At 69.9% G+C, this 43,015-nt stretch carries 57 protein-coding genes, 1 pseudogene and 1 riboswitch; of the genes and pseudogenes, 54 read left to right on the top strand and 4 right to left on the bottom strand.

The annotated features are described in order from the left end of the window. Positions 1 to 152: 152 nt before the first annotated feature. From ACXAHD_RS12340 to truA, 39 genes and pseudogenes are all read left to right on the top strand, one after another. A complete protein-coding gene (locus tag ACXAHD_RS12340; protein ID WP_281551896.1) occupies positions 153 to 518 on the top strand; it encodes a hypothetical protein in 366 nt (121 codons plus the stop codon). Positions 519 to 731: 213 nt separating this feature from the next. Next, entirely contained in the window at positions 732 to 1,106 is a 375-nt protein-coding gene (locus tag ACXAHD_RS12335) for a hypothetical protein (protein ID WP_281555729.1), read from the top strand. A gap of 483 nt (positions 1,107 to 1,589) precedes the next feature. Further along, positions 1,590 to 1,964, top strand: a complete 375-nt coding sequence (gene rpsL / locus ACXAHD_RS12330) for a 30S ribosomal protein S12 (RefSeq protein WP_123606153.1) — start codon at positions 1,590 to 1,592, stop codon at positions 1,962 to 1,964. A gap of 1 nt (position 1,965) precedes the next feature. Next, positions 1,966 to 2,436, top strand: coding sequence for a 30S ribosomal protein S7 (gene rpsG / locus ACXAHD_RS12325; protein ID WP_278112081.1), 471 nt, complete (start codon positions 1,966 to 1,968; stop codon positions 2,434 to 2,436). Positions 2,437 to 2,503: 67 nt separating this feature from the next. Beyond that, entirely contained in the window at positions 2,504 to 4,600 is a 2,097-nt protein-coding gene (gene fusA, locus ACXAHD_RS12320) for an elongation factor G (RefSeq protein ID WP_281551895.1), read from the top strand. 187 nt (positions 4,601 to 4,787) lie between these two features. Then, positions 4,788 to 5,981 carry an elongation factor Tu gene (gene tuf, locus ACXAHD_RS12315; RefSeq protein WP_281551894.1) on the top strand — a complete coding sequence of 398 codons (1,194 nt, stop codon included), beginning with the start codon at positions 4,788 to 4,790 and terminating at the stop codon, positions 5,979 to 5,981. Between the two features lie 402 nt (positions 5,982 to 6,383). Further along, positions 6,384 to 6,692 carry a 30S ribosomal protein S10 gene (rpsJ, locus tag ACXAHD_RS12310; protein ID WP_007073037.1) on the top strand — a complete coding sequence of 103 codons (309 nt, stop codon included), beginning with the start codon at positions 6,384 to 6,386 and terminating at the stop codon, positions 6,690 to 6,692. A gap of 10 nt (positions 6,693 to 6,702) precedes the next feature. Next, positions 6,703 to 7,368 carry a 50S ribosomal protein L3 gene (gene rplC / locus ACXAHD_RS12305; RefSeq protein WP_281551893.1) on the top strand — a complete coding sequence of 222 codons (666 nt, stop codon included), beginning with the start codon at positions 6,703 to 6,705 and terminating at the stop codon, positions 7,366 to 7,368. After that, entirely contained in the window at positions 7,365 to 8,024 is a 660-nt protein-coding gene (gene rplD, locus ACXAHD_RS12300; protein WP_281551892.1) for a 50S ribosomal protein L4, read from the top strand. Before rplC ends, rplD begins: the two co-directional genes overlap by 4 nt. Next, complete coding sequence (gene rplW / locus ACXAHD_RS12295) at positions 8,021 to 8,323, top strand: 50S ribosomal protein L23 (protein WP_278173680.1); 303 nt, start codon at positions 8,021 to 8,023, stop codon at positions 8,321 to 8,323. The genes rplD and rplW overlap by 4 nt, the downstream gene beginning before the upstream one ends. 12 nt (positions 8,324 to 8,335) lie before the next feature. After that, complete coding sequence (gene rplB, locus ACXAHD_RS12290) at positions 8,336 to 9,175, top strand: 50S ribosomal protein L2 (RefSeq protein ID WP_281551891.1); 840 nt, start codon at positions 8,336 to 8,338, stop codon at positions 9,173 to 9,175. 17 nt (positions 9,176 to 9,192) lie between these two features. Beyond that, a complete protein-coding gene (gene rpsS / locus ACXAHD_RS12285; RefSeq protein ID WP_123606145.1) occupies positions 9,193 to 9,474 on the top strand; it encodes a 30S ribosomal protein S19 in 282 nt (93 codons plus the stop codon). 37 nt (positions 9,475 to 9,511) lie between these two features. After that, positions 9,512 to 9,982: pseudogene (gene rplV, locus ACXAHD_RS12280) on the top strand (50S ribosomal protein L22); the annotation flags it as partial. A gap of 83 nt (positions 9,983 to 10,065) precedes the next feature. After that, positions 10,066 to 10,932 carry a 30S ribosomal protein S3 gene (gene rpsC / locus ACXAHD_RS12275; RefSeq protein WP_123606143.1) on the top strand — a complete coding sequence of 289 codons (867 nt, stop codon included), beginning with the start codon at positions 10,066 to 10,068 and terminating at the stop codon, positions 10,930 to 10,932. Positions 10,933 to 10,935: 3 nt separating this feature from the next. Then, positions 10,936 to 11,361: a 50S ribosomal protein L16 gene (gene rplP, locus ACXAHD_RS12270; protein ID WP_123606142.1), complete on the top strand. Its 426-nt coding sequence runs from the start codon at positions 10,936 to 10,938 to the stop codon at positions 11,359 to 11,361. Beyond that, entirely contained in the window at positions 11,361 to 11,597 is a 237-nt protein-coding gene (gene rpmC, locus ACXAHD_RS12265) for a 50S ribosomal protein L29 (protein ID WP_281551889.1), read from the top strand. The genes rplP and rpmC overlap by 1 nt, the downstream gene beginning before the upstream one ends. After that, entirely contained in the window at positions 11,594 to 11,884 is a 291-nt protein-coding gene (gene rpsQ, locus ACXAHD_RS12260) for a 30S ribosomal protein S17 (RefSeq protein ID WP_123606140.1), read from the top strand. Before rpmC ends, rpsQ begins: the two co-directional genes overlap by 4 nt. Before the next feature lie 131 nt (positions 11,885 to 12,015). Next, positions 12,016 to 12,384, top strand: coding sequence for a 50S ribosomal protein L14 (rplN, locus tag ACXAHD_RS12255; RefSeq protein WP_123606139.1), 369 nt, complete (start codon positions 12,016 to 12,018; stop codon positions 12,382 to 12,384). Next, the gene (rplX, locus tag ACXAHD_RS12250; protein ID WP_123606138.1) at positions 12,381 to 12,701 is read left to right on the top strand and encodes a 50S ribosomal protein L24; all 321 of its coding nucleotides are present in this window, start codon (positions 12,381 to 12,383) and stop codon (positions 12,699 to 12,701) included. Before rplN ends, rplX begins: the two co-directional genes overlap by 4 nt. After that, complete coding sequence (rplE, locus tag ACXAHD_RS12245) at positions 12,701 to 13,270, top strand: 50S ribosomal protein L5 (RefSeq protein WP_278173693.1); 570 nt, start codon at positions 12,701 to 12,703, stop codon at positions 13,268 to 13,270. The genes rplX and rplE overlap by 1 nt, the downstream gene beginning before the upstream one ends. Before the next feature lie 3 nt (positions 13,271 to 13,273). Next, complete coding sequence (locus ACXAHD_RS12240) at positions 13,274 to 13,459, top strand: type Z 30S ribosomal protein S14 (RefSeq protein ID WP_007465272.1); 186 nt, start codon at positions 13,274 to 13,276, stop codon at positions 13,457 to 13,459. A 78-nt stretch (positions 13,460 to 13,537) separates the two neighbouring features. After that, a complete protein-coding gene (rpsH, locus tag ACXAHD_RS12235) occupies positions 13,538 to 13,945 on the top strand; it encodes a 30S ribosomal protein S8 (protein WP_123606136.1) in 408 nt (135 codons plus the stop codon). 17 nt (positions 13,946 to 13,962) lie between these two features. Beyond that, on the top strand, positions 13,963 to 14,505 hold the full coding sequence (gene rplF / locus ACXAHD_RS12230) for a 50S ribosomal protein L6 (RefSeq protein WP_123606135.1): 543 nt from the start codon (positions 13,963 to 13,965) through the stop codon (positions 14,503 to 14,505). 52 nt (positions 14,506 to 14,557) lie between these two features. Then, entirely contained in the window at positions 14,558 to 14,953 is a 396-nt protein-coding gene (gene rplR, locus ACXAHD_RS12225; RefSeq protein ID WP_281551888.1) for a 50S ribosomal protein L18, read from the top strand. A gap of 69 nt (positions 14,954 to 15,022) precedes the next feature. Then, positions 15,023 to 15,637, top strand: a complete 615-nt coding sequence (gene rpsE / locus ACXAHD_RS12220; RefSeq protein ID WP_123606133.1) for a 30S ribosomal protein S5 — start codon at positions 15,023 to 15,025, stop codon at positions 15,635 to 15,637. Between the two features lie 28 nt (positions 15,638 to 15,665). Then, positions 15,666 to 15,848 carry a 50S ribosomal protein L30 gene (gene rpmD, locus ACXAHD_RS12215; RefSeq protein WP_199757998.1) on the top strand — a complete coding sequence of 61 codons (183 nt, stop codon included), beginning with the start codon at positions 15,666 to 15,668 and terminating at the stop codon, positions 15,846 to 15,848. After that, positions 15,848 to 16,291, top strand: coding sequence for a 50S ribosomal protein L15 (rplO, locus tag ACXAHD_RS12210; protein ID WP_278173697.1), 444 nt, complete (start codon positions 15,848 to 15,850; stop codon positions 16,289 to 16,291). The genes rpmD and rplO overlap by 1 nt, the downstream gene beginning before the upstream one ends. Positions 16,292 to 16,521: 230 nt before the next feature. Then, the gene (gene secY / locus ACXAHD_RS12205; protein ID WP_281551887.1) at positions 16,522 to 17,853 is read left to right on the top strand and encodes a preprotein translocase subunit SecY; all 1,332 of its coding nucleotides are present in this window, start codon (positions 16,522 to 16,524) and stop codon (positions 17,851 to 17,853) included. Next, positions 17,854 to 18,507 (top strand): adenylate kinase, encoded by a 654-nt coding sequence (locus ACXAHD_RS12200; RefSeq protein ID WP_281551886.1) that lies wholly within the window; start codon positions 17,854 to 17,856, stop codon positions 18,505 to 18,507. Between the two features lie 6 nt (positions 18,508 to 18,513). Then, complete coding sequence (gene map, locus ACXAHD_RS12195) at positions 18,514 to 19,362, top strand: type I methionyl aminopeptidase (protein ID WP_123606128.1); 849 nt, start codon at positions 18,514 to 18,516, stop codon at positions 19,360 to 19,362. Positions 19,363 to 19,445: 83 nt separating this feature from the next. Beyond that, the gene (locus ACXAHD_RS12190) at positions 19,446 to 20,024 is read left to right on the top strand and encodes a DUF1707 SHOCT-like domain-containing protein (RefSeq protein WP_281551884.1); all 579 of its coding nucleotides are present in this window, start codon (positions 19,446 to 19,448) and stop codon (positions 20,022 to 20,024) included. 422 nt (positions 20,025 to 20,446) lie between these two features. Next, on the top strand, positions 20,447 to 20,668 hold the full coding sequence (gene infA / locus ACXAHD_RS12185; RefSeq protein WP_007073013.1) for a translation initiation factor IF-1: 222 nt from the start codon (positions 20,447 to 20,449) through the stop codon (positions 20,666 to 20,668). Between the two features lie 87 nt (positions 20,669 to 20,755). Beyond that, positions 20,756 to 20,869 (top strand): 50S ribosomal protein L36, encoded by a 114-nt coding sequence (gene rpmJ / locus ACXAHD_RS12180; protein WP_012184307.1) that lies wholly within the window; start codon positions 20,756 to 20,758, stop codon positions 20,867 to 20,869. A 242-nt stretch (positions 20,870 to 21,111) separates the two neighbouring features. Next, positions 21,112 to 21,492 carry a 30S ribosomal protein S13 gene (gene rpsM / locus ACXAHD_RS12175; protein ID WP_123606127.1) on the top strand — a complete coding sequence of 127 codons (381 nt, stop codon included), beginning with the start codon at positions 21,112 to 21,114 and terminating at the stop codon, positions 21,490 to 21,492. 61 nt (positions 21,493 to 21,553) lie between these two features. Further along, positions 21,554 to 21,961, top strand: a complete 408-nt coding sequence (rpsK, locus tag ACXAHD_RS12170; RefSeq protein ID WP_007073011.1) for a 30S ribosomal protein S11 — start codon at positions 21,554 to 21,556, stop codon at positions 21,959 to 21,961. 14 nt (positions 21,962 to 21,975) lie between these two features. Continuing rightward, the gene (gene rpsD / locus ACXAHD_RS12165; protein WP_123606126.1) at positions 21,976 to 22,602 is read left to right on the top strand and encodes a 30S ribosomal protein S4; all 627 of its coding nucleotides are present in this window, start codon (positions 21,976 to 21,978) and stop codon (positions 22,600 to 22,602) included. 127 nt (positions 22,603 to 22,729) lie between these two features. Beyond that, positions 22,730 to 23,752 (top strand): DNA-directed RNA polymerase subunit alpha, encoded by a 1,023-nt coding sequence (locus ACXAHD_RS12160; RefSeq protein ID WP_278173705.1) that lies wholly within the window; start codon positions 22,730 to 22,732, stop codon positions 23,750 to 23,752. 34 nt (positions 23,753 to 23,786) lie between these two features. Continuing rightward, the gene (gene rplQ / locus ACXAHD_RS12155; protein WP_281551883.1) at positions 23,787 to 24,362 is read left to right on the top strand and encodes a 50S ribosomal protein L17; all 576 of its coding nucleotides are present in this window, start codon (positions 23,787 to 23,789) and stop codon (positions 24,360 to 24,362) included. A gap of 169 nt (positions 24,363 to 24,531) precedes the next feature. Continuing rightward, on the top strand, positions 24,532 to 25,365 hold the full coding sequence (gene truA / locus ACXAHD_RS12150; protein WP_289211391.1) for a tRNA pseudouridine(38-40) synthase TruA: 834 nt from the start codon (positions 24,532 to 24,534) through the stop codon (positions 25,363 to 25,365). Positions 25,366 to 25,372: 7 nt separating this feature from the next. Here the strand turns inward: truA and ACXAHD_RS12145 are convergent, their stop codons facing one another. Beyond that, entirely contained in the window at positions 25,373 to 26,086 is a 714-nt protein-coding gene (locus ACXAHD_RS12145; protein WP_281551881.1) for a hypothetical protein, read from the bottom strand. Positions 26,087 to 26,926: 840 nt separating this feature from the next. Between ACXAHD_RS12145 and ACXAHD_RS12140 the strand changes: the two genes are divergently transcribed. From ACXAHD_RS12140 to thiC, 14 genes are all read left to right on the top strand, one after another. Then, a complete protein-coding gene (locus tag ACXAHD_RS12140; protein WP_281551880.1) occupies positions 26,927 to 27,541 on the top strand; it encodes a class I SAM-dependent methyltransferase in 615 nt (204 codons plus the stop codon). A gap of 95 nt (positions 27,542 to 27,636) precedes the next feature. Next, positions 27,637 to 29,313 carry an ABC-F family ATP-binding cassette domain-containing protein gene (locus tag ACXAHD_RS12135; protein WP_289211389.1) on the top strand — a complete coding sequence of 559 codons (1,677 nt, stop codon included), beginning with the start codon at positions 27,637 to 27,639 and terminating at the stop codon, positions 29,311 to 29,313. Positions 29,314 to 29,318: 5 nt separating this feature from the next. Continuing rightward, the gene (locus ACXAHD_RS12130; protein WP_281551878.1) at positions 29,319 to 30,308 is read left to right on the top strand and encodes an aldo/keto reductase; all 990 of its coding nucleotides are present in this window, start codon (positions 29,319 to 29,321) and stop codon (positions 30,306 to 30,308) included. A 311-nt stretch (positions 30,309 to 30,619) separates the two neighbouring features. Then, on the top strand, positions 30,620 to 31,363 hold the full coding sequence (locus tag ACXAHD_RS12125; RefSeq protein WP_475050492.1) for a helix-turn-helix domain-containing protein: 744 nt from the start codon (positions 30,620 to 30,622) through the stop codon (positions 31,361 to 31,363). After that, positions 31,351 to 31,500: a hypothetical protein gene (locus ACXAHD_RS12120; protein ID WP_475050490.1), complete on the top strand. Its 150-nt coding sequence runs from the start codon at positions 31,351 to 31,353 to the stop codon at positions 31,498 to 31,500. Before ACXAHD_RS12125 ends, ACXAHD_RS12120 begins: the two co-directional genes overlap by 13 nt. Then, positions 31,497 to 31,697 (top strand): DUF397 domain-containing protein, encoded by a 201-nt coding sequence (locus tag ACXAHD_RS12115; protein WP_281551876.1) that lies wholly within the window; start codon positions 31,497 to 31,499, stop codon positions 31,695 to 31,697. The genes ACXAHD_RS12120 and ACXAHD_RS12115 overlap by 4 nt, the downstream gene beginning before the upstream one ends. Before the next feature lie 84 nt (positions 31,698 to 31,781). Continuing rightward, on the top strand, positions 31,782 to 31,982 hold the full coding sequence (locus ACXAHD_RS12110) for a DUF397 domain-containing protein (RefSeq protein ID WP_289211387.1): 201 nt from the start codon (positions 31,782 to 31,784) through the stop codon (positions 31,980 to 31,982). 253 nt (positions 31,983 to 32,235) lie between these two features. Then, a riboswitch (TPP riboswitch) is annotated at positions 32,236 to 32,347 on the top strand. After that, complete coding sequence (locus tag ACXAHD_RS12105) at positions 32,342 to 33,013, top strand: thiamine phosphate synthase (RefSeq protein WP_281551874.1); 672 nt, start codon at positions 32,342 to 32,344, stop codon at positions 33,011 to 33,013. It overlaps the preceding riboswitch by 6 nt. After that, positions 33,010 to 34,170 (top strand): glycine oxidase ThiO, encoded by a 1,161-nt coding sequence (gene thiO / locus ACXAHD_RS12100; protein WP_475050485.1) that lies wholly within the window; start codon positions 33,010 to 33,012, stop codon positions 34,168 to 34,170. The genes ACXAHD_RS12105 and thiO overlap by 4 nt, the downstream gene beginning before the upstream one ends. Next, on the top strand, positions 34,161 to 34,361 hold the full coding sequence (gene thiS / locus ACXAHD_RS12095; protein ID WP_278173720.1) for a sulfur carrier protein ThiS: 201 nt from the start codon (positions 34,161 to 34,163) through the stop codon (positions 34,359 to 34,361). The genes thiO and thiS overlap by 10 nt, the downstream gene beginning before the upstream one ends. A 5-nt stretch (positions 34,362 to 34,366) precedes the next feature. After that, a complete protein-coding gene (locus tag ACXAHD_RS12090) occupies positions 34,367 to 35,137 on the top strand; it encodes a thiazole synthase (RefSeq protein WP_281551872.1) in 771 nt (256 codons plus the stop codon). Further along, a complete protein-coding gene (locus tag ACXAHD_RS12085; RefSeq protein WP_289211385.1) occupies positions 35,134 to 35,730 on the top strand; it encodes a thiamine phosphate synthase in 597 nt (198 codons plus the stop codon). Before ACXAHD_RS12090 ends, ACXAHD_RS12085 begins: the two co-directional genes overlap by 4 nt. Then, positions 35,730 to 36,647 carry a bifunctional hydroxymethylpyrimidine kinase/phosphomethylpyrimidine kinase gene (gene thiD / locus ACXAHD_RS12080; RefSeq protein ID WP_281551870.1) on the top strand — a complete coding sequence of 306 codons (918 nt, stop codon included), beginning with the start codon at positions 35,730 to 35,732 and terminating at the stop codon, positions 36,645 to 36,647. Before ACXAHD_RS12085 ends, thiD begins: the two co-directional genes overlap by 1 nt. Further along, entirely contained in the window at positions 36,647 to 38,239 is a 1,593-nt protein-coding gene (gene thiC, locus ACXAHD_RS12075) for a phosphomethylpyrimidine synthase ThiC (protein ID WP_281551869.1), read from the top strand. The genes thiD and thiC overlap by 1 nt, the downstream gene beginning before the upstream one ends. Here thiC and ACXAHD_RS12070 read toward each other — a convergent pair. From ACXAHD_RS12070 to ACXAHD_RS12060, 3 genes are all read right to left on the bottom strand, one after another. Further along, positions 38,221 to 39,747 (bottom strand): hypothetical protein, encoded by a 1,527-nt coding sequence (locus tag ACXAHD_RS12070; RefSeq protein ID WP_281551868.1) that lies wholly within the window; start codon positions 39,745 to 39,747, stop codon positions 38,221 to 38,223. The genes thiC and ACXAHD_RS12070 overlap by 19 nt on opposite strands. Before the next feature lie 68 nt (positions 39,748 to 39,815). Then, entirely contained in the window at positions 39,816 to 40,757 is a 942-nt protein-coding gene (locus ACXAHD_RS12065; protein WP_281551867.1) for an LLM class F420-dependent oxidoreductase, read from the bottom strand. 2 nt (positions 40,758 to 40,759) lie between these two features. Beyond that, positions 40,760 to 41,545 (bottom strand): ABC transporter ATP-binding protein, encoded by a 786-nt coding sequence (locus tag ACXAHD_RS12060; protein ID WP_281551866.1) that lies wholly within the window; start codon positions 41,543 to 41,545, stop codon positions 40,760 to 40,762. 304 nt (positions 41,546 to 41,849) lie between these two features. Between ACXAHD_RS12060 and ACXAHD_RS12055 the strand changes: the two genes are divergently transcribed. Beyond that, positions 41,850 to 42,884 (top strand): ABC transporter substrate-binding protein, encoded by a 1,035-nt coding sequence (locus ACXAHD_RS12055; protein WP_281551865.1) that lies wholly within the window; start codon positions 41,850 to 41,852, stop codon positions 42,882 to 42,884. Positions 42,885 to 43,015: the final 131 nt, after the last annotated feature.

The raw sequence follows: 43,015 nt of genomic DNA, 5'->3' as shown, positions 1-43,015 counted from the left end.
TGGGGTTGGGGGGGGGGGGGGGGGGGGGGTGGGGTGGTGGGCTGTTTTTGGTTTTTTTTCTGGCTGTGGGTAGGGGGGGGGGGCGTTTTTTTGGGCCCTTTCCCCACTGTAACTGGGGGGGAACAGCCGCCTTCAGCTTGTAGGCTGGCACCGTGCAGGTGACCCCGGTGCCCCAGGCCGCGCACCCGACGCCACGGCATCCGGCGGACCCCGACCCGGTGCGGTCCACCAAGGCCGGAGCCGTCTTCGCGCTCGGGTTGGTCGCGGCGCTCACCGGGCTGCTGGTCGGCGGCGTGGTGCCGGCCGTGGTGGCGCTGCTGCTGGCCAACCAGGCACGCCGGGAGGCGTACTCGTCGCGGGGTTACCTGACCGGGACGGGCTGGCTGCGCCGCGGCGAACGGCTGGCCTGGACGGGCCTGCTCCTCGCCGTCGTGACGCTGACCCTGGCGCTGGTACTCGGCATCTTCGACTGGGCCACCGGTCCGGTCGGACAGGACTTCGACCCCGGCATCGACTGACCGCTGCGGCACCCGGTCGGCCCGGGCGACCGGGTCGAGTCACCGGCTGGTCACGGACGACCGGCTGGGCCGGTCGCAGGACGAGGAGGAGCGCAGGTGACCCAGTTCCCGGGGTACGGGACCGCAACGTCGCCGGCCGGGCCGCCGCCCGGTGCCCGACCGGTGGCCCCGCCACCGCCGGAGGGACGGCTGTCGCCACGGCGGGTGGAGCCGGTGCCCGGCACGAGTTTCGGGCTGGTGCACCTGGAGGTACCGCCGGTGGTGTCCGGCCTGGCGGTGACGTCGTTGATCGCCGGGGTCATCTCGGTGCTGGTGTCGTTCACCGTCGGCTGCCTGGGCATGGCCGGCGCAGACGGCGGCTGGGGCGGTTGGGCTGCCGGGGCGTTCACCCTGCTCGGTGTCGCCTTCGGGGCCGCAGCCGTCGGTCTGGGCCTGCTCGGGCTGCGCCAGGTCCGGCAGACCGCGCCACCGCCGGCGGTGCGGTTCACCGGCCGCGGTCTGGCGATCGCCGGGATCAGTTGCGGCGGGGTGGGGCTGGCGGTGACCCTGTTCAGCTTCGCCGTCGCGCTCCTGCTGGTCGCCGCCTGACCATCGGTAGGAGCATCCGGCTGGGGCCAGTACGCCGCCCGCCGGGCCGGCACCCGGGCGAACCGGTACACTTGGTGATCGGAGCGGTCCGCTGCGGGCGGAGCAGACAGACGGCCGATCCGAGTCCGGGGTTCGGGTTCCGAGATTGCGAAGCCGGGGTCAGGAGTTCGGTGCCGCCGTTTTGACCTGCGCGCGCGTGGTGGGTACTCTACCCTCTTGTGCCCGGCCTGCCCGGGCAAGTCGTGCGTGCGCCCGATCCGGGCCGGCGGCCCGATCTGGGTCGATGGTCAACGGGCAGCGCAACGGCGAAGTGCAGATTCCGGTGGTTGACAGCTGACGGCCGGGTCCGCGTGCGGGCGACACGCCCGACCGCGGGTGTCGGTGCCCTGTCGGGTGGCCGGTCGGAGTGTAGGAGAGTCGGCCTGCGGGGCGGCTGAGGAAAAGTGCGGCCGCCCGTGCGGCCGGAGGGAGCAAAGGAACCCGGTGCCAACGATCCAGCAGCTGGTCCGCAAGGGCCGCCAGGACAAGACGAGCAAGACCAAGACGCCGGCGCTCAAGGGCAGCCCGCAGCGTCGTGGCGTGTGCACCCGTGTGTACACCACCACCCCCAAGAAGCCGAACTCCGCGCTGCGCAAGGTCGCTCGGGTGAAGCTGAGCAGCCAGATCGAGGTGACCGCCTACATCCCCGGCGTCGGCCACAACCTGCAGGAGCACTCCATCGTGCTGGTGCGCGGCGGCCGGGTAAAGGACCTCCCGGGCGTCCGCTACAAGATCGTCCGCGGTTCGCTGGACACCCAGGGTGTCCGCAACCGCAAGCAGGCTCGCAGCCGCTACGGCGCGAAGAAGGAGAAGAGCTGAGATGCCGCGTAAGGGCCCTGCTCCGCGTCGTCCCCTGGTCGCGGACCCGGTGTACAACTCCCCGCTGGTGACCCAGCTGGTCAACAAGATCCTGCTGCGGGGCAAGCGTCAGCTCGCCGAGCGGATCGTCTACGGCGCCCTGGAGGGCTGCCGGGAGAAGTCCGGCACCGACCCGGTCGTCACCCTCAAGCGCGCCATGGACAACGTGAAGCCGACCCTGGAGGTCCGCAGCCGCCGGGTCGGTGGCGCGACGTACCAGGTGCCGGTCGAGGTCCGCCCGTCCCGGGCGACCACCCTCGGGCTGCGCTGGCTGGTCCAGTACTCCAAGGCCCGCCGGGAGAAGACGATGATCGAGCGGCTGATGAACGAGCTGCTGGACGCGAGCAACGGTCTCGGCGCGGCGGTCAAGCGCCGCGAGGACACCCACAAGATGGCGGAGTCCAACAAGGCCTTCGCTCACTACCGCTGGTAGGCCGCTGTCATGCCCGCCGGCATAGCCGCGCAGACACAGTCGACGACGAGACGAAGTAGGGATTGAAGTGGCCGCCGTAGACGCGCTCGCCAAGGTACGCAACATCGGCATCATGGCGCACATCGATGCCGGTAAGACCACGACCACTGAGCGGATCCTGTTCTACACCGGTATCACGTACAAGATCGGTGAGGTCCACGAGGGCGCTGCCGTCATGGACTGGATGGAACAGGAGCAGGAGCGGGGCATCACCATCACCTCCGCCGCCACCAAGTGTGAGTGGAAGGGCCACACGATCCAGATCATCGACACGCCGGGCCACGTCGACTTCACGGTAGAGGTCGAGCGGTCGTTGCGGGTGCTCGATGGGGCGGTCGCAGTCTACGACGGCGTGGCCGGCGTGGAGCCGCAGACCGAGAACGTGTGGCGGCAGGCGGACAAGTACAAGGTCCCCCGGATGTGCTTCGTCAACAAGCTCGACCGGACCGGGGCCGACTTCTTCCGCTGCGTGCAGATGATGGTCGACCGGCTCAACGCCACCCCGCTGGTGCTGCAGATCCCGATCGGCCTCGAGAGCGGCCACATCGGTGTCGTCGACCTGGTCGAGATGCGGGCGCTCACCTGGCGTGGCGAGACGATGAAGGGTGAGGACTACGCGGTCGAGGAGATCCCGGCCGACCTCACCGACTCGGCCGCCGAGTGGCGGGAGAAGCTGCTGGAGACCCTCGCCGACGTGGACGACTCCATCATGGAGAAGTACCTCGAGGGTGAGGAGTTGTCGGTCGAGGAGATCAAGGCGGCGATCCGCCGGGCCACCCTCGCCGACAAGGGCAACCCGGTGCTGTGCGGTTCGGCGTTCAAGAACAAGGGCGTCCAGCCGATGCTGGACGCGGTGGTCGACTACCTGCCGTCGCCGCTGGACGTGCCGGCGATCGAGGGCACCGCGACGGACGGCGAGACCCCGATGCTGCGGAAGCCGTCGACGACGGAGCCGTTCTCCGGCCTCGCGTTCAAGATCCAGACCGACCGGCACCTCGGTAAGTTGACCTACGTACGGGTCTACTCCGGCACGCTGGACTCCGGGTCCCAGGTGATCAACTCCACCAAGGACCGCAAGGAGCGGATCGGCAAGATCTACCAGATGCACGCGAACAAGCGTGAGGAGCGGGCGACCGCGATCGCCGGCGACATCATCGCCGTCCAGGGCCTGAAGCAGACCACCACCGGCGACACCCTGTCCGACCCGGCGAACCCGGTCATCCTGGAGTCGATGACGTTCCCGGAGCCGGTCATCGAGGTGGCGATCGAGCCCAAGACAAAGGCCGACCAGGAGAAGCTCTCCACCGCTATCCAGCGGCTGGCCGAGGAGGACCCGACCTTCCGCGTCAAGAACGACGAGGAGACCGGGCAGACGGTCATCGCCGGCATGGGCGAGCTGCACCTGGACATCCTGGTCGACCGGATGCGCCGCGAGTTCAACGTCGAGGCCAACATCGGCAAGCCGCAGGTGGCGTACCGGGAGACCATCCGCCGGAAGGTGGAGAAGGTCGAGTACACCCACAAGAAGCAGACCGGTGGGTCCGGCCAGTACGCCCGGGTGATCATCAGTCTCGAGCCGCTGCCGCTGGACAACGAGGCGCCGACCTACGAGTTCGCCAACGCGGTGACCGGTGGCCGGGTGCCGCGGGAGTTCATCCCGTCGGTCGACGCCGGTGCCCAGGACGCCATGCAGTACGGCATCCTCGCCGGCTTCCCGCTGGTCGGGGTCAAGCTGACCCTGGTCGACGGGCAGTACCACGAGGTCGACTCGTCCGAGATGGCGTTCAAGATCGCCGGCTCGATGGCGCTCAAGGAGGCCGCCCGTCGGGCGGATCCTGCGCTGCTCGAGCCGATGATGGCCGTTGAGGTCACCTCTCCCGAGGAGAACATGGGTGACGTCATCGGCGACCTCAACTCCCGGCGTGGCATCATCCAGGCGATGGAGGAGCGCGGCGGAGCCCGCGTCGTCCGTGCCCTGGTGCCACTGTCGGAGATGTTCGGCTACGTCGGCGACCTGCGGTCGAAGACCCAGGGCCGGGCGAGCTACAGCATGCAGTTCGACTCCTACGCCGAAGTGCCGCAGAGCGTGGCGAAGGAGATCATCGCGAAGGCGACGGGCGAGTAACGGGTCGGGGAGCTGACCCTCCCCGGCCCGTCTCGGGCGAGCTGCATACCGGGCCTGAAGGCGTGACCGCCGCAAGACCCGAGCACTTCCCGGTCGCCGACACCGGACCGGAAAGGCTGTCGACAGAGTCCTAAGCGCCGAACGGCGCGCCGGGCGTACGAACCAAGAAGTCCACAGGAGGACACCAGTGGCGAAGGCGAAGTTCGAGCGGACTAAGCCGCACGTCAACATCGGCACCATTGGTCACATCGACCACGGTAAGACGACGCTGACGGCGGCCATCACCAAGGTCCTGCACGACAGGATGCCGGACCTCAACCCGTACACGCCGTTCGACGAGATCGACAAGGCGCCGGAGGAGAAGGCCCGCGGCATCACGATCTCGATCGCGCACGTCGAGTACCAGACCGAGGCGCGGCACTACGCGCACGTCGACTGCCCCGGGCACGCCGACTACATCAAGAACATGATCACCGGTGCCGCGCAGATGGACGGCGCGATCCTGGTGGTCGCGGCGACCGACGGCCCGATGCCGCAGACCCGCGAGCACGTGCTGCTGGCCCGTCAGGTCGGCGTCCCGTACATCGTCGTGGCGCTCAACAAGAGCGACATGGTCGACGACGAGGAGCTGCTCGAGCTGGTCGAGCTCGAGGTCCGTGAGTTGCTGTCGGCCCAGGAGTACCCGGGCGACGACCTGCCGGTGGTTCGGGTCTCCGCGCTGAAGGCGCTGGAGGGCGACGAGGAGTGGTCCGACAAGCTCATGGAGCTGATGAACGCGGTCGACACCGCGATCCCGCAGCCCGAGCGGGAGACCGAGAAGCCGTTCCTGATGCCGATCGAGGACGTCTTCACGATCACCGGTCGGGGCACCGTGGTGACCGGTCGCGCCGAGCGTGGCGTGCTCAAGCCGAACGAGGAGGTGGAGATCGTCGGCATCCGCGAGAAGTCGATGAAGACCACCTGCACCGGTATCGAGATGTTCCGCAAGCTGCTCGACGAGGCGCGGGCCGGTGAGAACGTCGGTCTGCTGCTGCGTGGTATCAAGCGCGAGGACGTCGAGCGCGGCATGGTGGTCATCAAGCCGGGTACCACCACCCCGCACACGGAGTTCGAGGCGACGGTCTACATCCTCTCCAAGGAGGAGGGTGGCCGGCACACCCCGTTCTTCCAGAACTACCGTCCGCAGTTCTACTTCCGGACCACCGACGTGACCGGTGTGGTCACGCTGCCGGAGGGCACCGAGATGGTCATGCCCGGTGACAACACCTCGATGAGCGTGAAGCTGATCCAGCCGATCGCCATGGAGGAGAACCTGAAGTTCGCGATTCGGGAGGGTGGCCGCACCGTCGGCGCCGGCCGGGTCACCAAGATCATCAAGTGAACTGGTAGCCCGATTGGCCTTGCCGTACCTCGGTACGGCATACTAGTCAGGTTGCGTCCGCGTAGGGTGGCTGGCTGCCCGGCAGTCAGCCACCCTCGCACGGCGTCCGGGGCAGATCTGCCGCGGCACCCGCACTGTTCGGCAGCGCACGGCTTTCGCCGTGTCGTCGACCGGGGTGCCGCCGGCCTGGCCCGGTGCCCAAGACCTCAGCGGTGGGGATCGTCTCCGCGTGGGGCCAGATCGCTCCGGAGTCCCGGGGCGGAGCCTGGTCAGCGGTTGCGACACGCCCGACCGCGGGGGTCGGACACCGAAATGAAACGGCAGCGCCGGGGTCCGACCGGCGGCATCCGCTCCGGCGAGCGGGCTCCATTGCGGGCGGAGAGAGAAGGAACAGAAGCCACCATGGCGGGACAAAAGATCCGCATCCGGCTCAAGGCCTATGACCACGAGGTCGTGGACTCCTCGGCGCGGAAGATCGTCGAGACGGTGACGCGCACCGGCGCTCAGGTCGCAGGCCCGGTGCCGCTGCCCACTGAGATCAACCGTTTCTGCGTCATCCGTTCGCCGCACAAGTACAAGGACTCGCGCGAGCACTTCGAGATGCGCACGCACAAGCGTCTGATCGACATCATCGACCCGACTCCGAAGACGGTCGATTCGCTGATGCGCCTCGACCTGCCGGCTGGCGTCGACATCGAGATCAAGCTGTAGGGACCGGACAATGGACAGGCAAGTGAAGGGCATCCTGGGCGCCAAGCTCGGCATGACCCAGGTCTGGGACAACAACCGGGTCGTCCCGGTGACGGTGGTGCAGGCCGGCCCGTGCGTGGTGACCCAGGTGCGGACCGCCGACAAGGACGGTTACTCCGCGGTCCAGCTCGCGTTCGGCGCGGTCGACCCGCGCAAGGTGAACAAGCCGGAATCCGGTCACTTCGCCAAGTCCGGCGTGGCGCCGCGGCGGCACCTGGTCGAGCTGCGCACCACGGACGCCAGCGAGTACGAGCTGGGTCAGGAGATCACCGTCGAGGCCTTCGAGCCGGGTGCCCGGATCGACGTCACCGGCCGGACCAAGGGCAAGGGATTCGCCGGTGTCATGAAGCGGCACGGCTTCCACGGCCTGCGGGCCAGCCACGGTGTCGAGCGTAAGCACCGCTCGCCCGGCTCGATCGGCGCCTGCGCGACCCCGGGACGCGTCTTCAAGGGCGTCAAGATGGCCGGCCGCATGGGCAGCGTGCGCTACACCGTGCAGAACCTCACCGTGCAGGCGGTCGACCCGGACAGCAACCTGCTGCTCGTCAAGGGCGCCATCCCGGGTCCGGCCGGCGCGCTGATCCTGGTCCGCAGCGCGGCGAAGGCGCAGGCGAAGAAGGGCGGTGCCGCCAAATGACGACCGTTGACGTCATCAACCCCGAGGGTGCCAAGAGCGGCACCGTCGACCTGCCGGGCGAGGTCTTCGACGTACAGGCCAACATCGCCCTGATGCACCAGGTCGTGGTCGCCCAGCTCGCCGCCGCGCGGCAGGGCACCCACAAGACCAAGACCCGTGGCGAGGTCGCCGGCGGCGGCAAGAAGCCGTACAAGCAGAAGGGCACCGGCCGCGCCCGGCAGGGCTCGATCCGCGCGCCGCAGTTCGCCGGCGGTGGCGTGGTGCACGGCCCGGTCCCGCGCGACTACAGCCAGCGGACCCCCAAGAAGATGAAGGCCGCCGCGCTGCGCGGTGCCCTCTCCGACCGGGCGCGCTCCGGGCAGCTGCACGTCGTGGAGGCGTTCGTCACCGGTGAGCAGCCGTCGACCAAGAGTGCGCTGGCCACGCTGCGCAAGGTCAGCTCCGCCAAGCGGGTGCTGGTCGTGCTCAGCGCGACCGACGAGCTCAACTGGCTGTCGCTGCGCAACCTGCGCAACAGCACGCCGCTGGTGCACCTCATCGAAGTGGGTCAGCTCAACACGTACGACGTGCTGGTCGCCGACGACGTGGTCTTCACCAAGGGAGCTCTCGACGAGTTCCTCGGTGTTCCGGCGCAGACCGAGGAGGGCGACAAGTGAGCACGATTGCCGACCCGCGCGACATCATCGTGGCGCCGGTGGTCTCGGAGAAGAGCTACGCCGAGCTCAACCGGAACTGGTACACGTTCCTGGTCCACCCGGACGCCAACAAGACCCAGATCAAGATCGCGATCCAGCAGATCTTCGACGTCCGCGTGCTGACCGTGAACACGCTCAACCGCGAGGGCAAGCGCAAGCGCACCCGGACCGGCTTCGGTCAGCGTAAGGCGACCAAGCGGGCGATGGTGAAGCTGGCCGACGGTGACCGTATCGAGGCCTTCGGCGGCCCGGTCAGCTGAGGGGTGTAGACAATGCCAATCCGTAAGTACAAGCCGACGACGCCGGGCCGCCGTGGTTCGTCCGTCGCCGACTTCGCCGAGATCACCCGGTCCACACCGGAGAAGTCGTTGCTGGTGCCGCTGCCCAAGAAGGGCGGTCGGAACACGCACGGCCGGATCACCGCCCGGCACCACGGCGGTGGACACAAGCGCCAGTACCGGCTGATCGACTTCAAGCGGGTCGACAAGGACGGCGTACCGGCCAAGGTCGCGCACATCGAGTACGACCCGAACCGGACCGCACGGATCGCGCTGCTGCACTACGCCGACGGCGAGAAGCGCTACATCATCGCGCCGAAGGACCTGAAGCAGGGCGACGCCGTTGAGTCCGGCCCCGGCGCCGACATCAAGCCCGGCAACAACCTGCCGCTGCGCAACATCCCGGTCGGTTCCACCATCCATGGTGTGGAGCTGCGACCGGGTGGCGGTGCCAAGCTGGCCCGCTCGGCCGGCACCGGCATCCAGCTGCTCGGCCGGGAGGGTGCCTACGCGACGCTGCGGATGCCCTCCGGCGAGATCCGCCGGGTCGACGTGCGCTGCCGGGCCACCATCGGTGAGATCGGCAACGCCGACCAGTCAAACATCAACTGGGGCAAGGCGGGCCGCATGCGGTGGAAGGGCAAGCGCCCGACCGTCCGTGGCGTCGCGATGAACCCGGTCGACCACCCGCACGGTGGTGGTGAGGGCAAGACCTCCGGTGGTCGCCACCCGGTGAACCCGAAGGGCAAGCCGGAGGGCCGGACCCGTCGTAAGGGCCAGCCGAGTGACCGGCTGATCGTCCGCCGCCGCTACGCCACCCGCAAGCGCGGCTAGAAGGAGTCTGGTAGCACATGCCTCGCAGCCTGAAGAAGGGCCCGTTCGTCGACGACCACCTGATGAAGAAGGTGGAGACGCAGAACGACAAGGGCTCCAAGAACGTCATCAAGACCTGGTCGCGGCGCTCGACGATCACCCCGGAGATGCTCGGGCACACGATCGCCGTGCACGACGGGCGCAAGCACGTCCCGGTGTTCATCACCGAGTCGATGGTCGGGCACAAGCTCGGCGAGTTTGCCCTGACCCGCACCTTCAAGGGTCACGAGAAGGACGACCGCAAGAGCCGTCGGCGCTGAGTCGCGGGCACGGATAGAGGATCAAGGGGTTACAGCGATGCCAGTGAAGGGCGACGCTCCGGTGCTTCCGGGCGCGCGGGCGGTTGCGCGGTACGTGCGCATCTCGCCGATGAAGGCGCGTCGGGTGGTCGACCTCGTCCGCGGTCTGCCCGCGAAGGAGGCACTCACCGTCCTGCAGTTCGCGCCGCAGGCCGCCAGTGAGCAGGTGTACAAGGTCCTGGCCAGCGCGATCGCCAACGCCGAGAACAACGAGCAGCTGGACCCCGACGCGCTGCTGGTCAGCGAGGCGTTCGTGGACGAGGGTCCGACGCTGAAGCGGTTCCGGCCGCGGGCGCAGGGCCGGGCGTACCGGATTCGCAAGCGGACCTGCCACATCACCATCGCGGTGGAGGCCGTCGCCGCGGCGAAGCCGACGCGGCGGGCGACCAAGGCGCAGCCGGCGAAGGCCGCGAAGCAGGCCCAGCCGGCCGAGGCGGCGACGACCGACGCGCAGCCGGCGGCCGTGGAGCAGACCGAGAGCACGGCGCAGGGCGGCGCGACCGCGAACGAGCCGGCCGGCGGCAAGCAGAGCAGCACGGAGGGTGCCGAGTAATGGGTCAGAAAGTTCACCCGCACGGGTTCCGGCTCGGCATCTCGACCGACTGGAAGTCGCGCTGGTACGCGGAGAAGCTGTACAAGGACTACATCGCCGAGGACGTCAAGATCCGCCGGATGATGTCCAGCGGCCTCGAGCGGGCCGGTATCTCCAAGGTCGACATCGAGCGGACCCGCGACCGGGTCCGGGTCGACATCCACACCGCCCGCCCGGGCATCGTCATCGGCCGTAAGGGCGCCGAGGCGGACCGGATCCGGGGCAAGCTGGAGAAGCTCACCGGCAAGCAGGTGCAGCTCAACATCCTCGAGGTGAAGAGCCCCGAGTCGGACGCACAGCTGGTCGCGCAGGGCGTCGCCGAGCAGTTGGCCAGCCGGGTCAGCTTCCGGCGGGCGATGCGTAAGGCCATGCAGTCGGCGATGAAGAACCCGATCGTCAAGGGCATCCGGGTGCAGGTCTCCGGCCGGCTCGGCGGTGCGGAGATGAGCCGTACCGAGTTCTACCGCGAGGGTCGGGTGCCGCTGCACACGCTGCGGGCCAACATCGAGTACGGCTTCTTCGAGGCCCGGACCACCTTTGGCCGGATCGGCGTCAAGGTGTGGATCTACAAGGGCGACGCGGTCCCGGGGCGGGAGGCTCCGGCCGAGGCGCCCAGCCGTCCCCGCCGGGAGCGGCCGGACCGGCCCCGTCGCGGGCGTTCCGGCTCCAGCGGGACGACCGCCGGTGGTACCGAGGCTGGCCGGGCGGCCGCCGCGGAGATCTCCGGTGGCCCGTCGACCACGACCAGCAGTGCCGCGCCGGCTGATGCCGCGCCGGCCACTCCGGCCGCTTCGGCCGGAGCGGACAGCTCAGCGCAGGAGGGCTGACAGATGCTGATCCCGCGCAAGCCCCCGAAGGGCTTCCGCAAGCCGCATCACCCGAGCCGTACTGGCGCCGCCAAGGGCGGCACCCGGGTGGTGTTCGGCGAGTTCGGTATCCAGGCGCTCGAGCCGGCGTATGTGACCAACCGTCAGATCGAGTCGGCCCGTATCGCCATGACCCGCCACATCAAGCGTGGTGGCAAGGTCTGGATCACGGTCTTCCCCGACCAGGCGTTGACCAAGAAGCCGGCCGAGACCCGGATGGGGTCCGGTAAGGGCTCGCCCGAGTGGTGGGTCGCCAACATCAAGCCGGGACGGGTGCTCTTCGAGATGTCCTTCCCGAACGAGCAGATCGCGCGTGAGGCGATGCGTCGTGCGATCCACAAGCTCCCGATGAAGTGCCGCATCGTGACGCGCGAAGTGGGTGAAAGCTGATGGCAGCGGGCGTTTCGGCCGCCGAGCTGCGTGACCTCTCCGAAGAGGAGCTGGTCACGAAGCTGCGGGAGGCCAAGGCGGAGCTGTTCAACCTCCGCGTGCAGGCCGCGACCGGTCAGCTGGACAACAACCGCCGGCTGCAGGTCATCCGTCGGGAGATCGCCCGGATCTACACGATCATGCGTGAGCGTGAGTTGGGACTCTCCGCCGCGCCGACTGAGGTGGCTGCATCATGAGTGAGAACACCGCCCCCGAGCAGGGCGCAACGGTCGTCCGGGCCCGCCGCAAGGTTCGCGAAGGGCTCGTGGTCAGCGACAAGATGGAGAAGACCGTCGTCGTCGAGGTCGAGGACCGGGTCAAGCACCGGCTGTACGGCAAGGTCATGCGCCGTACCAGCAAGCTGAAGGCACACGACGAGCAGAACGCGTGCGGGGTCGGTGACCGGGTGCTGCTGATGGAGACCCGGCCGCTGTCCGCCACCAAGCGGTGGCGGGTCGTCGAGATCCTCGAGAAGGCGAAGTAGCCGGGCGACCCGTCCGCCGCCGTCGCGCGGCGTTCGGGTCGGTCGGGTCCGGATGGCAGCCCGCGCGTAGCGCGGACCAGGTTCTTCCAAGCTCCGGGTGACCGGAGGACTGGCAGACATAGGAGATAGACGTGATCCAGCAGGAGTCGCGACTGCGTGTCGCCGACAACACGGGTGCCCGGGAGATCCTGTGCATCCGGGTGCTCGGTGGCTCCGGTCGGCGCTACGCAGGCATCGGCGACGTGATCGTCGGGACGGTCAAGGACGCGATTCCCGGCGCCGGCGTGAAAAAGGGCGACGTGGTGAAGGCCGTCGTGGTCCGGACCGCGAAGGAGAAGCGGCGGCCGGACGGGTCGTACATCCGCTTCGACGAGAACGCTGCCGTCATCATCAAGGACGGTGGGGACCCGCGCGGTACCCGCATCTTCGGCCCGGTCGGGCGTGAGCTGCGGGACAAGCGGTTCATGAAGATCATTTCTTTGGCGCCGGAGGTGCTGTGACCGTGAAGGTGAAGAAGGGCGACACGGTCGTCGTCATCGCCGGTAAGGACAAGGGTGCCAAGGGCAAGGTCATCGCGGCCTACCCGCGGCAGGACAAGGTCCTCGTCGAAGGCGTGAACCGGATCAAGAAGCACACCCGCATCCAGACCACCCAGCGCGGCGGGCAGACCGGTGGCATCGTCACCCAGGAAGCTCCGATCCACGTCTCGAACGTGCAGGTGCTCGACTCCGACGGCAAGCCGACCCGGGTCGGTTACCGGTTCGACGACAGCGGCCAGAAGGTGCGGATCGCGCGTAGCAACGGTAAGGACCTGTGATGACCACCGCTACCCAGACCAGGCCGGCGCCGCGCCTCAAGCAGCGGTACCGCGAGGAGACCATCGCGCAGCTGCGTGAGCAGTTCCAGTACGCGAACCCGATGCAGGTTCCTGGGCTCGTCAAGATCGTCGTGAACATGGGTGTCGGCGAGGCCGCTCGGGACGCCAAGCTGATCGACGGTGCCATGCGTGACCTGGCCACCATTACCGGCCAGAAGCCGCAGGTGCGGCGGGCAACCAAGTCGATCGCGCAGTTCAAGCTCCGTGAGGGGATGCCGATCGGCGCGAAGGTCACCCTGCGCGGTGACCGGATGTGGGAGTTCCTGGACCGGCTGCTGTCCATCGCGCTGCCCCGAATCCGGGACTTCCGCGGGCTGGACGGTCGCAAGCTCGACGGCAACGGCAACTACACGTTCGGGCTTACCGAGCAGTCGGTGTTCCACGAGATCGACCAGGACCGGATCGACCGCACCCGGGGCATGGACATCACGGTGGTCACCACCGCCAAGACCGACGACGAGGGCCGGGCGCTGCTCAAGCTCCTGGGCTTCCCGTTCAAGGAGAACTGAGCTATGGCCAAGAAGGCGCTGATCATCAAGGCCGCCGCGAAGCCGAAGTTCTCGGTGCGCGCGTACACCCGTTGCCAGCGGTGCGGGCGGCCCAAGGCGGTCTACCGCAAGTTCGGCCTCTGCCGGGTCTGCATCCGGGAGATGGCGCACCGCGGTGAGCTGCCCGGTGTGTCGAAGGCTTCCTGGTAACCCCACCTTGACAGGTCTTCGCCGTAGGCCCGGTGGTACAGCCACCGGGAACCCCGGCGAGAAAGGTTGACGAGACCCATGACGATGACCGACCCGATCGCAGACATGCTGACCCGTCTGCGCAACGCCAACCAGGCGTACCACGACCGGGTGACGATGCCGTACTCGAAGGTCAAGGCGAACATCGCCGAGGTCCTCAAGGCCGAGGGATACATCTCGACCTGGCAGGTCGAGGACCCTGCGGAGGGTGCCGTCGGCCGGCGGCTGGTGGTCGATTTGAAGTACGGCCAGAACCGGGAGCGCAGCCTCGCCGGGATCAAGCGCGTGTCCAAGCCGGGTCTGCGGGTGTACGCCAAGTCGGATGAGCTGCCCCGAGTGCTCGGCGGCCTGGGCGTGGCGATCATTTCGACGTCCCAGGGGCTGCTCACCGACCGGCAGGCCCGTAAGCGGAGCGTGGGCGGGGAAGTCCTCGCCTTCGTCTGGTAATCGGGAGACTGGTAACAATGTCGCGTATTGGACGTAAGTCGATCCCGGTACCGGCCGGCGTCGATGTCAAGATCGATGGCCAGACCGTCACGGTCAAGGGCCCCAAGGGCGAGCTGTCGCACGTCCTGCCCGAGTCGATCACCGTTGAGCGGACCGAGGACGGTCAGCTCCAGATCAACCGGGCCAACGACGAGCGCCAGGCCAAGGAACTGCACGGGCTGAGCCGTACCCTGGTGTCGAACATGGTCATCGGGGTGACCGACGGTTACCGCAAGACCCTGGAGATCGCGGGTACGGGTTACCGGGTCACCGCCAAGGGCAAGGACCTGGAGTTCGCTCTCGGGTTCTCGCACCCGGTGCTGGTGCCGGCCCCGGAGGGGATCACCTTCACCGTGGAGCGGCCGACGCTGTTCCACGTGGCCGGGATCAACAAGTGGCAGGTCGGTGAGGTCGCCGCCAACATCCGGAAGATCCGCCCGCCGGAGCCGTACAAGGGCAAGGGCGTGAAATACCAGGGCGAGGTCATCCGCCGCAAGGCCGGAAAGGCAGGTAAGAAGTGAGCGCGAGGAGCGAGCTTGCGAGCCCCGCAGTCGCGAACGGAGGCGGGTTCCGATGAGCGCCACACTGTTGAAGCGTCGGGCGGGCGGCAGCGTCTCCGCGCGGCGTGCCATCGGGCGGGCGCGCCGGCACTTCCGGGTGCGCAAGAACCTCAGTGGGACCGCGCAGCGGCCGCGCCTGGTGGTCACCCGTTCCCTGAAGCACATGGTCGCCCAGATCGTCGACGACACCAAGGGTCACACCCTGGCGTCCGCGTCGACCATGGACGCGTCGCTGCGGGGTACCGCGGGTGCCAAGAGCGAACTGGCCGGCAAGGTGGGCGAGCTGCTCGCCGAGCGGGCCAAGGCGGCAGGTATCTCCAAGGTCGTGTTCGACCGTGGGGGCAACCGGTACGCGGGGCGGATCGCCGCGCTGGCCGACGCTGCCCGCGAAGCCGGACTCGAGTTCTAGCGGCCGTCTGATGCCTGTCCAGACGCAAATCGAAGCAAACCCCGTCACGAGTAGGAAGGAAGGCTGCTGATGCCAGGTCAACAGCGTCGTGGCGGCGGGTCCGGTGGCAACGAAGGTGGTCGCCGCGACAACCGCCGTGAGGGCGGTCGCGGCAACGCGCCCGTCGAGAAGACCCCACACCTGGAGCGCGTCGTCGCGATCAACCGGGTCGCCAAGGTCGTGAAGGGCGGTCGGCGTTTCAGCTTCACCGCCCTGGTGATCGTGGGCGACGGCGACGGCACGGTCGGCGTGGGTTACGGCAAGGCCAAGGAGGTGCCGGCGGCGATCGCCAAGGGCGTCGAGGAGGCCAAGAAGCACTTCTTCAAGGTGCCCCGGATCGCCGCGTCGATCCCGCACCCGGTGCAGGGCGAGGACGCCGCCGGCGTGGTCCTGTTGAAGCCGGCGAGTGCCGGTACGGGTGTGATCGCCGGTGGCCCGGTGCGTGCGGTGCTGGAGTGCGCGGGCATCCACGACGTGCTCTCCAAGAGCCTCGGCTCGTCGAACCCGATCAACATCGTGCACGCCACGGTCGCCGCGCTGAAGAGCCTGGAGTCGCCGGAGGCGGTCGCCACCCGGCGTGGCCTGCCGGTCGAGGACGTGGCCCCAGCCGCGATGCTCGCGTCCCGCGCGGGCGCAGGGGCGTGACAGCGAAGATGAACGGAGGGCGGCTGTGATGGCACGTCTGAAGGTGACCCAGGTCCGGTCCGGGATCGGGACCAAGCGCAACCAGCGGGAGTCGCTGCGGTCGCTCGGTCTCAAGCGGATCAACGACGTGGTGGTCAAGGAGGACCGGCCCGAGATTCGGGGCATGATCTTCACCGTGAACCACCTCGTGAAGGTCGAGGAGGTCGAGTAATGGCGATCAAGGTCCACCACCTCCGGCCGGCGCCGGGGGCCAAGACCGCGAAGACCCGGGTGGGCCGCGGTGAGGGCTCCAAGGGCAAGACCGCCGGTCGGGGCACCAAGGGCTCCAAGGCCCGCAAGAACATCCCGGCGGCGTTCGAGGGTGGGCAGATGCCCATCCACATGCGTCTGCCGAAGCTGAAGGGCTTCAAGAACCGGTTCAAGGTCGTCTACCAGGTGGTCAACCTGGACCGGTTGGCGGAGCTCTTCCCGAACGGTGGTGAGGTCGGTCCGCAGCAGTTGGCCGAGTCCGGCGCGGTCCGTAAGGGCCAGCCGGTCAAGGTGCTGGGCAGCGGCGACCTCGGTGGTGTGTCTCTCCAGGTGTCGGCGCACGCGTTCAGCGGGTCGGCCAAGGAGAAGATCACCGCAGCTGGCGGCTCGGTCACCGAGCTCTGAACACCCAGCTTGGACGTGGCGCTCGCTCAGTTGTCCGCGACTGACGGGCGCCACGGCCTACTGGTGAAGCCTCCGTCCCGTTAATATCGGGACCGGTGTATGTTCTAGGGCACGCCTGCCCAGACCGACGCCGGACTGTTAGAGTCCGATGCCAGCCATGGATATCGGGCGCTCCGCACCCACCCGACCCGCCAGAACATCCGGCGGCCGCCTCGCGCAGGAGGAAGAAGTTGCTCTCCGCCTTTCTCAGTGCGTTCCGCACGCCTGACCTGCGCAAGAAGCTGCTGTTCACGGTCTTCATCGTCGCGATCTACCGGCTCGGCGCCACGCTGCCGAGCCCAGGCGTGTCGTACGGCAACGTGCAGCAGTGCATCACCGCCATGGAGTCCGGGGACTCCAGCGGGGTCTTCACCCTGCTGAACCTCTTCTCCGGCGGTGCGTTGCTGTCCCTGTCCGTCTTCGCGCTGGGCATCATGCCCTACATCACCGCGTCGATCATCCTGCAGCTGCTCACCGTGGTGATTCCACGGTTGGAGCAGCTCCGCAAGGAGGGGCAGTCCGGCCAGGCCAAGATCACCCAGTACACCCGTTACCTGACCCTGGGCCTGGGCATCCTGCAGGCCTCGGCGTTCGTTGCGCTGGCCCGATCCGGGCAGCTGTTCAACAACATGTGCGACCAGTGGCCGATCATCCCCGACGGGACCGGCCTACCGACCTGGCTGACGCTCAGCGTGCTGGTCATCACGATGACCGCCGGCACCGGCATGGTGATGTGGCTCGGCGAGCTGATCACCGACCGGGGCGTCGGCAACGGCATGTCGGTGCTGATCTTCACCTCGATCGCGGCGCGACTGCCCAGCGAGGGGTGGGCGATCAAGAACACCCACGGCTGGGGCATGTTCGGCCTGGTGATCGTGCTGGTCCTGGTGGTCATCACCGCGGTGGTCTTCATCGAGCAGGCGCAGCGCCGGATCCCGGTGCAGTACGCCAAGCGGATGATCGGCCGGCGGATGTACGGCGGCACCTCGACCTACATCCCGTTGAAGGTCAACCAGGCCGGTGTCATCCCGGTGATCTTCGCCTCGTCGGTGCTCTACCTGCCGCAGCTCGGGCTGCAGTTCTTCGATCCGAACGACCCTGGTCAGGTCCAGGCGTGGATCCAGAACAACCTGGCGAACCCGACCAGCCCGATCTACATCGTCACGTACTTCTTTATGATCATCTTCTTCACGTACTTCTACGTGTCGATCACGTTCAACCCGACCGAGGTCGCGGAGAACATGAAGAAGTACGGTGGCTTCGTGCCCGGCATCCGGCCGGGCCGGCCCACGGCCGAGTACCTCGACTTCATCCTCAGCCGGATCACCCTCCCCGGTGCGCTCTACCTCGGCCTCATCTCCGTCCTGCCGAACTTCTTCTTCATCTGGCTGGACAGCGACCAGTACGTGAACTTCCCGTTCGGTGGCACCGCCGTGCTCATCATGGTCGGTGTCGGTCTGGAAACCGTGAAGCAGATCGAGAGCCAACTCATGCAGCGCAACTACGAAGGGTTCCTCCGGTAGATGAGGCTGGTACTGGTCGGTCCCCCCGGGGCGGGGAAGGGGACCCAGGCCGAGTTCATCGCCGCTCACCTGGTCGTGCCCAAAATCTCGACCGGGGACATCTTCCGGGCCAACGTCTCCCAGGGCACGCCACTGGGTGTCGAGGCCAGGCGATACATGGACGCCGGCAAGCTGGTTCCGGACGAGGTGACCATCAACATGGTCCGGGACCGGCTGGCCGAGCCGGACGCCGCCGAAGGCTTCCTGCTCGACGGCTTCCCGCGAACCACTCCGCAGGCAGCCGCGCTGGACAAGCTGCTGGCCGACCTCGGCACCGCGCTTGATCTGGTGCTGGAGCTGGTCGTCGACGACGACGAGGTGATCCGGCGGCTGTCCGGCCGGCGTACCTGTCGGGGCTGTGGCAAGATCTGGCACGTCGAGTTCGACGCGCCGGCGACCGAGGGCCGCTGTGACCGGTGCGGTGCCGAGCTGTTCCAGCGCGACGACGACAAGCCGGAGACCATTGCCCAGCGCCTGGTGGAGTACGCCGACAAGACCGCGCCGCTGGTCGACTTCTACGGGGCCCAGGGCAAGCTGGTCGGGATCGACGCCACCGGGCCGGTCGAGGACGTCACCGTACGCGCGATCGACGCCCTGCGTTCGTACGGCGGGTAGCGCCCGATGCGCCGCCAGCAGCTGGACATCCAGCTGAAGACTCCGGAGCAGATCGACCGGATGCGGGCCGCCGGTCTGGTGGTCGCTGACGCACTGGCCCGGATGCGGGCGGCGATCGCCCCCGGCGTCTCCACCGCCGATCTGGACGCCATCGCCGCTGCGACGATCCGCGACGCCGGTGCGGTTCCGTCGTTCAAGGGCTACCACGGCTACCCGGCGACCATCTGCTCCTCGGTCAACGAGCAGGTGGTGCACGCGATCCCGGCCGCCGGGCAGGTGCTGCGCGACGGCGACGTCATCTCGGTCGACTGCGGTGCGGTGCTGGATGGCTGGCACGGCGACGCGGCCTTCACCGCGCCGGTCGGGGAGGTGCGTCCGGAACTGCTGCGGATGATCACGGTCGCCGAGGACGCGCTGTGGGCCGGAATCGCCGCTGCGGCGCGCGGTGCGGTCAGCGGCCGTGGCCGGCTCACCGACATCTCGTACGCGGTGGAGCGGGCGATCCGGGCGGGCGGCCGGTACGGCATCGTCGAGGGCTACGGCGGCCACGGGATCGGCACCGAGATGCACCAGGACCCGCACGTGCTCAACTACGGCCGGCCGGGTAAGGGCCCGCGCCTGGTCCCGGGGATGGCGCTGGCCATCGAGCCGATGATCACCGAGGGGTCGGCCCGCACCGACGAGCTGGCCGACGGCTGGACGGTGGTGACCCGGGACGGGTCGATGGCGGTGCACGTCGAGCATTCGATGGCGCTGCTGCCGGACGGCGTCTGGGTGTTGACCGAGCCGGACGGCGGGCGTTCCCGGCTCGGCGATCTGGTGACCGCCCGTCAGCCGGCCGATTCCCGACGCTGACCCGGGGCCTGCCCCGGCTCCGGCCGCCCCCTGGTCAGGTGCCGGTCTGGTCGGGCTGGCACCGGGGTGTCAAGCTGGTAGCCATGGATCGGCGGGACGGGATGCGGGCGGCCGACGCCGACCGGGAGGCAGTGGCCGAACGGTTGCGCAACGCGCTGAGCGAGGGTCGACTGGATCTTGCCGAGTTCGACGAGCGGTTGCAGCTGGCCTACGCGGCGAAGACGTACGGTGATCTGGACGGACTGCTCGACGATCTGCCACCGGTGACCGCCGCCGGACGCTCCCAGTTGGTGCCGGTCGTCGCCGACGGGTTGCCGGCCGAGTTGACTCCCGGCCCGGACGGCCGCTACCCCGGTGCGACCCGCCGGTGGCTGGTCAACGAGTGGGACGGGTACGGGACGGCGGTCGGGATCACCATCGCGATCTGGGCGGTGACCTGCGTCATGAGTCAGGACCTGCGGTACTTCTGGCCGGGCTGGGTGGCCGGCCCGTGGGGCGCGGTGCTGCTGGTGACCACCGTGCTGGGTCTGATCAAGGGCGAGCCGCAACAGTGTGCGGCCAAGCAGGCCCGGCGGCACCTGGCCAAGCAGGAGAAGGCGGAACGCAAGCGGCTTGAGCAGGAGTCCGGCGGGGCCGACGGTCCGGCCCCGGGCCAGGGGTAGCCACCCGGCCGCACACCGGAGGCCAAGCGGTCGGCCGGCGACCGAAGGCCTGACCGGCGCCCGGCGCCCGGCGGCTGAAGGCCTGACCGACGCCCGGCGGGTCGCCGGTAAACTCCCTGATCCTGCTGCTTTGTCGGGTATGCTGACCCGCAGCAGCGCGTGGTTTGCTGTCCGCGTGACAACCCGCGTACACTGATAGGTCGGCGCACAGCGTCCACTCCAGCGTGCCTGCTCTGCGCTTCGGCAGGCCGTGTCTGATCGGGTGTCGCCTGGGTTTCGGTAACCCGGGCCGAGCCCGTCGTCAGACGTCTGGAGCCGCGGCTGGCGCGGTCGAATCGGTACGGTCGGCAGGCCGGACGGGTCCGTCCGCGAATGGTGTTGTGAGCCGATCCCGAGCAACCGACGTCAGGACAGCGGAGGACATGCCGAAAAAAGACGGGGCCATCGAGATCGAAGGTCGAGTGATCGAGCCACTACCGAACGCAATGTTCCGGGTGGAGCTCGCCAACGGCCACAAGGTGCTGGCTCACATCAGCGGCAAGATGCGGCAGCACTACATCCGCATCCTGCCCGAGGACCGGGTCGTCGTCGAGCTTTCGCCGTACGACCTGACCCGCGGGCGCATCGTCTATCGCTACAAGTAACCGCCTGACGGCGGCCGGGGCGTCCCGTGTCCGTCCTCAAGCCCGCACCGTGTACGCGGCCGGGCGTCAACGGAAGTAAGGCAAACCGTGAAGGTCAAGCCGAGCGTCAAGAGGATCTGCAACAAGTGCCGGGTGATCCGCCGGCACGGCCGGGTGATGGTGATCTGCACCGACCCGCGGCACAAGCAGCGCCAGGGCTGACCCCGAGCCGACCGGCAGGAGCCGGGCCGGCGACGGGGCGGTTCAGGCGGCCGATCGCACAACAGCACATGCTCGTCCCAGCCGCGAGCACCCGGTGACCATGTCGCCGTGTCCGTGGCGCAACCCCCGGTCGGAGGCCGGGGCCCGGCATGCCGGCCCACCCAGCTGGGTGGTCGGCGAGGGCAGCCGGGGTGGGGCGGGCTCAGACCTCCGTGCACACCACTTGAGGAGTACGCCCGCACATGGCACGTCTAGTCGGCGTGGATCTGCCCCGCGAGAAGCGGATGGAGATCGCGCTCACCTACATCTTCGGGATCGGCCGGACCCGTTCGATCGCCACGCTTGCCGCGACTGGCATCGACCCGAACAAGCGGGTCCGGGACCTCACCGACGAGGAGCTGGTCCAGCTCCGGGATCACATCGAGGCCAGCTTCAAGGTCGAGGGTGATCTGCGTCGGGAGGTTGCCGCAGACATCCGCCGCAAGGTGGAGATCGGCTGCTACGAGGGCATCCGGCACCGCCGCGGGTTGCCCGTGCACGGCCAGCGCACCCGGACCAACGCCCGGACCCGCAAGGGCCCGAAGCGGACCGTCGCCGGCAAGAAGAAGCCGGGCAAGAAGTAGTCCTGGCCGCCGCCGGGCTCGCCCGGATACCTCGATCGTTCAATAGGAGCGCAGAAAACTTATGCCACCGAAGGCTCGCGCTGGAGCCGCTGTCAAGAAGGTCCGGCGCAAGGAACGCAAGAACGTCGCCCACGGGCAGGCGCACATCAAGAGCACCTTCAACAACACCATCGTCTCGATCACCGACCCGACCGGTGCGGTGATCTCCTGGGCCTCCGCCGGCCAGGTCGGTTTCAAGGGCTCCCGCAAGTCGACGCCGTTCGCCGCGCAGTTGGCCGCCGAGGCCGCCGCCCGGCGGGCGATGGAGCACGGCATGCGCAAGGTCGACGTCTTCGTCAAGGGCCCCGGCTCCGGCCGGGAGACCGCCATCCGTTCGTTGCAGGCCGTCGGCCTGGAGGTCGGGCAGATCTCCGATGTCACGCCGCAGCCGCACAACGGGTGCCGTCCGCCGAAGCGTCGCCGGGTCTGAGAGGTTAGGAAGAGATGGCTCGTTACACGGGTGCTGACTGCCGCCGTTGCCGGCGGGAGAAGATGAAGCTGTTCCTCAAGGGCAGCAAGTGCGATGGGCCGAAGTGCCCGTTCGAATCCCGGCCCTTCCCACCCGGCCAGCACGGCCGCGGCCGGACCAAGGAGACCGAGTACCTCCTCCAGCTGCGGGAGAAGCAGAAGGCCCGCCGGGTGTACGGCGTGCTGGAGAAGCAGTTCCGCGGCTACTACGAGGAAGCAGTGGCCAAGCAGGCGAAGACCGGTGAGGTGCTGCTGCAGATCCTGGAGTCCCGGCTGGACAACGTCGTGTACCGGGCTGGCTACGCCAAGTCCCGGGACATGGCGCGCCAGCTGGTCAAGCACGGGCACTTCATGGTCAACGGCAAGAAGGTCGACATCCCCTCGTTCCGCGTCAAGGAGCACGACATCGTCGAGGTGCGGACGAAGTCGAAGGAGCTGACCCCGTTCCTGGTCGCCCAGGGCGAGGCCGGTTCCAAGACCGTCCCGGCCTGGCTGGAGGCGATCCCCAGCCAGATGAAGATCCTCGTGCACTCCATGCCGGCGCGTCAGACGATCGACACGCAGGTTCAGGAGCAGCTGATCGTCGAGCTCTACTCGAAGTGAGCCACCCCCGTCGACGGGGGTCGCGGTCGACCGGCGTCACCGACGTACGGCACCGGCCCGGCCCCCGTCGACGGGCGCACGACCGACGGGCGTCATATAGCGGTCGCCCCGACCCAAGGAGAAGTACGTGCTCATCAGCCAGCGGCCGACTCTGTCCGAGGAGTCGATCAGCGACACGAGGTCCCTGTTCACCATCGAGCCGTTGGAGCCGGGTTTCGGCTACACGCTCGGCAACTCGCTGCGGCGTACGCTGCTCAGCTCCATTCCGGGCGCGGCGGTCACCAGCATCAAGATCGACGGCGTGCTGCACGAGTTCACCACGATCCCCGGCGTCAAAGAGGACGTGGTCGAGCTGGTCATGAACGTCAAGGAGCTGTGCGTCAGCTCCGAGCACGACGAGCCGGTCAGCATGTACCTGCGCAAGCAGGGCCCCGGTGACGTGACCGCCGGTGACATCCAGCCGCCGGCCGGGGTCTCGGTACACAACCCGGACCTCAAACTGGCCACCCTCAACGGCAAGGGCCGCCTCGACATGGAGCTCACCGTCGAGCGGGGCCGCGGGTACGTCACCGCCGCGCAGAACAAGCAGGCGGGCGCCGAGATCGGCCGGATCCCGGTCGACTCGATCTACTCGCCGGTGCTCAAGGTCACCTACCGGGTGGAGGCGACCCGGGTCGAGCAGCGGACCGACTTCGACCGGCTGATCATCGACGTCGAGACCAAGGCGTCGATCGGGCCGCGTACCGCGCTGGCCTCGGCCGGCTCCACCCTGGTCGAGCTGTTCGGCCTGGCCCGCGAGCTGGACGAGACCGCTGAGGGCATCGACATCGGGCCGTCGCCGCAGGACGCCCAGCTGGCCGCCGACCTGGCGCTGCCGATCGAGGAGCTGGACCTGACCGTACGGTCGTACAACTGCCTCAAGCGCGAGGGCATCAACAGCGTCGGCGAGCTGATCGGGCGGACCGAGGCGGACCTCCTCGATATAAGGAATTTCGGTCAGAAGTCGATCGACGAGGTCAAGATGAAGCTCGCCGGGATGGGGCTGGGCCTGAAGGATTCGGCGCCCAACTTCGACCCGGCACACGTCGTGGACTCCTTCAGCGAAGCCGACTACGACACCGACGACTACCGCGAGACCGAGCAGCTGTAACGCCGGCTGCCGCCACCACTGAGGAGCACCAACCATGCCCACGCCCACCAAGGGCCCCCGCCTCGGCGGCAGCCCCGCGCACGAGCGGATGATGCTGGCCAACCTGGCCACCTCGCTGTTCCGGTACGGCAAGATCAAGACCACCGAGACCAAGGCGAAGCGGCTGCGTCCCCTCGCGGAGCAGCTGATCACCAAGGCCAAGCGGGGCGACCTGCACTCGCGCCGTCGGGTGCTGACCGTCGTGCGGGACAAGGACGTGGTCTTCGAGCTGTTCGACCAGATCGCGCCCCGGTTCGCCAACCGTCCGGGTGGCTACACCCGGATCGTGAAGACCGGCCCGCGCAAGGGGGACAACGCCCCCATGGCGATCATCGAACTGGTCGAGGAGCTGGTGATGACCACCCCGGCGCCGGCCAAGGCCGACCGTCGGGCAGCCGCCCAGCAGGACAAGGTTGAGGCGCTCGCCGGTGCCGACGAGGCGCCGGCCGCGCGTACCGACGCGGACGCCGCGGCCGACCAGGACGCCGAGCCGCCGGTGTCGGCCTCCGGTGACACCGACACCGCTGCCACCCAGGCCGCCCCGGCCGGCGACGGCGAGAACAAGGCCTGAGTCGGCGACGACCACAACCGGTGGGGGAAAGGGGGGGGGGGGGAGGGGGAAGGAGGGAACCCCCCCCCCCTCCCCCCCCCCCCCCCCCCCCCCCCCCCCCCCCCGGGTCCCACCGTCTTTCCGGCAACCACGCGACCTTTCCGGCAACCACGCGACGCAGGAGGATCAGGTGCGGCAGGGGGACGTCCGGCTGCGGCTCGATGTCGCGTACGACGGCACCGACTTTTCCGGCTGGGCGGTGCAACCGCAGCGGCGGACCGTCGCCGGGGTGCTGATCGAGGCCCTGGACCGGGCGTTCGGGCCGGGCGTCGCGCTCGGGCTGACCGTGGCCGGGCGTACCGACGCGGGGGTGCACGCCACCGGCCAGGTGTGCCACCTCGACGTGCCGGCCGAGGTGTGGAGCGAACGGGCCGCGACGCTACTGCGCCGGTTCGCCGGTACGCTGCCCCGCGACGTCCGGGTGCGGGCGGTCACCGAGGTGCCGGTCGACTTCGATGCCCGGTTCGCGGCCACCTACCGGCGGTACGCGTACCGGGTCACCGACGCCCCGTACGGTGCGGAGCCGCTGCGCCGGCACGACACGCTCGCCTGGCCGCGTCCGCTCGACCTGGCCGCGCTGAACGCCGCCGCCGCCGAGCTGGTCGGCGAGCACGACTTCGCCGCGTACTGCCGGCGCAAGGAGCACGCCACCACGATCCGGCAGATCACCCGGCTGGACTGGCACCGGGACGCGGACGGGACACTCATCGGCACCGTACAGGCGGACGCGTTCTGCCAGGCGATGGTGCGTAGCCTGGTCGGGGCGATGCTGTTCGTCGGTGACGGCCGCCGGCCGGTCGACTGGCCGGGCAGCCTGCTGACCCGGCGGGAACGGTCCAGTGAGGTCACCGTCGCCCCGCCACACGGACTTACCCTGGTCGAGGTCGGCTACCCCACCGACCCGGCAGGTTACGCGGCCCGCGCCAGCGTCACCCGCCGGCTGCGGCTACCGGTCGTCGGCTGACCGTCGGTCACGGCGCAGCCGCCTCGGCCGGCGCCGCCTCGGTCGACGCCGGTTGCACTGCCCGCTTCTCCAGCACGTTCGCCTGCAGGTGTAGTTGCAGCATGTCGAAGAGGATCTGCCGGGCATACGGGTCGTCGGCGGGCACCGGTTCGCTGTCGGCGCGGGCGATCACGCAGTACATCAGGAAGTGGCCGAGCGAGTGCCAGCCGACCTGGGCGGAGGAGAGCGCGATCGCCTCGGTCCCCTCGTCGGCGATCATGCCCTGAAAGCGGCCCTTCTCCTCATCGACCATCGGCTTGATCCGGGTGTGTGCCCATTCCGCGCCGGAGGCGTCGGCCAGGTTGAACACCCCGGTGGTGATCAGGTACTCGCCGGTCGGTGACCGTAGCGTGCCGCGGACCACCTGGTTGCAGCCGAGTTCGTCGAGCAGGGTGCCGATATCGCCGGCGACCGCCGCCCGGCAGCGCTCCTCGATCTGGGTTTTCAGCAGCCGGTAGGGCGGCTCGGCCGGGTCGATCACGATGTCACCGGTCGGGAAGACCTCCTCGACGGTGAGCGGCTGCGGATCGGCCTCCCGGGAGCTGACGTCCCGGGGGACCACCGTCGGTGCCGCCACCGGGGCACCCGCCGCCGCACGTCCGTTACGTTCGTCGACGACGATGAAGTACGAGCTCAGCCCGCAGACGCCGAGCATCAGCAGGACGGCGACACCGCTGATCACGACCTGCCACAGCTTCGTCGACGACCACACTGCCGTGGCCGGCCCGGCCGGTCGCCGGCCCTGAGGGTCAGTGGGACGGTCGGTCGGGTGTCGACTCGGTCGGGGGGTCCTGCCCGGCGGCGGGGCGGTGCCCGGTCGCCGGCGTCCGGTCTGACGACGTGCCCCGGGGCTCCGGGACGATCCGACCGCAGCAGGTCCGCTGCCCGGCGGCGCGCCGCCCGCCGGTCCCGGTGGGGGCGGCGGCCGGTATGCCTGGGCCGGCGGCCGGAACGCCTGGGGCGGCGGCCGGAACGCCTGCGGCGGTGGCACAGCGTAGTGTGCCGGGCCGGCACCACGCTGCGGCGGCGCGACGCCTGGCGGCGGTACGGCGTAGTGCGCCGGCCCGGTGCCAGGCGGCATGGCGTAGTGCGCGGGCCCGGCGCCCAGCGGCGGTGCGGCAGGCGGCGGTCGACTCGCCAACCCAGGATGCGGTTGGGGCTGAGCGCGGGGACGCGGTTGGGGCTGAGCGCGGGGATGTGCTCCCGGCGGCGGCTGGGCCCCGAGACGCGGTCGCGGTGACGGCTGTCCACCCGGGTGTGCTCGGGGTGTCGGCTGGGGCCGGGGGCGCGGTGGCGTCGGCGGTACACCGGCGGACCTCGGAGGCCGAGCCGATTGATCGGGTCGAATCTGCCGGCGGTCCGCGCCGGATTCGTACCCGTACGTCATATCGCACAGAGTAACGGACGGATTGGGGGGAGAGCTGCCGGTCAAGACTTGCATCAATTGAAGATCGGGCATAAGCCCTATCGATCGTGGTGACCGCCGTCAACGCCGTACCCCGGGTTGGGCGACAATGCCCCGGTGACCGGCGACCACTACTTCAGCCCGCAGCCCGGCACCGCGGACGTACGGTCGGAGATCGACTTCGCGGTCGCCGGCCGCGACTACACCCTGACCGTCGCCGCCGGAGTGTTCTCCGCCGGCCGGCTCGACCCGGGCACCGCCGTACTGCTGCGCAAGGCCGACCTGCCCGCACCGACCGACCCCGGCCCCTTCCTCGACCTCGGCTGCGGGTACGGCCCGATCACCTGTGTGCTGGCCGACCAGGCGCCAGCCGCAACGGTCCACGCGGTGGACGTGAACGCCCGCGCCCGCGAGCTCACCCTGCTCAACGCCGACCGGCTCGGCGTCGCCGACCGGGTCCGGGTTGCCGATCCGGACCGCGTGCCGCCGGAGCTCACCTTCACCCAGCTGTGGTCCAACCCGCCGATCCGGGTCGGCAAGGCGGAACTGCACGCCCTGCTCACCCGCTGGCTGCCCCGCCTCGCCCCGGGCGGCGTCGGCTGGCTGGTCATCGCCCGCTACCTGGGCGGCGATTCGGTGCAGCAGTGGCTGCGCGACCAGGGCTGGCAGGTGGACCGGCACGCCAGCCAGAAGGGCTACCGGGTGCTGCGGGTCACTCACCACGCCGACTGACCGCCACCCCGGTTCGCCAGTGCCAGTGCCAGTCGCTCACCCGGTGGCGCGAATCTCAGCTGCCGACAGCCAGGGTGATCAGGCACCATGCCGGGGTGGGATACGTGGACGTGGCCGCGGTAGGGCACACCCTGCCGGATGGTCGGGAGCTCTTTGCCGACGTGTCGTTCCGGGTCGGCGAGGGTGCCAAAGTGGCGCTGGTCGGCCCGAACGGCGCCGGCAAGACGACGCTGCTGCGGATGGTCGCCGGTGACCTGCCGGTGGCCACCGGAGCAGTCGCCCGCGCCGGCGGGCTCGGCGTGATGCGGCAGTTCATCGGCATGATCGGCGACGACCGTACACTCGCCGACCTGGCACTGTCGCTCGCCCCGCCGCCGCTGCGGGCCGCAGGAGAACGGCTCGCCGCCGCCGAACGGGCCGTGCACGCCGCTGAGGCCGCCGGCACCACCCCGGCCGCCGCCGAAAAAACCCAGATCGGGTACGCCAACGCCCTCGCCGCCTGGGGCGAAGCCGGCGGCTACGAGGCCGAGGTCGTCTTCGACACGGTGGCCACCGCAGTGCTGGACCTGCCGTGGGACCGGGTCCGGGACCGTCCGGTCCGGACCCTCTCGGGTGGACAACAGAAACGGTTCGCGTTGGAGCTGCTGCTGCGCGGCACCGACGAGGTGCTGCTGCTCGACGAGCCGGACAACTTCCTCGACGTACCCGGGAAACGGTGGCTGGAGCAGCGGCTGCGCGAGTCGACCAAGTCGGTGCTCTACGTCTCGCACGACCGGGAGTTGCTGGCCCAGACCGCCGACCGGGTGGTCGCCGTCGAAGGCGGCTCCGCCTGGACCCATCCGGGCGGCTTCGCCAGCTGGCACTCCGCGCGGGTCGCCCGGCACGCCCGGCTGGAGGAGCAGCGCCGCCGTTGGGACGAGGAGCACGAGAAACTGCGCGAACTGATGCTGATGTACAAGCAGAAGGCGGCGTACAACGACGGGTTGGCCTCGCGGTACCAGGCCGCGCAGACCCGGCTGCGCAAGTTCGAGGAGGCCGGCCCGCCGCCGCTGCCACCGAAGGACCAGTCGCTGCGGATGCGGCTGTCCGGCGGCCGCACCGGCAAGCGGGCGGTGATCTGTGAGCAACTGGAGCTGGATGGGCTGACCTACCCGTTCGACCTGGAGATCTGGTACGGCGACCGGGTCGCGGTGCTCGGGGCCAACGGCACCGGCAAGTCGCACTTCCTGCGGCTGCTGGCCCGGGGCGGAACCGACCCGGACCCGGCGGCCGGCCCGGTCGCCGGCGCGGCGCTCACCCCGGTGGCCCACGACGGGATGGTCCGGCTCGGTGCCCGGGTGCGTCCCGGCCACTTCTCGCAGACCCACGACCGGCCGGAGCTGCTCGACCAGACCCTCGCCGACGTGCTGTGGCGCGGCGACGACCACCGTGACGGGATGGACCGGCACGCGGCGATGGCCGTACTGTCCCGTTACGACCTGGCCGGCCAGGGCGACCAGCGGTTCGGCACCCTCTCCGGCGGCCAGCAGGCCCGGTTCCTGGTGCTGCTGCTGGAGCTGTCCGGTGCCACCCTGCTGCTGCTCGACGAGCCGACCGACAACCTGGACCTGGCCTCGGCCGAGGCGCTGGAGGAAGGGCTGAAGGCCTTCGAGGGTACGGTGATCGCGGTCACCCACGACCGTTGGTTCAGCCGGTCATTCGACCGGTTCGTGCTGTTCCAGGGCGACGGCGAGGTGGTCGAGGTCCCCGAGCCGGTCTGGGACGTACGCTGACCGACATGGCTGAGATGATCTACCGCCGGTTGGGCAACTCCGGGTTGATGGTGTCGGCGGTCGGGGTCGGCTGCAACAACTTCGGCCGCAAGCTGGACGCGGCCGGCACCCGGGCGGTGGTCGACGCCGCACTCGACGCCGGGATCACCCTGTTCGACACCGCCGACATCTACGGCACGCCTTCGGGTGGTTCCGAGGAACAGCTCGGGGCGGCGCTGCGCGGCCGCCGCGACGACGTGGTGCTGGCCACCAAGTTCGGCATGGACATGTCCGGCATGAACGGCGTCGACCACGGGGTACGCGGCTCCCGGCGGTACATCGTGCGGGCCGTCGAGGCGTCGCTGCGCCGACTCGGCACCGATCACATCGACCTGTATCAGTTCCACGAGCCGGACCCGGTCACCCCGGTTGAGGAGACCCTGCGGGCCCTGGACGACCTGGTACGCGCCGGCAAGGTCCGCTATGTGGGTTGCTCGAACTTCGCCGGCTGGCAGATCGCGGACGCCGCGTGGACCGCGCGTACCGCCGGGTTGTCGCCGTTCGTCAGCGCCCAGAACGAGTACAACCTGCTGGACCGGCGGGTGGAGCGGGAAGTGGTGCCGGCCTGCCAGCGCTTCGGCCTGGGGCTGCTGCCGTACTTCCCGCTCGCCGACGGGCTGCTGACCGGCAAGTACCGCCGGAGCGAGGCGCCGCCGCCGGGTAGCCGGCTGGCCGGCGAGAGCAGCCGGTACGCCGCCCGGCTCGCCGGAGCGCCGTGGGACGTCATCGAGGCCCTCGACGCGTACGCCGCGAAGCGGGACCTGCCGCTGCTCGCGGTCGCGATCGGCGGCCTGGCCGCGCAGCCGGCCGTGGCGTCGGTGATCGCCGGGGCGACCACCCCCGAGCAGGTACGGGCGAACGCCGCCGCCGGGTCGTGGCAGCCGGACGCCGCCGACCTCGCCGAACTGCGGTCGATCCTGCCGGAGCCCGCCGGCCCCGGCGGCTCGCTGAGCTGACCGGAACTGCATTTACAAGATCATGTGAGGCTCAGATACCCTACGTCGCGCCCGTAAGGTATCTGAGCCTCACATGATCTTGTCTACTCGGCTGGACTTCCGCCGATGATCAGGTAACTGCATTGCGTGGAGTGGAGACCGGCTGCGGATCGCGGTGCTTCATGCCGATTCGCAGGCCGGCCGTCAGTCGATGATCATTTGGCGGTCGACAACGCTGTCGTGGTGTCGTGGTAGAGATATGTCAACTGTCGAGTGACTGTCGCCTGTCGATCTTCGTGTCGTCGTTGAGTGGCATATCTGGAGGTGGCAACGTGCCCGCAGCATTGTTGAACTCGTCGGTGCCCCGGCGGCAGCTCGGTCGGGAGCTGCGTCGGCTGCGTGAGCGGTTGGCCGGGGTGCCGCAGACCACGGCGGCCCGGGAGTTGGAGTGGTCGGCGACCAAGCTGCTGCGGATGGAGCGGGGTGAGGTGCCGATCCGCGCCGAGGATGTGGTGCTGCTCTGCGAGCTGTACGGCGCTGACCTGAAGACCATCGAGGCGCTGGCCGCGCTGGCCCCGAAGACCAAGGAGAAGGGCTGGTGGCACGACTACGCCAGCATCCCGTCCTGGTTCGAGCTGTTCATCGGTCTGGAGGAGGCCGCCGCCCACCTCCGCGAATTCCATACGGAGCTCGTCTCCGGCGTGCTGCAGACCCGCCCGTACGCAACTGCCGTGTTCAGCGTGAACCAGTACGAAGTGCCGGCGGAGGAGATCGAGCGCAGGGTCGAGATGCGGATGCGTCGCGCGCGGTTGCTGACCCGAATGGAGCCCTACCTGCCCAGGTTCGACATCGTGCTCGACGAAGCGATCCTGCGTCGACCGATCGGCAGCGGTCAGACCATGGCCGGACAGTTGCGTCGGCTGGCTCAGGCCGGGGAGCAGCCGAATGTCTCGATCCGGGTGCTGCCCTTCAGCGCCGGGCTGCACGCCGGCCTGATGGCGCACGGTTCGTTCACTCTTCTTGATTTTCCAGAAGGGAACGAGCCGACGACTGTCTATTCTACGTGGAGGAGCTGACAGGAGCTCTGTTCCTCGATCGGCCGGATGAGGCTGAGCGGTACGCTTGGACCTTCACCGACATCGCTGGCCGGGCGCTGAGCGAGCAGGCCAGTCGTGACCTCTTCTGGCGGACCGCGAAGGAGTACGAGTCATGATCGATCTTTCCGGAGCTAGCTGGCGCAAGAGCAGCCGATCAAACAACCAGGGTCAGTGCGTCGAGGTGGCGGACGGACTGGGTGGGGTCGTCGGGGTGCGGGACTCGAAGGATCCGGCTGGTCCGGTGCTGGTGGTCGCCCCGGCAAGCTGGTCACGCTTCGTCGCCGCTACGAAGAACAGCACCCTCACGAGTTGATTGGCGGTCGGTGGAGTTCCGCCGCGACGCCGCCTCGTGACTTCGACCGCCGAGGCGTGATCCGATCCGTAAGGGAGTACGGCGATGATCGACTTTGGTTCCACCAACTGGCGGAAGAGCAGCCGGTCGAACAACCAGGGCGAGTGTGTCGAGATGGCGGACGGGCCGGGTGGCGTTGTCGGGGTGCGGGACTCGAAGGATCCGGCTGGTCCGGTGCTGGTAGTCGCCCCAGCGAGCTGGTCGAGTTTCGTCGCCGCCGCGAGGGCTGGCACCTTCACCAGCTGACGCTTCTGGGTCCGGCCGACCAGAGGGTCGCGTAGGGCGGCTGCGGGAACCCCGAAGGGCCACCTGCGCTACCGCGGACGGCATGACTACCGGCAGTCACCTGCGCCAATGTCGCATCCGGTCTGCGCGTGATCTTTGTTCGCCCAGCTGATGGTGAGCCTGGTCACGGCCGACAGCGGCGGGGTGGGCAGCGACCGAAGGTTGCCTCGGATCGGCCCTTGGCGGATCGACGAGACCGTCGTACGGTAACAGGCAAGTAACCCACGGGAGCCCGGTGCACCGGGCTGAGAGGGAGGCTGACGCGGCCTCCGACCGTCGAACCTGATCCGGGTAATGCCGGCGCAGGGAGGAGCGTTGCCGTGCCGTCCCTTGGGCGACTGCATCTGATCACCGACACCCGACCCGGGTGCGACCCGCTCGGCGTACTGCGGGCCGCGCTGGCCGCCGCCCGCGCCGCCGGCGCCGCCGCCGACCTGGTCGTGCAGGTCCGCGTCGAGGACGACATGTCCGACCGGGACGCGTACGACCTGACCGTGCGCGCGGTCGCCGAATGTGCCGCGTACCAGGTGACCTGCCTGGTCAACGACCGGTTGCACGTCGCGCTCGCGACCGGTGCGGCCGGCGCGCACGTCGGCGCGCTGGACCTCCCGGTCGACGCCGCCCGCCGGGTGCTCGGGCCGGCCGCGATCCTCGGTGCCACCGCTCGCGAGCCGGCCACCGGGCGGGCGGCGGTCGCGGCCGGGGCGACGTACCTGGGGGTCGGGCCGTGCTACGCCACCGGCACGAAGACCGGGCTGCCCGACCCGATCGGGCCGGCCGGGCTGGCCGCCGTCGCCGCTACGGTCGACGTGCCGGTGATCGCGATCGCCGGGGTCACTGTGGACCGGGTTGTGCAGCTGCTGGCCGCCGGGGCGCACGGGGTCGCGGTGGTCGGCGCGATCGCCGGAGCCGCCGATCCGGGCCGGGCCACTGCTGACCTGCTGACCGCGGTACGGCAGCGGCCCGCCGCCGGGACGGGCGCGACACGATGACCGGGCCGGCCGAGGGCGCGGATGTGGCGGTGGTCGGCGGCGGGCCGATCGGGATGAGTATCGCCTGGCGGTGCGCCCGGCGCGGGCTGCGTACCGCGCTCTACGACCCGGCACCCGGGTCCGGGGCGTCCTCGGTGGCCGCCGGGATGCTCGCCCCGGTCGCCGAGTCGCACTTCGGCGAGGCCGAGCTGACCCGGCTGCTGGTCGACTCGGCGGCCCGCTGGCCGGCGTTCGCCGCCGAGCTGACCGCCGTCACCGGCCAGGACATCGGCTACCGCACCGACGGCACGCTGGTCGTCACGCTCACCGGCGACGACCGGCGCGAGGCGGAGCGGCTCTGGGCGTACCAGCGGAGTCTGGACCTGCCGATCACGCTGCTGCGCGGCACGGCGCTGCGCGAGCGCGAACCGGCGTTGGCGCCGAGGGTGCGCGGCGGTGCGCTGATGCCCGACGACCACCAGGTCGACCCGCGTCGGCTGGTCGGGGCGTTGGACACCGCGCTGGACCGGGCCGGGGTGACCGTCGTCCCGCAGCCGGTCACCGATGTTTCCGCACTGGACGCGCGGGTCGTCGTGGTCGCCGCCGGCTGCGGATCGGCGGCGCTGACCGGGCTGCCGGTCCGCCCGGTAAAAGGCCAGATCCTGCGGCTGCGGGCCCCCGGCGGCGCCGTCGGGTTCCGGCACGTGATCCGGGGGTACGCCGACGGCCGGCACGTCTACCTGGTGCCCCGCGCCGACGGTGAGGTTGTCGTCGGCGCCACCGTCGAGGAACGGGGCGACACCATCGTCACCGCCGGAGCGGTGCTGGAACTGCTGCGCGCCGCCGCCGACCTGCTGCCGGAGATCGCCGAGCACGAGCTGGTCGAGGCGCAGGCGGCGGCCCGGCCCGGCACGCCGGACAACGCGCCGCTGCTCGGCTGGCACCAGCAGCCCGGCGTCGGCTCCGCAGGCAGAGGCGGCGGCGGCACCGCAGGCCGGGAAGTGCTGGTGGCGACCGGGCATCACCGGCACGGCATCGTGCTGACCCCGGTGACCGCCGACCTGATCGCCGACATGGCGGCCGGGGACGATCCGGATCCGGCGCTGGCACCGTTTCGGCCCGGCCGGTTCACCGCCGCGAACAGGGAACTCGCAGGGGAGGAGCAGCCGTGGAGTTGATCGTCAACGGGGCACCGATGACCGCGCCGACCGGGACCTTGCTGGTCGACGTCGTCCGGGCGGTCACCGACCGGGCACGCGGCGTCGCCGTCGCCGTCAACGGTGAAGTGGTGCCGCGCAGCGGCTGGTCGGCCGAGCAGCTGTGCGACGGTGACCGGGTCGAAGTGCTGATCGCGGCGCAGGGCGGGTGAGCCGGATGCCGTTCACCGTCGCCGGGCACAGCTTCGACTCCCGGCTGATCCTCGGCACCGGCGGCGCCGCCAACCTGCACATCCTGGAGCAGGCGATTGCGGCCAGTGGCACCGGTCTGGTCACGGTCGCGCTGCGCCGGGTGGACAGCGCCGCCACGATGCACGGCGGCCTGCTCGACCTGCTGGAGCGCTGCGGCGTACGGCTGCTGCCGAACACCGCCGGCTGCTACACCGCCACCGAGGCGGTCAAGGTGGCCCACCTGGCCCGCGAGGCGTTCGACACCGACTGGGTGAAGCTGGAGGTCGTCGGCGACGAACGGACCCTGCTGCCGGACGGTGCCGAGCTGCTGCGCGCCGCCGAGCAGCTGGTCGACGACGGTTTCACCGTGCTGCCGTACACCACCGACGATCCGGTGCTGGCCCGCCGGCTGGCCGACGCCGGCTGCGCGGCGGTGATGCCGGCCGGTGCACCGATCGGCTCCGGGCTTGGCATCCTCAACCCGCACCACATCCGACTGATCCGACAGTCGGTGGACATTCCCGTGGTGCTGGACGCGGGGGTCGGCACTGCCTCCGACGCCGCGCTCGCGATGGAACTCGGCTGCGACGCGGTGCTGCTGGCCAGCGCGGTGACCCGGGCCGCCGACCCGGTCGCGATGGCCACCGCCATGCGGCACGCCATCGAAGCGGGCCGGTTGGCCGGCCGGGCCGGGCGGATCCCCCGTCGCTACCACGCCCTGGCATCCACTCCCGACGATGGGCGGCCCGAGCTGTGAACGGGATCATCCTGCTCACCGACCGCCGGCAGACCGCCCGGCCGCTGCCGGAGGTGGTCGCGGCGGCGGTGGCCGGCGGGCTCCGGCAGGTGGTGCTGCGGGAACGGGACCTGCCCCGGGCACAACGTGCCGCGTTGGCCGACCGGTTGCGCGGCATCCTCGCCCCGGTCGGCGGGACGCTGATCGTCGCCGGGCCGGACCCGCTGGGCGGTGACGCGGTGCACCTGCGCGCCGCCGGGCCGTACCCGCCACCGGTGTTCGGACTGGTCGGCCGCTCCTGTCACGACGAGACCGAGCTCGGTCGACTGACCACGGAGGACTACGTGACGGTGTCGCCGGTCTTCGCGACCGCGTCCAAACCCGGGTACGGTCCGCCGCTGGGGCCGGCCGGGCTGGCCCGTCTGGTCCGAGTGGCCGCCGGCCGGCCGGTGGTCGCGCTCGCCGGGGTGACCACAGCGGAGCAGGTCGCCACCTGTCGGGCGGCCGGTGCCGTCGGGGCGGCGGTGATGGGCGCGGTGATGCGCGCCGCCGACCCGGCGGCGGTCGCGGCGGAGCTGGTCGCGGCTGCGTCACCGGCCGAGGTGAGCAGTTGATGGCCAGCGACCGAGGTGAGCTGCTGATGGCCGGCGACCGAACCACTCCGGTGGTGGCGATGACGATCGCCGGCTCCGATTCCGGCGGCGGGGCCGGCATCCAGGCGGACCTGAAGGTCTTCGCCGCGCTCGGCGTCTACGGCACCAGCGCGATCACTGCGGTGACCGCGCAGAACACCACCGGCGTCACCAGCGTCCATCAGCTGCCGGCCGGTCAGGTACGGGCCCAGATCGAGGCGGTCCGCGCCGACCTTCCGGTGCGCGCGGTGAAAACCGGCATGCTCGGTACGGCCCGGATCGCCGGGGCGGTCGCCGCGCTGGCCCGGGCCGGGGAGCTGCCGAACCTGGTGGTCGATCCGGTGCTGGTCTCGACCAGCGGGCACCGGCTCGGTGTGGTCGGCGCGGTCGAGCGGCTGCTGCCGTACGCGCTGGTCGCGACGCCGAATCGGGCGGAGGCCTCGGCGTTGGTCGGCTGGCCGGTGCGGACCGTCGACGAGATGGCCCGAGCCGCCGTCGAGCTGGCCGCCGGCGGACCGAGGTTCGTGGTGGTGACCGGTGGCGACCCGGACGGTACGTCGACCGACCCGGCGGCGGTCGACGTGGTCGCGACCGCGAACCCGGCGGTCGACGTCGCCGGAACCGCTGTCGCCGGCTGGCGGCTGGCCGGCGAACGGATGGACACCCGCAACACACACGGCACCGGGTGCAGCTTCGCGGCGGCGGTGGCAGCCCGGTTGGCGCTCGGCGACGACGTGCCGGCGGCGTTGGTCTTCGCCAAGGAGTACGTCGCGCGGGCGCTCGCTGGTGCCCGGCACTGGCGGTTGGGCTCCGGCCACGGCCCGATCGACCACTTTGGATGGTCGCACCAGGTGGCTCAGCACCGGTTGTTCGGCAACTACCTGAAGGAGGCCCACTGATGCAGGCTCGGCGCAAGGTGTACGTGCAAGGACCGCGACCGGACATCCAGGTGCCGTTCGCCGAGGTGACGCTGACCGGCGACAATCCGCCGGTGCGCCTCTACGACACGTCGGGTCCGGGGTCGGACCCGCAGGTCGGGCTGGCCGCGCTGCGCGGGCGGTGGATCGCCGAGCGTGGCGATGTCGCCCCGGTGCGCGGTGCGGGCACCCCGCTGGCTGGGGCCCACGGGCGTCGGCCGACCCAGTTGGCGTACGCCCGGGCCGGGACCGTCACCCCGGAGATGGAGTTCGTCGCGTTGCGGGAGAACCTGCCGGCCGAGGTGGTACGGGAGGAGATCGCCGCCGGACGTGCGGTGCTGCCGGCCAACGTCAACCACCCGGAGTCCGAGCCGATGATCATCGGTGGTCGGTTCCTGGTGAAGGTGAACGCCAACATCGGCACCTCGGCGGTCTCGTCGTCGGTGGCCGAGGAGGTGGAGAAGCTGACCTGGGCCACCCGGTGGGGTGCGGACACGGTGATGGACCTGTCCACCGGCAAGCGGATCCACGAGACCCGCGAGGCGATCGTGCGCAACTCGGCGGTGCCGATCGGTACGGTCCCGATCTACCAGGCGTTGGAGAAGGTCGGTGGGGATCCGGTCAAGCTGAGCTGGGACGTGTTCCGGGAGACCGTGATCGAGCAGGCCGAGCAGGGCGTCGACTACATGACGGTGCATGCCGGGGTGCTGCTGCCGTACGTGCCGTTGGCGGTCGACCGGGTCACCGGGATCGTCTCCCGGGGCGGGTCGATCATGGCTGCCTGGTGCCTGGCGCACCACCAGGAGAACTTCCTCTACACGAACTTCGCCGAGTTGTGCGAGATCCTGGCCCGCTACGACGTGACCTTCTCACTGGGCGACGGGCTGCGGCCGGGGTCGATCGCCGACGCCAACGACGCCGCCCAGTTCGCCGAGCTGCGGACGTTGGGCGAGTTGACCAGCATCGCGTGGGAGCACGACGTGCAGGTGATGATCGAGGGCCCCGGCCACGTGCCGATGCACAAGATCAAGGAGAACGTGGACCTGCAGCAGGAGCTGTGCCACCAGGCGCCGTTCTACACCCTCGGCCCGCTGACCACCGACATCGCCCCAGCGTACGACCACATCACCTCGGCGATCGGGGCTGCCATGATCGGCATGTTCGGCACCGCGATGCTCTGTTACGTCACCCCGAAGGAGCACCTGGGGCTGCCGGACCGCGACGACGTCAAGGCCGGGGTGATCGCGTACAAGATCGCGGCGCACGCGGCCGACCTGGCCAAGGGACATCCGGGAGCGCAGGCCTGGGACGACGCGTTGTCCAAGGCGCGGTTCGAGTTCCGCTGGGAGGACCAGTTCAACCTGTCGCTGGATCCGGAGACGGCGCGGTCCTACCACGACGCGACGCTGCCGGCCGAGCCGGCGAAGTCGGCCCACTTCTGCTCGATGTGCGGCCCGAAGTTCTGCTCGATGAAAATCACGCAGGATCTGAAGGAGTACGCCCAACAGGGTATGAAGGACAAATCAGATGAATTCGTCGCATCCGGTGGTCGGGTCTACCTGCCGTTGGCCTGATCGTCGGCGCCACTACGGCTCCGCCCGTCGGCGCGGCGGGGTTGCCGGCGCAGCTCGCTGACCCAGTCGACATGTTCGGCGTCCTCGTCGGTCAGTGTCGGGGTGGGTGCCGGCCGCCGCTGCCGCATGAACCGTGGCCGGGGGATTCGGCCGGCCGCAGGTGCGGCGGTCGGCGCGGTGGGTGGTGGGGCGACCGGTTGCGGCGCGACCGGCGGTGGGGCGACCGGTTGCGGCGTCGGCCGGTCGACGGCACCGGTCACCGGCACCGGAGCCGGAGTCGGCGGTCCCTCTGGCGAGATCGGCGTCGGGTCGACACGGGGGATGACCGCCGCGGGTGTCGGCGGCGGACGATCACCCGGGTGCGCCTGAGCGGCGATCGGCGCTGGTGATGCTGCGGTCGGGTCTGTCCCGGTCGGGTCCGGTGCGGGTCGGCCGGGCGCGGGTCGGGTGGGCATCGGCGGGCCAGGTACCGGCGGCGCTGCAGGACCGGGTGACACCCGCCCGAGGGGTGCCGGATCGGCGGAGGTCTTTTCAGATAGGGCAGTTTCCGCTACCGATTCGCGGCTCCCGGTCGAGCCGTCGGCGGGTCCGGCGGGGGTTCCGACAGCGGTTGCGGGCCTTCCGGTTGCGGTTCCGGCCGGCCGACCGGGCTGGCGCACGGCAGCCACAGTGATCGAACCGACGACTCCGGCGGCCACCGCCAGCAGCGCCGCCCGGTAGGGGTCGTCCTGGTAGGACCCAGCCCGGCCGGCCCCGGCGACCAGGTACGCGGCGTTGAGGACCGCCGGTCCGGCCATTCCGGACACCGCCGTCGCAACCGTCGGCACCGCCCGCCTCCGGGCCAGCCCGCTCACCGCCGCGCCGAGCACCAGCGCCAGCGCCGGTAGCAGCACGAACAGTTGCCAGCCGGGGTCACCCGGGTCGAGCGCGACCGGTTCGAGTACCCCGGGTCGGATCCCGCCGACGGCGTCACCCGCCCACAGGTCTGGGGCAGCGGACCCGACCGCCAGCAGCCAGAGCGCACCGCTGAACACCAGCAAGTTCCAGCGCATCGCCGGATGGGCCAGCGCGGCCAGTGCCGCAGGCAGACCTACCACCGCCCCGATCCCGCCGATCAGGGCGGCGACCGTCACCGGATCGGCGACCCCGGTCGACGCCTGCGCCGGCAGCACCGACAACCCGACCACGGCGAGCGCCGCACCGATCGTGGCGATCAGCGCCAGGACGACCCGGCGGACCGCCGTACGGACCGCCGACACGCGCAGGTGCCGGGCCCGACGCTGCTCGGCGACCCGTTGCGCCACGCACGCGCCGACGACGGCAGCGACGATCGCGAACCAGGCGAGCCAGGTCAGCTGCGTCGGCCAGAGATCAGCGGTCGGCCCGGCGAAGTCGCGGCGCAGGCGTACCAGTTGGAGACCGTAAGCGGCACCAAGCTGGACGGCACCGGCGAACGCCGCCACACCGAATGCCGTTGTGATCGCTCTGAGCCAGGTCCGCAAGGCCATGCCGGGAGGTTACGGCCGGCCGCCCGCACTGTCGACCTGGACCGGGCGACCGCCGCCGGGCCGGTGGGTCAGCCCAGCTGAGGCAGCACCTCGGCAGCGACCAGCTCCAGGTGGTCCAAATCGGCGAGGTCGATGAACCGCAGGTGTACCCGGCTGGTACCGACCGCCGAGAACTCCCCGATCCGGTCCACCAGTTGGGCCGGCGAACCGATCACCGGGTCCTCCGGCGGCAGGGCGCTCTTCTCGTGCAGCGGCGCGGCGCGGCGCTGCGCCTCGGCGTCGGTACGCCCGATCGCGATGACGATGCCGGCCGACATGGTCAGCGGCGGTCGGCCCTGCTCGGTGCGCCCGGTCCGGTGACAGGCCTCGGTCACCCGCTCGTAAGCCGCCGCGGTCTCGGCGACCGACTTGAACGGCATGTTGAACTCGTCGGCAAACTGGGCAGCGAGCTCCGGGGTCCGCTTCGGCCCTCGTCCGCCGATGATGATCGGCGGGCCGGCCGGCTGCGCCGGCTTCGGTAGCGCCGGAGCGTCGACCAGCTGGTAGTGGTCGCCGTGGAAGCTGAACCTGTCACCGACCGGAGTACGCCACAGCCCGGTGATCACCTCGAGCTGCTCGGCCAACCGGTCGAAGCGTTCCCCGACGGACGGGAACGGCAGCCCGTAGGCGGTGTGCTCCCGGGCGTACCAGCCGGCCCCGATGCCGAGGTCGACCCGGCCGCCGCTCATCTGGTCGACCTGAGCGACCATCACGGCGAGTGGCCCGGGCAGCCGGAAGGTCGCCGAGGTGACCAGCGTGCCGAGCCGGATCCGGGAGGTCTCCCGGGCCAGCGCGGCCAGGGTCAGCCAGGCGTCGGTCGGCCCCGGCAGCGCCAGTTCCTCGCCCATCGACTGGTAGTGGTCGGCCCGCAGGTAGCCCTCGAACCCGGACTCCTCGGCGAGCCGGGCCAGCCGGAGCTGGTCGTCGTAGCTGGCGCCGCGGTGCGGCTCGGTGAACACGCTGACCCGCATGGTCAGTACCCTCCGATCCCGGCCGTCGCCGGTGCGTCGCGTTCCATCAGCACCTCGTGCAGCTCCGCACTGCACCGGGCTACGTCCTCGGTGTGCGCGTTGCGCCCCAGGCTGCGGGGGCGGGGAATGTCGATCGGTACGATCTTGCGGATTCGCCCTGGTCGAGGGCTCAGCACCACGACCCGGTCGGCGAGCAGGACGGCTTCGTCGATCGAGTGGGTGACGAAGACGATGGTCGCCGCGCGCTCCATGTGGATCCGTTGCAGCTCGACGGAGAGCTCCTCCCGGGTCAGCGCGTCCAGCGCCGAGAACGGCTCGTCCATCAGCAGCACCTGTGGTTCGGCGAGCAACGAGCGGCACAGCGACACCCGCTGCTGCATGCCGCCGGACAGCTCGTGCGGCAGCCGCTTGTCGAAGCCGGCCAGCCCGACCATCTCCAGCAGTTCCAAGGCCTTTGCCCGGTGCTGCCTGCGGCGCAACCCGAAGATCTCCGCCGGCAGCAGAACATTGTCCAGCACTGATCGCCAGGGCAGCAGGGCCGGGCGTTGGAAGAGCATCGCAATGTCCCGACGTGGTTTGACCACCTGCTGACCACCGACAGTGATCTCGCCGGCCGTCGTCGGAAGCAGTCCGGCGATGAGCCTGAGCAGGGTGGACTTGCCACAGCCGGAACGACCGACGACCGCGACGAACTCACCGGCGGTCACCGAGAGGTCGATGCCGCGCAGTGCCTCTACTGTGCCGGAGCGACCGGCGAACGTCCGTCCGACTCCGCTGAGCTGGATCATGGGGCCGACAGTTCCCTCGTCCTGAGTCGATCAACAAGCGGGGGACAGAGTATCCGGATCGTGCCGGCCACGCACCACCCGCGCGGTAAACACTTTTGATTGCGATGCAGGGTCCACGATGCCCGGCTGTCGCATTGGTCAGGTTTCCCTCGTACTCTGTTGCCCGCGAAGTTTCCCAACGCGACCGCGGCACCGGTCCGGCCCCCACCGAGCGGCTGCCGCGCCGGACCAACTACCCCCTCCGGTCGCCTCGACGACCTGCGGGTTCGTCGAGGGGCCGTCGGGTTGGAAAGGACACACGTTCATGACAAGGCTCACCCGTACGATCGCCGCCACGGCCCTCGCGGCGGCGCTCGCGGTCACTGCCGGCTGCAGCGCGGACGACGGTGGCGAGGCGAATGCCGGTGGCACCGAGGAATTGAAGAAAGTGACGTATCTCACTTCCTTCGGCAACTTCGGCCGGGACTCCTACGCCTGGGTCGCCAAGGACAAGGGCTTCTTCGAGGAGGCCGGGTTCGACGTAGAGGTCAAAGCAGGTGCCGGCACCGGCGACAACATCAAGACCGTCGTCGCTGGACAGGCGCACTTCACCCCGATCGACATGACCGGCGGGCTGCTGCAGTACGGCAACGGCGAGGCGAAGGACTTCGTCGTGGTCGCCGGCATCCAGCAGCGCACCATGGCGGCGATCATCGCGCTCGACGGCAGCGGCATCACCACCCCCAAGGACCTGGAGGGCAAGACGCTCGCCGACGCCCCCGGCTCGGTGGTGCGCAACCTGTTCCCGACGTACGCCTCGCTGGCCGGCATCGACGAGACCAAGGTCGAGTGGGTCAACGGCGCTCCGCAGACCCTGATGGGCACCCTGGCCTCCGGGTCGGTGGACGGCATCGGCCAGTTCGTGGTCGGTAAGCCCACTGTGGAGACCGTCGCGCAGGGCAAGACCGCCGTGGTGCTGCCGTACAGCGACATCATGACCGACCTGTACGGCAACGTGCTGATCACCTCGACGGCGATCGCCGAGGAGGACCCGGAGATGGTGAAGCGCTTCAGCGCGGCACTGCTCAAGGGCCTGGAGTACAGCATCACCAACCCGGAGGAGGCCGGCGAGATCCTGGCCGAGAACGTGGAGGAGGCCAACCCGGCCGCCGCCGCCGCCGAACTGGAACTGATGGCCGCCTTCGTGAAGTCGACCAGCTCCGGTGTGCCGGTCGGTGCGCTGGACAGCCAGCGGATCGCCCGCAGCATCGCGATCCTGCAGGGCGCCGGAGCGATCCCGCCGGGCCTGGAGCCGGAGCAGGTCGTCAACTTCGACCTGGCCCCGAACGCCGAGTCCTGACCGACCCGGGTGGGGGGGGGGGGGGGGGAGGGGGGGGGGAGAACCACCCACACCCCAAAGATCCGGGGGAACGGGGAGGGGGGGTGGCAGCTTCCCCCCCTCAAGACGTCTCTTCTCCCCATCTCCCCACC

This window comes from Micromonospora sp. ABR4_055, from assembly GCF_056160425.1.
Note: the sequence above shows the minus strand (reverse complement) of the source record. Positions and strands in the feature narration are given on the sequence as shown.

Excerpts from the sequence above, each read along its gene's own strand:
- rpsG (WP_278112081.1), top strand. The coding sequence starts at position 1,966 with ATGCCGCGTAAGGGCCCTGCTCCGCGTCGTCCCCTGGTCGCGGACCCG.
- rpsJ (WP_007073037.1), top strand. The coding sequence starts at position 6,384 with ATGGCGGGACAAAAGATCCGCATCCGGCTCAAGGCCTATGACCACGAG.
- rplC (WP_281551893.1), top strand. The coding sequence starts at position 6,703 with ATGGACAGGCAAGTGAAGGGCATCCTGGGCGCCAAGCTCGGCATGACC.
- rplD (WP_281551892.1), top strand. The coding sequence starts at position 7,365 with ATGACGACCGTTGACGTCATCAACCCCGAGGGTGCCAAGAGCGGCACC.
- rplB (WP_281551891.1), top strand. The coding sequence starts at position 8,336 with ATGCCAATCCGTAAGTACAAGCCGACGACGCCGGGCCGCCGTGGTTCG.
- rpsS (WP_123606145.1), top strand. The coding sequence starts at position 9,193 with ATGCCTCGCAGCCTGAAGAAGGGCCCGTTCGTCGACGACCACCTGATG.
- rpsC (WP_123606143.1), top strand. The coding sequence starts at position 10,066 with ATGGGTCAGAAAGTTCACCCGCACGGGTTCCGGCTCGGCATCTCGACC.
- rplP (WP_123606142.1), top strand. The coding sequence starts at position 10,936 with ATGCTGATCCCGCGCAAGCCCCCGAAGGGCTTCCGCAAGCCGCATCAC.
- rpmC (WP_281551889.1), top strand. The coding sequence starts at position 11,361 with ATGGCAGCGGGCGTTTCGGCCGCCGAGCTGCGTGACCTCTCCGAAGAG.
- rpsQ (WP_123606140.1), top strand. The coding sequence starts at position 11,594 with ATGAGTGAGAACACCGCCCCCGAGCAGGGCGCAACGGTCGTCCGGGCC.
- rplE (WP_278173693.1), top strand. The coding sequence starts at position 12,701 with ATGACCACCGCTACCCAGACCAGGCCGGCGCCGCGCCTCAAGCAGCGG.
- ACXAHD_RS12240 (WP_007465272.1), top strand. The coding sequence starts at position 13,274 with ATGGCCAAGAAGGCGCTGATCATCAAGGCCGCCGCGAAGCCGAAGTTC.
- rpsH (WP_123606136.1), top strand. The coding sequence starts at position 13,538 with ATGACGATGACCGACCCGATCGCAGACATGCTGACCCGTCTGCGCAAC.
- rplF (WP_123606135.1), top strand. The coding sequence starts at position 13,963 with ATGTCGCGTATTGGACGTAAGTCGATCCCGGTACCGGCCGGCGTCGAT.
- rplR (WP_281551888.1), top strand. The coding sequence starts at position 14,558 with ATGAGCGCCACACTGTTGAAGCGTCGGGCGGGCGGCAGCGTCTCCGCG.
- rpsE (WP_123606133.1), top strand. The coding sequence starts at position 15,023 with ATGCCAGGTCAACAGCGTCGTGGCGGCGGGTCCGGTGGCAACGAAGGT.
- rpmD (WP_199757998.1), top strand. The coding sequence starts at position 15,666 with ATGGCACGTCTGAAGGTGACCCAGGTCCGGTCCGGGATCGGGACCAAG.
- rplO (WP_278173697.1), top strand. The coding sequence starts at position 15,848 with ATGGCGATCAAGGTCCACCACCTCCGGCCGGCGCCGGGGGCCAAGACC.
- ACXAHD_RS12200 (WP_281551886.1), top strand. The coding sequence starts at position 17,854 with ATGAGGCTGGTACTGGTCGGTCCCCCCGGGGCGGGGAAGGGGACCCAG.
- map (WP_123606128.1), top strand. The coding sequence starts at position 18,514 with ATGCGCCGCCAGCAGCTGGACATCCAGCTGAAGACTCCGGAGCAGATC.
- ACXAHD_RS12190 (WP_281551884.1), top strand. The coding sequence starts at position 19,446 with ATGGATCGGCGGGACGGGATGCGGGCGGCCGACGCCGACCGGGAGGCA.
- infA (WP_007073013.1), top strand. The coding sequence starts at position 20,447 with ATGCCGAAAAAAGACGGGGCCATCGAGATCGAAGGTCGAGTGATCGAG.
- rpsM (WP_123606127.1), top strand. The coding sequence starts at position 21,112 with ATGGCACGTCTAGTCGGCGTGGATCTGCCCCGCGAGAAGCGGATGGAG.
- rpsK (WP_007073011.1), top strand. The coding sequence starts at position 21,554 with ATGCCACCGAAGGCTCGCGCTGGAGCCGCTGTCAAGAAGGTCCGGCGC.
- rpsD (WP_123606126.1), top strand. The coding sequence starts at position 21,976 with ATGGCTCGTTACACGGGTGCTGACTGCCGCCGTTGCCGGCGGGAGAAG.
- rplQ (WP_281551883.1), top strand. The coding sequence starts at position 23,787 with ATGCCCACGCCCACCAAGGGCCCCCGCCTCGGCGGCAGCCCCGCGCAC.
- ACXAHD_RS12130 (WP_281551878.1), top strand. The coding sequence starts at position 29,319 with ATGGCTGAGATGATCTACCGCCGGTTGGGCAACTCCGGGTTGATGGTG.
- ACXAHD_RS12115 (WP_281551876.1), top strand. The coding sequence starts at position 31,497 with ATGATCGATCTTTCCGGAGCTAGCTGGCGCAAGAGCAGCCGATCAAAC.
- ACXAHD_RS12110 (WP_289211387.1), top strand. The coding sequence starts at position 31,782 with ATGATCGACTTTGGTTCCACCAACTGGCGGAAGAGCAGCCGGTCGAAC.
- thiO (WP_475050485.1), top strand. The coding sequence starts at position 33,010 with ATGACCGGGCCGGCCGAGGGCGCGGATGTGGCGGTGGTCGGCGGCGGG.
- ACXAHD_RS12090 (WP_281551872.1), top strand. The coding sequence starts at position 34,367 with ATGCCGTTCACCGTCGCCGGGCACAGCTTCGACTCCCGGCTGATCCTC.
- thiD (WP_281551870.1), top strand. The coding sequence starts at position 35,730 with ATGGCCAGCGACCGAGGTGAGCTGCTGATGGCCGGCGACCGAACCACT.
- thiC (WP_281551869.1), top strand. The coding sequence starts at position 36,647 with ATGCAGGCTCGGCGCAAGGTGTACGTGCAAGGACCGCGACCGGACATC.
- ACXAHD_RS12070 (WP_281551868.1), bottom strand. The coding sequence starts at position 39,747 with ATGGCCTTGCGGACCTGGCTCAGAGCGATCACAACGGCATTCGGTGTG.
- ACXAHD_RS12065 (WP_281551867.1), bottom strand. The coding sequence starts at position 40,757 with ATGCGGGTCAGCGTGTTCACCGAGCCGCACCGCGGCGCCAGCTACGAC.
- ACXAHD_RS12060 (WP_281551866.1), bottom strand. The coding sequence starts at position 41,545 with ATGATCCAGCTCAGCGGAGTCGGACGGACGTTCGCCGGTCGCTCCGGC.
- ACXAHD_RS12055 (WP_281551865.1), top strand. The coding sequence starts at position 41,850 with ATGACAAGGCTCACCCGTACGATCGCCGCCACGGCCCTCGCGGCGGCG.